Annotated in this window: 40 protein-coding genes and 11 pseudogenes (1 of these 51 only partly in view); 24 read left to right on the top strand and 27 right to left on the bottom strand. The window is 58.6% G+C overall.

Annotated elements, in window-relative coordinates; translation table 11 throughout:
* From sctV to EOA13_RS12855, 3 genes are all read left to right on the top strand, one after another.
* A protein-coding gene (gene sctV, locus EOA13_RS12865; RefSeq protein WP_063169272.1) for a type III secretion system export apparatus subunit SctV crosses the window boundary here: on the top strand, positions 1 to 1,016 show its 3' portion. The gene continues 1,048 nt to the left of window position 1, outside the view; 1,016 of the gene's 2,064 nt are visible here — the last part of the coding sequence; its start codon lies beyond the left edge, outside the window; the stop codon is at positions 1,014 to 1,016.
* Between the two features lie 53 nt (positions 1,017 to 1,069).
* Positions 1,070 to 1,612, top strand: a complete 543-nt coding sequence (locus EOA13_RS12860) for a tetratricopeptide repeat protein (RefSeq protein ID WP_082826568.1) — start codon at positions 1,070 to 1,072, stop codon at positions 1,610 to 1,612.
* An 894-nt stretch (positions 1,613 to 2,506) separates the two neighbouring features.
* A complete protein-coding gene (locus EOA13_RS12855) occupies positions 2,507 to 2,977 on the top strand; it encodes a MucR family transcriptional regulator (protein ID WP_024505385.1) in 471 nt (156 codons plus the stop codon).
* 228 nt (positions 2,978 to 3,205) lie between these two features.
* Here the strand turns inward: EOA13_RS12855 and EOA13_RS12850 are convergent, their stop codons facing one another.
* Together EOA13_RS12850 and EOA13_RS12845 are read right to left on the bottom strand one after the other, a co-directional pair.
* Positions 3,206 to 3,418: a cold-shock protein gene (locus EOA13_RS12850; protein ID WP_008874821.1), complete on the bottom strand. Its 213-nt coding sequence runs from the start codon at positions 3,416 to 3,418 to the stop codon at positions 3,206 to 3,208.
* A gap of 1,543 nt (positions 3,419 to 4,961) precedes the next feature.
* Positions 4,962 to 6,083 carry a DUF418 domain-containing protein gene (locus EOA13_RS12845; RefSeq protein WP_063169274.1) on the bottom strand — a complete coding sequence of 374 codons (1,122 nt, stop codon included), beginning with the start codon at positions 6,081 to 6,083 and terminating at the stop codon, positions 4,962 to 4,964.
* A 751-nt stretch (positions 6,084 to 6,834) separates the two neighbouring features.
* On the opposite strand from EOA13_RS12845, the gene EOA13_RS12840 reads away from it, so the two are divergent.
* The 7 genes and pseudogenes from EOA13_RS12840 to EOA13_RS12810 all read left to right on the top strand — a co-directional run bounded on the left by EOA13_RS12840 (position 6,835) and on the right by EOA13_RS12810 (position 16,995).
* The gene (locus EOA13_RS12840; RefSeq protein ID WP_224570033.1) at positions 6,835 to 7,293 is read left to right on the top strand and encodes a response regulator transcription factor; all 459 of its coding nucleotides are present in this window, start codon (positions 6,835 to 6,837) and stop codon (positions 7,291 to 7,293) included.
* A gap of 244 nt (positions 7,294 to 7,537) precedes the next feature.
* Positions 7,538 to 7,970 (top strand): annotated as a pseudogene (locus EOA13_RS12835) (helix-turn-helix domain-containing protein); the annotation flags it as partial.
* 619 nt (positions 7,971 to 8,589) lie between these two features.
* Positions 8,590 to 9,249, top strand: coding sequence for a response regulator transcription factor (locus EOA13_RS12830; RefSeq protein WP_024505389.1), 660 nt, complete (start codon positions 8,590 to 8,592; stop codon positions 9,247 to 9,249).
* Complete coding sequence (locus EOA13_RS12825) at positions 9,246 to 10,574, top strand: HAMP domain-containing sensor histidine kinase (protein ID WP_063169275.1); 1,329 nt, start codon at positions 9,246 to 9,248, stop codon at positions 10,572 to 10,574. Before EOA13_RS12830 ends, EOA13_RS12825 begins: the two co-directional genes overlap by 4 nt.
* A gap of 1,950 nt (positions 10,575 to 12,524) precedes the next feature.
* Positions 12,525 to 13,829, top strand: a pseudogene (locus EOA13_RS12820) (pitrilysin family protein); the annotation flags it as partial.
* A gap of 9 nt (positions 13,830 to 13,838) precedes the next feature.
* On the top strand, positions 13,839 to 15,104 hold the full coding sequence (locus tag EOA13_RS12815) for a pitrilysin family protein (RefSeq protein ID WP_128311092.1): 1,266 nt from the start codon (positions 13,839 to 13,841) through the stop codon (positions 15,102 to 15,104).
* A gap of 415 nt (positions 15,105 to 15,519) precedes the next feature.
* A complete protein-coding gene (locus tag EOA13_RS12810) occupies positions 15,520 to 16,995 on the top strand; it encodes an NAD-dependent succinate-semialdehyde dehydrogenase (RefSeq protein ID WP_095769043.1) in 1,476 nt (491 codons plus the stop codon).
* A gap of 784 nt (positions 16,996 to 17,779) precedes the next feature.
* Here the strand turns inward: EOA13_RS12810 and EOA13_RS12805 are convergent.
* Positions 17,780 to 18,295, bottom strand: a complete 516-nt coding sequence (locus EOA13_RS12805; RefSeq protein WP_224570032.1) for a DUF2285 domain-containing protein — start codon at positions 18,293 to 18,295, stop codon at positions 17,780 to 17,782.
* Between the two features lie 793 nt (positions 18,296 to 19,088).
* Here EOA13_RS12805 and EOA13_RS12800 point away from each other — a divergent pair.
* Positions 19,089 to 19,544 carry a transposase gene (locus EOA13_RS12800; RefSeq protein ID WP_256748481.1) on the top strand — a complete coding sequence of 152 codons (456 nt, stop codon included), beginning with the start codon at positions 19,089 to 19,091 and terminating at the stop codon, positions 19,542 to 19,544.
* A gap of 880 nt (positions 19,545 to 20,424) precedes the next feature.
* A complete protein-coding gene (locus EOA13_RS39385; protein ID WP_135907184.1) occupies positions 20,425 to 20,553 on the top strand; it encodes a hypothetical protein in 129 nt (42 codons plus the stop codon).
* Here the strand turns inward: EOA13_RS39385 and EOA13_RS12790 are convergent.
* The 3 genes and pseudogenes from EOA13_RS12790 to EOA13_RS38700 all read right to left on the bottom strand — a co-directional run.
* Positions 20,519 to 21,148, bottom strand: coding sequence for a hypothetical protein (locus tag EOA13_RS12790; protein ID WP_063169279.1), 630 nt, complete (start codon positions 21,146 to 21,148; stop codon positions 20,519 to 20,521). The genes EOA13_RS39385 and EOA13_RS12790 overlap by 35 nt on opposite strands.
* 192 nt (positions 21,149 to 21,340) lie before the next feature.
* A pseudogene (locus EOA13_RS12785) lies at positions 21,341 to 21,654 on the bottom strand (ATP-binding protein); the annotation flags it as partial.
* Between the two features lie 10 nt (positions 21,655 to 21,664).
* Positions 21,665 to 22,198 (bottom strand): annotated as a pseudogene (locus EOA13_RS38700) (IS21 family transposase); the annotation flags it as partial.
* 516 nt (positions 22,199 to 22,714) lie between these two features.
* Here EOA13_RS38700 and EOA13_RS12775 point away from each other — a divergent pair.
* Positions 22,715 to 23,074: a hypothetical protein gene (locus EOA13_RS12775; RefSeq protein WP_126066776.1), complete on the top strand. Its 360-nt coding sequence runs from the start codon at positions 22,715 to 22,717 to the stop codon at positions 23,072 to 23,074.
* Between the two features lie 569 nt (positions 23,075 to 23,643).
* Here EOA13_RS12775 and EOA13_RS12770 read toward each other — a convergent pair.
* Both EOA13_RS12770 and EOA13_RS12765 read right to left on the bottom strand, forming a co-directional pair.
* Positions 23,644 to 24,960 (bottom strand): HipA domain-containing protein, encoded by a 1,317-nt coding sequence (locus EOA13_RS12770; RefSeq protein WP_063169281.1) that lies wholly within the window; start codon positions 24,958 to 24,960, stop codon positions 23,644 to 23,646.
* Entirely contained in the window at positions 24,950 to 25,288 is a 339-nt protein-coding gene (locus EOA13_RS12765; RefSeq protein ID WP_063169282.1) for a helix-turn-helix transcriptional regulator, read from the bottom strand. The genes EOA13_RS12770 and EOA13_RS12765 overlap by 11 nt, the downstream gene beginning before the upstream one ends.
* Before the next feature lie 611 nt (positions 25,289 to 25,899).
* Here EOA13_RS12765 and EOA13_RS37905 point away from each other — a divergent pair.
* Positions 25,900 to 26,396, top strand: a pseudogene (locus EOA13_RS37905) (aldehyde dehydrogenase family protein); the annotation flags it as partial.
* Between the two features lie 512 nt (positions 26,397 to 26,908).
* On the opposite strand, the pseudogene EOA13_RS12750 reads toward EOA13_RS37905, so the two are convergent.
* Positions 26,909 to 27,369, bottom strand: a pseudogene (locus tag EOA13_RS12750) (OB-fold nucleic acid binding domain-containing protein); the annotation flags it as partial.
* A 307-nt stretch (positions 27,370 to 27,676) separates the two neighbouring features.
* Positions 27,677 to 29,608: a potassium transporter Kup gene (locus EOA13_RS12745; protein ID WP_063169287.1), complete on the bottom strand. Its 1,932-nt coding sequence runs from the start codon at positions 29,606 to 29,608 to the stop codon at positions 27,677 to 27,679.
* A 975-nt stretch (positions 29,609 to 30,583) separates the two neighbouring features.
* Here EOA13_RS12745 and EOA13_RS12740 point away from each other — a divergent pair.
* From EOA13_RS12740 to EOA13_RS37900, 5 genes and pseudogenes are all read left to right on the top strand, one after another.
* On the top strand, positions 30,584 to 30,862 hold the full coding sequence (locus EOA13_RS12740) for an AlpA family phage regulatory protein (protein ID WP_063169289.1): 279 nt from the start codon (positions 30,584 to 30,586) through the stop codon (positions 30,860 to 30,862).
* Positions 30,859 to 31,491 carry a hypothetical protein gene (locus EOA13_RS12735; protein WP_063169290.1) on the top strand — a complete coding sequence of 211 codons (633 nt, stop codon included), beginning with the start codon at positions 30,859 to 30,861 and terminating at the stop codon, positions 31,489 to 31,491. The genes EOA13_RS12740 and EOA13_RS12735 overlap by 4 nt, the downstream gene beginning before the upstream one ends.
* A gap of 702 nt (positions 31,492 to 32,193) precedes the next feature.
* Positions 32,194 to 35,727, top strand: coding sequence for an autotransporter domain-containing protein (locus tag EOA13_RS12730; protein ID WP_082826570.1), 3,534 nt, complete (start codon positions 32,194 to 32,196; stop codon positions 35,725 to 35,727).
* Positions 35,728 to 35,970: 243 nt separating this feature from the next.
* A pseudogene (locus tag EOA13_RS38695) lies at positions 35,971 to 36,654 on the top strand (integrase); the annotation flags it as partial.
* A gap of 116 nt (positions 36,655 to 36,770) precedes the next feature.
* The gene (locus EOA13_RS37900; protein WP_063169293.1) at positions 36,771 to 37,007 is read left to right on the top strand and encodes a hypothetical protein; all 237 of its coding nucleotides are present in this window, start codon (positions 36,771 to 36,773) and stop codon (positions 37,005 to 37,007) included.
* Between the two features lie 161 nt (positions 37,008 to 37,168).
* On the opposite strand, the pseudogene EOA13_RS12715 reads toward EOA13_RS37900, so the two are convergent.
* Both EOA13_RS12715 and EOA13_RS12710 read right to left on the bottom strand, forming a co-directional pair.
* Positions 37,169 to 37,369: pseudogene (locus tag EOA13_RS12715) on the bottom strand (SMC-Scp complex subunit ScpB); the annotation flags it as partial.
* Between the two features lie 93 nt (positions 37,370 to 37,462).
* Positions 37,463 to 37,723, bottom strand: a complete 261-nt coding sequence (locus tag EOA13_RS12710; RefSeq protein ID WP_095769041.1) for a hypothetical protein — start codon at positions 37,721 to 37,723, stop codon at positions 37,463 to 37,465.
* A gap of 217 nt (positions 37,724 to 37,940) precedes the next feature.
* Between EOA13_RS12710 and EOA13_RS12705 the strand changes: the two genes are divergently transcribed.
* Complete coding sequence (locus EOA13_RS12705) at positions 37,941 to 40,103, top strand: prolyl oligopeptidase family serine peptidase (RefSeq protein ID WP_082826571.1); 2,163 nt, start codon at positions 37,941 to 37,943, stop codon at positions 40,101 to 40,103.
* A 38-nt stretch (positions 40,104 to 40,141) separates the two neighbouring features.
* On the top strand, positions 40,142 to 40,840 hold the full coding sequence (locus EOA13_RS12700) for an OmpW family protein (protein ID WP_063169295.1): 699 nt from the start codon (positions 40,142 to 40,144) through the stop codon (positions 40,838 to 40,840).
* 307 nt (positions 40,841 to 41,147) lie between these two features.
* On the opposite strand, the gene EOA13_RS12695 is transcribed toward EOA13_RS12700, so the two are convergent.
* The 9 genes and pseudogenes from EOA13_RS12695 to EOA13_RS12660 form a co-directional block, all read right to left on the bottom strand.
* Positions 41,148 to 41,348 carry a hypothetical protein gene (locus EOA13_RS12695; RefSeq protein ID WP_244514237.1) on the bottom strand — a complete coding sequence of 67 codons (201 nt, stop codon included), beginning with the start codon at positions 41,346 to 41,348 and terminating at the stop codon, positions 41,148 to 41,150.
* A gap of 144 nt (positions 41,349 to 41,492) precedes the next feature.
* Positions 41,493 to 42,152: a hypothetical protein gene (locus tag EOA13_RS38690; protein WP_063169296.1), complete on the bottom strand. Its 660-nt coding sequence runs from the start codon at positions 42,150 to 42,152 to the stop codon at positions 41,493 to 41,495.
* 101 nt (positions 42,153 to 42,253) lie between these two features.
* Positions 42,254 to 42,909 (bottom strand): annotated as a pseudogene (locus tag EOA13_RS12685) (IS630 family transposase); the annotation flags it as partial.
* Between the two features lie 68 nt (positions 42,910 to 42,977).
* Positions 42,978 to 43,212: pseudogene (locus EOA13_RS12680) on the bottom strand (aldehyde dehydrogenase family protein); the annotation flags it as partial.
* Positions 43,213 to 43,520: 308 nt separating this feature from the next.
* Positions 43,521 to 43,769, bottom strand: coding sequence for an aminotransferase class III-fold pyridoxal phosphate-dependent enzyme (locus EOA13_RS39380; RefSeq protein ID WP_063169297.1), 249 nt, complete (start codon positions 43,767 to 43,769; stop codon positions 43,521 to 43,523).
* Positions 43,730 to 43,957 (bottom strand): aminotransferase class III-fold pyridoxal phosphate-dependent enzyme, encoded by a 228-nt coding sequence (locus EOA13_RS39375; RefSeq protein WP_263485461.1) that lies wholly within the window; start codon positions 43,955 to 43,957, stop codon positions 43,730 to 43,732. Before EOA13_RS39375 ends, EOA13_RS39380 begins: the two co-directional genes overlap by 40 nt.
* 221 nt (positions 43,958 to 44,178) lie before the next feature.
* Complete coding sequence (locus tag EOA13_RS12670) at positions 44,179 to 46,161, bottom strand: argininosuccinate synthase-related protein (protein ID WP_063169298.1); 1,983 nt, start codon at positions 46,159 to 46,161, stop codon at positions 44,179 to 44,181.
* The gene (locus EOA13_RS12665) at positions 46,158 to 47,102 is read right to left on the bottom strand and encodes a DMT family transporter (protein WP_082826572.1); all 945 of its coding nucleotides are present in this window, start codon (positions 47,100 to 47,102) and stop codon (positions 46,158 to 46,160) included. The genes EOA13_RS12670 and EOA13_RS12665 overlap by 4 nt, the downstream gene beginning before the upstream one ends.
* 657 nt (positions 47,103 to 47,759) lie before the next feature.
* Positions 47,760 to 47,978, bottom strand: coding sequence for a helix-turn-helix transcriptional regulator (locus EOA13_RS12660; protein ID WP_029354714.1), 219 nt, complete (start codon positions 47,976 to 47,978; stop codon positions 47,760 to 47,762).
* 109 nt (positions 47,979 to 48,087) lie between these two features.
* Here EOA13_RS12660 and EOA13_RS12655 point away from each other — a divergent pair, with 109 nt between their 5' ends.
* Positions 48,088 to 48,354, top strand: a complete 267-nt coding sequence (locus EOA13_RS12655; protein ID WP_063169299.1) for a DUF2285 domain-containing protein — start codon at positions 48,088 to 48,090, stop codon at positions 48,352 to 48,354.
* A gap of 438 nt (positions 48,355 to 48,792) precedes the next feature.
* Here the strand turns inward: EOA13_RS12655 and EOA13_RS12650 are convergent, their stop codons facing one another.
* Positions 48,793 to 49,026 (bottom strand): helix-turn-helix transcriptional regulator, encoded by a 234-nt coding sequence (locus tag EOA13_RS12650; RefSeq protein WP_082826573.1) that lies wholly within the window; start codon positions 49,024 to 49,026, stop codon positions 48,793 to 48,795.
* 115 nt (positions 49,027 to 49,141) lie between these two features.
* Between EOA13_RS12650 and EOA13_RS12645 the strand changes: the two genes are divergently transcribed.
* Entirely contained in the window at positions 49,142 to 49,423 is a 282-nt protein-coding gene (locus EOA13_RS12645) for a DUF2285 domain-containing protein (protein WP_063169301.1), read from the top strand.
* Positions 49,424 to 49,861: 438 nt separating this feature from the next.
* Positions 49,862 to 50,818, top strand: coding sequence for an IS481 family transposase (locus EOA13_RS12640; RefSeq protein ID WP_063169302.1), 957 nt, complete (start codon positions 49,862 to 49,864; stop codon positions 50,816 to 50,818).
* Positions 50,819 to 50,993: 175 nt separating this feature from the next.
* Here EOA13_RS12640 and EOA13_RS12635 read toward each other — a convergent pair whose 3' ends face one another.
* The 5 genes and pseudogenes from EOA13_RS12635 to EOA13_RS12620 form a co-directional block, all read right to left on the bottom strand.
* Positions 50,994 to 51,731, bottom strand: a complete 738-nt coding sequence (locus EOA13_RS12635; RefSeq protein WP_082826574.1) for a LuxR family transcriptional regulator — start codon at positions 51,729 to 51,731, stop codon at positions 50,994 to 50,996.
* 870 nt (positions 51,732 to 52,601) lie between these two features.
* Complete coding sequence (locus EOA13_RS12630; protein ID WP_063169303.1) at positions 52,602 to 54,008, bottom strand: aminotransferase; 1,407 nt, start codon at positions 54,006 to 54,008, stop codon at positions 52,602 to 52,604.
* A 190-nt stretch (positions 54,009 to 54,198) separates the two neighbouring features.
* Positions 54,199 to 54,619 (bottom strand): annotated as a pseudogene (locus EOA13_RS38685) (transposase); the annotation flags it as partial.
* Between the two features lie 483 nt (positions 54,620 to 55,102).
* Entirely contained in the window at positions 55,103 to 55,609 is a 507-nt protein-coding gene (locus EOA13_RS12625; RefSeq protein WP_063169304.1) for a TIR domain-containing protein, read from the bottom strand.
* A gap of 9 nt (positions 55,610 to 55,618) precedes the next feature.
* Positions 55,619 to 56,479, bottom strand: a complete 861-nt coding sequence (locus EOA13_RS12620) for a DUF4231 domain-containing protein (RefSeq protein WP_063169305.1) — start codon at positions 56,477 to 56,479, stop codon at positions 55,619 to 55,621.
* Between the last annotated feature and the right edge of the window lie 1,192 nt (positions 56,480 to 57,671).

Below are 57,671 nucleotides of genomic sequence, written 5' to 3'. Positions count from 1 at the left end.
TCGCATTTTTTCTAGCGCCAGATCTTATGCAGGCGGTCGATCAAGCCGAATTGCAAAAACATATTGGGCGCGTTTCGCTCCTGGTCACAGCCGATCTGGGCATTATCGTTCCTCGCATCCCTGTCTTGGTTGACGAGCAGCTGCCTGAATCGCAATTCCGAATTGATGTCGAGGGCGTGCCAGTCGAACAGGACGCCTTAGATCCAAACCAGATGGCGCTCCGAGCCGATGTAGCGCACGTCGACTCGAGCGGTGTCCCCCTTAGACGTGAGCCGAAAACGGACAGACTCCCGGTTGAACATACCCCTGCAAAGGCCCTTACGGGCGCCGGCACGGAGCATAGGGCTCCCGGCGAACTCCTCGCCTTGCGCGTCCATGCAGCGTTGACCCGCTACGCACCGCGATTGGTGGGCATCCAAGAGACCCGACATTTCCTGGGCCGAATGGAGCAGGAATATTCTGAGCTTGTGAAAGAGGTGCTACGCACGACGCCGATTCCTCGGATTGCCGATGTTCTGCGCCGCCTCCTGGAGGAAGGTATCCCAATCCGCCACACCCGTCTCGTGTTGGAGGCATTGGCCGAATGGAGCGAGCGTGAGCAGAACGTTGCCCTGCTGACGGAATATGTCCGTTCTGGTTTGAAGCGACAGATCTGCCACCGCCATGCCAACACGGAGGGCATCGTGTCCGCCCTGGTCGTCGAGCGCGAGAGCGAGGATGTGATGCGTGGCGCGGTTCGAGATTCGGATGCAGGCCCCTATCTCGCACTGGAGGATCGGCAAAGCGAAGCGATGCTATCACAGATACGTCAGGTCCTTTCGAACGCAGAACCGGGTCAAACCCGCCCTATTCTGTTGACGTCGATGGATGTCCGACGTTTCGTCCGCGGCTTTCTGACGCGAAACGGGGTTGATCTCGCCGTGCTGTCTTATCAAGACCTCGCCTCCGACTTTACAATTCGCCCCGCAGGATCCGTCACACTCCCGCACGGATCGAACAGCGGATTGTTAGAGTAGTCCCACCTTTCCTAACTGAACGCCACGCGCCTCCCCGATAACTGAGAGATAACATGAATAGTAATACAGTTTCTCCATCGCCTATGTTTCTGCGCCGGAACTCACTTCTTTTTGCCGTACTCGCCATTCTGCCTTTGGGCGGTTGCGCCAGCTGGCAAAAGCCGGCTCTTTCCGTGCAGGAGACATCTTCCCCCGAGTTGCTCAGCGCCGATCAAATCGATCCGGCTATGCGCGAACGCATTTTGCGCGAAGTTGGTCAGGATGTTCAAGAGCGGGCTTTGCGGGATGAGGTGAAGCAGCACCCGGACAATGTTGATGCGGCGATACGACTTACAAATGCCTTGGTGGGCCAGAAGCGCCCGCACGAAGCGGTTGAGGTGCTCGACAGCGTCTTGGTTGCAGCCCCAGGAAACGTACGTGCATTGAATGCGAAGGGCGTGATTTTGGACATTGAGGGGCGGCATGACGCGGCACAGGCCCTGTATCGGCGAGCTCTCGAAAACGAGCCAGGCAATCAGATGGTGCAGCATAACTTCAATCTGTCGCTTGCCTTTAACGGCAAGTCCGAACAACCAAGGTTAGCACGATCGCAATAGGTGGGCACAGTGCATGCGCAGCCTGTTCCCCGGCTCGAACACGCGCTCGGCTCCCATCATAGATGGCCCCCTGAAGAGAGCCATATCTATGCAAAACAGTTGCTCCAGATCTGGCCGGCAGAGATCGGCAGGAGAGCCGGATGACATCACGCGGCCACCCGCAAGGCCACCCGCCTCGCTTCGTTGCCAGAGCGCCCTCTCCCTCGCCGGTCACCGTCTCGCAATGCGGCGACCTGGCTTAAGGCGGTCGACCGAGCGCCCGATGCAGTAGCCATGAATACGTAACGCAGCGATGGACCCGCCGGATCGTGTCGCGCTTGTGCTGGCCGTCCCTGCCATTACAGCACGGTGATTGTAGCTGGATCATATTCTAGAGGCATCGATGGTGTGGATGCCTTCGATCCAAACAATCGATTTGTTGAATTCGTCCGCCTGAGGAAATTAGCTGCGGCGATCCGACTTCCGACGCCTGCAGGCGCAAAACCAACAGCGTGAGCGCTGCGGGTCCGGAGGCAGGCTGCAAAGTGCAATCACCAGCGCTGATAAGCGGCAAGTGAAGAATGTATCGCTCGGGCAACTCCTGTGTTGTGCACGGTTGCCCCGCGAGGTGAACTGTAGCAGCTTGGCAGCTCAGCGTTCACGAAAGGAGAAAAGATTTGGGGCCAAGCAAAGACCGGCTTTTTTGATTGTCTTGCTGTATCGCTATGGTGGGGCGGGCGCGACCGCTCCCATAATTCAATACGCTGCCTTTAGCGATGGACGATGACGGGATGCGTCGCCGAGACTTCAATGGTGGAGGAGCAGCGCACCCGTCGATCCATTTGCTTTCAGCGGCAACCGCCACTATGAAGCGACACTTCGCCCAACTGTGTTTCAAGCTGCCCGGAGAAGTTTATGACAGAAGAACCCCACAAGACCGACATCCTCATCGAGCTCACTGCCGATGTTGTATCAGCCTACGTCTCCAACAACCCCGTCCCGGCGGGGGAGCTTCCTGCCCTGATCGCCCAAGTGCACGGGGCTCTAAACGGCACGGCTGGACTCATACCGGCAGAAGAGCCTGTGCCTGTAAAAAAACCTGCTGTCCCGATCAAAAAGTCGATCGAACCGGACTACATCATTAGCCTTGAAGACGGCAAGAAATTCAAATCGCTAAAGCGCCATCTGGCGACGCACTATGGTCTGACCCCAGACGAATATCGCGCCAAATGGGGTCTGCCGTCGGATTATCCCATGGTGGCGCCGAATTACGCCGCTGCGCGCTCCGCCTTGGCCAAGACCATGGGACTCGGCCGCAAACCGAAAGAGCCGGAAGCCCCAGCCACGGCGCCGGCGAAACGGACCCGCAAGAAGGTCGCAGCCTAAATCCGTATCAACAGTCGTTCGGACGCGCAGCAGCCGTTGGCCCAATCTGCGCGGAATCAAAGGGCGGGGATGAGCCCCGCCTTTCCCGTCCAAGAGCCTCATTTCCAGAGTAATTCATGATGGCTCCAGCAATCCCTGCCGCGGCATTAACTTGCATGCTCCGGCCCGGGTTTCGAGCCGTCAATGCGTTCCGGCGATGACGAACCTTGCCAAGGCTTTCCCGGACCGTTAGCCAGCCTTGCTGAGGCTGCCTGCAGAGGACTTTCCCGTGCGGCGATCCTGTTCCACCTCGTAGTTGATCTTCTGGCCCTCATTAAGGGTCGACAGGCCCGCTCGTTCAACAGCGGAAATGTGGACAAAGACATCCTGACCGCCGTTGTCAGGCTGAATAAAACCAAAACCCTTCGTGCTGTTGAACCACTTCACCGTTCCAGTCGCCATATCCATTCCTTTGTAATAAGTCGCAACTTAGGCAGGCCATTCACGCCAGCCTGATTTGTACACGAGACTTTAGGCGCATCAAAATCGGAAAATTGCAAGGCCCACTCGATCGCCTGATCTCCAGCAGCAACTGCAACATATGCGAGGCGCGTGCCAGACGAGGCGTATGCCAGACGTTTCGTCGTGCGCTGTCGCTCGAACGTTGACAGAAACAATGACACACCTTGCAAACTCGGCACATCTTGTGGACGTGCTCGGGTCGCTTCTCGACTGCGATACCCGCTCCTGACCGGGTATCGTCGGCCAAAATGAGAGTTTTTGTCATGTGCCGCCAGACCGAAAGATCAGGCGCGCAGCGACCTGCACATTCAAACCGGAACCCGCGAACCTCGATTAGCTTCTGCCTGCTCCGAAGGGCGGTAGCCTGCTCTGAGGCGGGCCACTGTCGGGTTGAAAACCAACTGTCGGGTTCGGAACCCCAGATTGTCGGCAAGGTACGCGCCGCCCACTGGTTGGCCAAAGGGGCACTGGCTCCTGATCCTGCCGCCATGCTCGCCCGATCTCAACCCGATCAAGACAGGTCTGCTCAAAACTCAAGGCGCGGCTGCGGAAGAAGGCGGCCAAAACTTTCGACGCTCTCTGCGGAACTCTCGGCGATATCTGCCAGCTGTAGGAGCCAAATCAAAAACCATTAATTGCGACAGGTGATTTTATGACATTCATTGCGAAGAGGCCAGAATGAACAGCGGAAGAGAGTAGCAGCTCTCTGGTCGCGGCGAGGTGGATCGTCGACACGATCGGCACCTGGCCCGTGCGGGGATCGCACCGCAGCCAGCACCAGAGCCAGACCTTGACCGCTTGCCTTGCTCAGGCGCCACAACAACGAGTGGCTGGAAGCAGATCCACGTGAACTCAGCGATATCGATCAGACGATGCTTACCCTCATGAAAGCCGATCCCGACGCTGTCCAGCGCCGCGAAATCCTGACCAGCATATGGCGCATCGGATGCCACCGCCTGCACACTCACCATCGACATGCCGGAACTCGGAACCAAAGGCCGCAAGCCTCGCCGGCCTCGGCAAAATGGAGCGGCCGCGCCTTCATCCGGGGCGGCCGGGCCAATGTTCGCCAGGCCCTCTACATGCCCGGCCCTTCGCCCTGCGCTTCAACCCCGACCTCAAGGCAAAATACCAGGCGCTAAAGGCGGCAGGCAAACCCGCAAAGGTCATCATCTTGTTGCGAAAGCTCCTCATCCTAGCAAACGCTCTCCTCAAGGCGCAGCGAAAATGGCCCCTAAAACCCTTGACCGAAACGGATACCTTAGCCTTTCAGGTGAGGCGGGCCGAGATAGACCAACCGCGGGTTTAACTTCGCGAGTTTAAGCTGATTATGCCGATGCAACTCTAGCGCCTGCGCGACCGTTTTAGCTTCCATCAACAAGGCGGCAGGCTGGGAGGAAGTACCCTCCCCTGCCGCGAACAAGCTTTGGACAAAGCCCCACCTTGTCCGTAATGTGATCGGGAGGCCGGGGCGCGGCGGTGCTCAGCGGATGTGACGCGCGAGATCTGCGACCCTACCCATCAGCACTTCCATCGGTCCTCGCTGGAAGATGCGCAGCCAAAGCACCGCAAAAGTGCTGATAACCACAACGAAGCCAAAGAGCGTGGACAGGCTCTCGTCTTTGAAAATGTTTATCTTCATAAGATAGGCTATTCCCGCAATGTGCAGCACATAGGCCGTCAAAGACATCGAGCCGACTGCGATTATTGGCCAGACCAGCTTTCGCAGACGCGGGAGCGCATCCACAGCGAGCATGCAAGCCGCCAAGATGATCATTGCGCAACCGGTGCTGCCCACGATCGAAAGCGTCGTTTCGCTATGAGGTGCGGCTATCCATGACGACTTGACTATAAATGACGACTTGGAAGGCTCAAAAGCGCCGTCAACGTCAGACCACCACAAGGAGGTTTCAGTCAAAGCGCGGGAACTCAGCGCGAGCAAGGATCCCCCATGGCCCAACACGGCCAGCGCGACCCCCGCCAGACCAAGGCGCCAATGCGCTGCTAGCGTATTAAGATTAAGGCGCGCGATGGCCATGCCAGCGATGAGGAAAGGAACCCAGGTCACCGCGGGATAGTAGCCGTTGACCATGAGGTTGAAGACCGGGTCGAGGAGGTTGGGGGCAACCGACAGAAGGGAGGAACGGACTTGCGGGAGAACTAATGCCGTAGCGGCAGCGATCAAGCCCAGCTGATATGCGCTGAGCCGATGGAGCGGCAATACCAACAAGAAGCAAATTCCGTAGTATTCTAGGATGACTTCGACCTGGGTACCGAGGCAGCCCAGGATTGAGCCAAGCGCGAGCAAAACAAGGGCACGAATTGCGACTCTGGCGATGGCCTGTCTACCGGCTATCCCCGACTTCGGCGCCTTGCGACCTGTAATCAGGAGGATTGAAAAACCGGCCAATACGGCAAACAGGGCCGACGGCCGCCCATGGGTTAGTTCCATCAGAAACCCGACTAGTCCTCCTTCGCCGGGGTCGGGACCGAGATGGGCGGCATACATCCCGAAGACAGCCAGGCCCCGAGCGAGGTCGATGCCGACCAGCCGATCTACTACCGACCCATTCCTAGCGTCGGCAACCGGTGCCTTCATTACCATGGTAGATTCCCTTGTTGGGTGTGTGGATCGCGGGAGCCGCGATAGGAGAGCCGGTCGGCTGCTGCCGTCGCCTCGTGAAAGGGTTCAAAACATCGCGCCATCTGGCGCATCGAGCCGGCGACAGAGCTGTTCAGCCATTAGCCTGGGGTAAGAACAACAGATCGGCTCACAAAGCCTGTGTCACGGACCTGAAAAGTGGTGTCGCGGAACCGTCGTTTTTTGCATGATGGCTAAGCCGAGAGATCCACTGCACCGACGAGAGACTCAGCGACGTTAGATATCCGATCAGTACGCCGCGGCTCCGCCGGTGACGATCACCCCGGGTGTCAAGGCCAGGGCGTAAACCTGCCATAATCTGTGGTAGTGCGCCCGCGACCAATCCGTTCGACAAAGCTCGGCGCATGGTCGAGCCAATCATATTCTTCCATGTGGCTGTTGCCTGAAAAACCGAAGACGCCGTTCGCTGGTCCAGCTCCAGACCTCGGCCTGCGTCGGTCATTAGAACCGGCGCGCCTGTTTCCCAAATCAATTTGCTGATGCAGCCGCCGGGGGTCACATTGAGCAAAAGTGCCGAGTTCAGGACGGGTTTCATAGGGGCTCTTCGTTTGGCTTTGTTAACGACCCCTTTCTTGCAAGTTGTAGCTGACAGCAGCCTGAAAGCTCCCCAAATAATTCGCTGCCGCCGGTTCAGCCTATTGTCAGCTTCGACCAATAAGATGGGAGCCTTGCCCTCATACCGGAGCTCGGCAGCATGATGCGAATACTGCTCACTGAAGACGATAAGGACCTTGGAAGTGCTATGCACGATCATTTGGTGGCTGGTGGCCACGCGGTCGACTGGGCCAAGAACCTGTCCGAAGCGCGCGATTATGCAGCTGTGGTCGGCTACGACCTTATTTTGCTCGACGTTCACCTGCCGGACGGCAATGGGATCGACTATCTGCGGGAGCTGATCAAGGAACTTGAATCGGCACCGGTCATCATTCTGACAGCCTGCGATCGGATTTCGCATCGCATCGAGGGCTTCAACGCTGGAGCCGACGACTATTTGGTCAAGCCGTTCGATCTGGGGGAACTCTCAGCGCGTATCCATGCAGTGGCACGTCGCCATGGGCATTTTCCGGAGCCGCAATTTTCGGTTGGGACGCTTTCCATACAGGCAGCCGAGCGACGCCTCTTCCGCGACGGGCAGGAGGTCTACCTGACTTGACGCGGATGGGCGGTGCTCGACTACCGTCTGCCCCAGCCCTGCACGGTCGTTTCAAAAGGGAAGATCGTGGACGCGCTTTTCGGCAGACGGCGCTGATTCATACTCTAAAAGAAAATTCGGCTTCCAGTTGCCTTGGCCATGACTTTCCTTCCCGAGAGATGGGTGACAGTTCATTCCGGATAGATGGGTTACACTTTCGGCCCTTTGCAAGGAGAGCAAGGTGCCTTGGAAGGAGTGTAACGTCATGGAAGAGCGGCTGAAGTTCGTCGCCCGGCTGCTGGACGCGAGAAGATGGCGGTGCTTTGCCGGGAGTTCGATATCTCGCGCAAGACCGGCTACAAGATCCTCACGCGCTACAACGACAGCGGCCTGGAGGGCTGACGGACCGATCGCGGCGGCCCTATCGCCACGCCAATCAGCTTCCGTTTCAAATCGAGAAGCTGATTGTGCGCCTCAAGCAAGACAAGCCGACATGGGGTGCGCCGAAGATACGCGAGCGGCTGGCCCGGCTGTATCCGGATGTGCACCGGCCCGCGATCTCGGCCGTGCATGCCGTGCTCGACCGCCACGGCATGGTCGAGCGCCGCAAGCGCAGGCGCAACAGGGCGACGGGGACACCACTTTCAAACGGCTGTCGCCCTAACGATCTTTGGTGTGCCGACTACAAGGGCGAGTTCGGCAGAGAACACGGCCGGGACAGGGGATCACAAACACTTGACCGTTCCAGACCCTGGCAGTGGCGCATCGATTGACCGTTGGCTCTGTTCGTGGGCACCGAAAATAGGGCCTTCTTGGTCCTCGGCAGAGAATATGGCCCGGACGGGGGATAACAAACACTTGACCGTTCCAGACTCTGGCAGTGGCGCATCGATTGACCGTCGACTCTGTTCGCGAGCGCCGAAAATACGGACGACCCCTATGGTCAAAGTGCACTTCTGACCTGCTAGGCACTGTTCGATAACTGGAGGCACCCGCTACGGTGCCCTCGTATTTAAGACACCTGTCAGTTTCAAGCCTGGACATTGACGCGTGGCGCGGCTGCCATTCGTTGACCGCCACGTCGAATTGCCCGCCAACCAGTGTACAGCCGCCGGTGGTCACATTGAGCAAAAGTGCCGAGATCAGGAGGGGTTTCATAAGGCCTCTTCGTTTGGCTTTGTTAACGACCCCTTTCTTGCAATTGTAGCTGACAGCAGCCTGAAAGCCCCCAGATATTCGCTGGCGCCGGTTCAGCCTACTGTCAGCTTCGATCAATAAGGCAGGAGCCTTGCCCTCATACCGGAGCTCGGCAGCCTGATGCGAATACTGCTCATTGAAGACGACGACGACCTTAGAAGTGCTGTGCACGATCATTTGGTGGCTGGTGGCCACGCGGTCGACTGGGCCGAGGGCCTGTCCGGAGCGCGCGGTCATGCAGCTGTGGCCGGCTACGACGTTATTTTGCTCGACGTTCACCTGCCGGACGGCAATGGCATCGACTATCTGCGGGAGCTGATCAAGGGGCTTGATACAACGCCGGTCATCATTCTGACAGCCCGCGATCGGATTTCGCATCGCATCGAGGGGCTCAACGCTGGCGCCGACGACTATTTGGTCAAGCCGTTCGATCTGGGGGAACTCTCGGCACGCATCCGTGCAGTGGCACGTCGCCAAGGGCATTTTCCGGAGCCGCAATTTTCGGTTGGGACGCTTTCCATACAGGCAGCCGAGCGACGCCTCTTCCGCGACGGGCAGGAGGTCCACCTGTCTGGACGCGAATGGGCGGTGCTCGACTGCCTTCTACGCCGGCCCGGTTCGGTCGTTTCAAAGGGGAGGATCGAGCACGCGCTTTATTCATTCAATTCGGAGTTCGAGAGCAACACAGTGGAGGTTTATGTCAGCCGGCTCCGCAAGAAGATCGGCGGGGATAGAATAGCAACCGTGCGTGGCTCCGGATACAGGCTCGTGGTCACATGACGAACTCGAACAGCATGACGAGAAAGCTGATATCGTGGTTAGGCGGGGCAACGCTCCTGGTTTGGATCGCCGCCCCAACCATTGCTGCGTTCATTTTTTGCAATAATGTAAACGAAAGTTCGGATGACTTGCTCCAGGGGAGCGCAGAGTACAGAGAACCAGAGCTGATCAAGGTCTTGAATGGAAAACACGTTGATCAATACAATAACCACTTGCCAACTTATGAAAAGTACTGGACCTATCGTGAGCAGGTTATTAATAAGTACGGGGTAGTGCTTATTTCTGAACCGGAAGAGGGTCAGCAGCCCTTCCCTGATGCTCCCCTGAGTAACGGCTTTTGGCGAAACGCTGATTACCGCGTCTACACAGAGGAGATCCAAGACGGCGTGTATCATCAGTTGGCCGAACCGCTTGATGGCCGCCGTACCACAATCGCGAAGGGCGCACTTTTTGTCTTCCTTCCGACACTCGTGCTCCTGCCCTTTAGCTTAGCTGTTTGGTGGATCGTGATCCGGCGCTCGCTGCGGCCAATCGAGGTACTGCGACAGCAGATCGGATCGCGCGACGGCGGCAATCTGTCACCAATGGACTTGGGCGATTTCCCGGCAGAGTTGGCTCCAATCGCGGCATCCGTCAATCGGCTTCTCGATCGTCTGCGGGCGGCTCTCGAGGCCGAACGCGAGTTCGCCGCAAACAGTGCGCATGAACTGCGCACGCCGATCGCAGGTTCAATCGCTCAGATGCAGAGATTAGTGGCCGAGCTTCCCAATGGGTCGGCCAAAATGCGTGCGCGCGGCATCGAGCAAGCGCTGTCGAGCCTTGGCCGCCTTGTCGAAAAAGTGCTTCAGCTCGCTCAAGCCGAATCGGGGGTTGGCATGGCGGATCACGCGATCGATCTTGTCCGATCGGTTCGGCTGGAAATCGATGACCTGAGGAAAAAGCCGCAATATGCCGGACGCCTGCATCTTAACGTCGACGGCTGCCCCACTTTGATGCGCAAAGTGGATGTCGATGCGTTTGGGATCCTCCTTCGTAACCTGATCGAGAATGCGCTGATACATGGACTGCCCACTGTTCCGACAACAGTTTCCGTCCAAACTGATGGAACCATCGCTATTGCAAACGCCGGACCGGTGGTGCCCCTCCCCGACCTCGAAGGGCTTACAAAGCGATTTAGTCGTGGTGCTACTCCTGCTGCGGGCTCAGGCCTTGGTCTACATATCGCTAACATGGTTATCCAGCGGATCGGTGGCAGTCTAGAGCTTGCGTCGCCCGCCCGCGGTCGCAATGATGGTTTCGAGGCGATCATACGAATTCCTCAATGACACCGGTGAATTCGACGACAGTTGGACACAGGGCGGATTGCTGGCAAGGCTGCTGACAGGGCGAACTGTACGGCAGTATGTATACGGCGTAGAAATCGTACTTCACACAACGCATTTCGGCCGCGGCAATCAATGCCGCTATCATCGTCTGAGCAGTTCGATCGAAGCGACACGACATGATCGGCAAAATCGAAGGCTCCGCCTCACCGCTCGCTCGATTTCGCCCGGGGAGAAAAAAGGCCATCCGAGAAAGTGCAAGCCGCCGCGCAAAGGCGACGTGTCCAATTGTCTGGGTGCCCCTGTGCGCCGGCCCGATCGGGTTGGCGCAGGTCCAGTAAGGACCCGGACCAACCATTCCATTTAGACGACCGGCAGGTTTTAATCGGCGTCCGGATCGCCGTCCCAAAATGCCCCAAGTATACGGCTAGAAAGGCTGCCAACGATCGAGCTTTGGTCGGAGGCGTGCTTGTCAGCGTCTTGGGTGCTTGACCGGCCTTTGCAATGGCCATCGCCATCGCAAGTATCGTGCGTGGCCAGTGAGACCGCAATTTCATCAGCCTGGAGCCGACCGTATCGGTGCTTTTTTATGATTTAGGGATTTTTCGTTTTCCTCTTGGATCATCACGGGTTTGGAGAGGATCTGGTGTTAAGTGCCATTCGGAGCGCCGGCGAACGGCCCGAAATTAATGTGGTCGAGTGATGAAGCCTCCCGAATGCGTTAAACGAGACCCTTTATGGCGGCCCTGGCTGACAACAGTCTGAAAGCTGCAAGCGGCATGCGAAAATGGGGCGATCCTGAATGACGACAGATGCTATCAACATGAAAGAGGCTCGCCCTGAAAGCTGAGCACGCTTTATGCTCAGGCTGCTGACAAGGCCAAAGCAGCGTAAGTGCGTAGTGAAATCCAAGGTCCACATGGGTCGTCGCGCGTCCCATGCGCCTGGGAAGGCGCCGGCCCGGCCAAGCTTTCCCAGCTCGTCCGCATGATGCTTCGCTGAGCGTCAATGGACGTTGGCGCGAGACCAAGGCGTCGTGCGTTGCAATCCGGACGGTCCAGGGTATCAGGAGTTTCACGGCCTCGGCCCGCTTGGCTGGCCACAGTTGAAGCTCCAACGTACCGGCTGGCACCGGGAAATTGGGCTCTGCGCTGCCTCAACGCTGATGGCACGGTCAATGCTTGCCTACCGATGGGGCCGCCCATGCCGTGATGCTGTCGGTCGACGTTCGCAAACCAGACCCTCGCGAGACCCAGCGAAGGGGCTCGCCGGTACGACGAGGGACCTTACCTCTTTATGCGCGGCATCATTATCGAGGATGACATGTTGCCTTACACGTCGTCCCTCGCGCTCGGGTCTTTGTGGGGCGGATGAAGTCCTGATCGCGGTGGCACTGCTGCATGTTTGCGTAAGACCCATCCAGTCACGATCGCGCTGTCCTTCGATGTCGCGGTGCTGATAGGCGGGCAGATCGGTGTGCGCGGCGCCCGCCAAAGGATCGTCGTCACGCCGGAGGAGGCGAGCGTCATAGCCGGCGCGCCGGCGAAAGGCGCTTTCTGTCGGATGCCCGACAATGTCGGATATCGCAAGTATCAAGGTTGGATCAAACCTTGCGAATCGGGGCTTTCTTACTTGGCACGGGGCATGCTCAGGTATCCGCAAACACCCAATGGATAACGAGCAGACTTCCCATGGCCTCACCATGCCGAAAGTTTCCCGGACGCATCCAAAGATGAGGCTCGCGTCAGGCCCAGCAACACGCTGACGGCTCATGTGGCTCGGCGTCGCGTGCCGATCCACTTTCTCCCAATAGGCGTTCGGGAGACATAGATCCTTCAAAATGAGGAACAGATCACTTTGCCAGGAACGCAGCCCATAACCCCACTCTCCCTACCAGAACTACCAAGCAAGCCCCGCACTCATGGGCTTCGCAGGACGTCCGTTGCGTCCGAGTTGGTCGGCGCGGGGCCGGCTCCGATCCCCGTCGCATGGGAGGACGGCAAGGCGAGGGATTTCGTGCTCGACAACGGCATGGAGGTGGTCGTCATTCCCAACCACCGGGCGCCGATCGTCACCCACATGGTGTGGTACAAGATCGGCAGCGCCGACGAGCCGCCGGGCAAATCCGGCATCGCCCATTTCTTCGAGCATCTGATGTTCAAGGCGACGACCAACCATGCGGGCGGCGAATTCGACCGCGCAGTGTTCGAGATCGGCGGCTCCAACAACGCCTTCACCTCCTCCGACTACACCGCCTTCTATCAGACAGTGGCGCCGTCGGCGCTCGAGCTGATGATGAGCTTCGAGGCCGACCGAATGCGAAACCTCATCCTGACCGACGATGTCGTCAAGACCGAGCGCGATGTGGTCATCGAGGAGCGCCGCTCAAGCACCGACACCAACCCGCAGGACGTTCTCCATGAGGAGATCGACGCGACGCTGTGGCAGAACCACCCCTATCGCATCCCGATCATCGGCTGGATGCAGGAGATCGAGCAGCTGAACCGCGTCGACGCCACCGTCTTCTATGAAAAGTACTACTGGCCCAACAACTCCGTGCTGATCGTGGCCGGCGATGTCGAACCGGACACGGTGCGGGCGCTGGCCGAAAAGACCTATGGCAAGGTGGCGCGCGGACCTGACCTGCCGCCGCGCATCCGGCCGGTTGAGCCCGAGCAGAACACCAGGCGCACCGTCACGCTCTCAGACGCCCGCGTCAGCGTGCCCAGTTTTTCGACGCAGTGGGTGGTGCCGTCCTACCACACCGCCAAGCCGGGCGAGGCCGAAGCGCTCGACCTGCTGGCCGAAATTCTCGGCGGCGGTAACCGCGGCCGGCTCTACCAGGCGCTCGCTGTCCAGCAAGGTATCGCTTCCAGCGCCCGCGTCTATTTCCAGGGCACTATGCTCGACGACACCAAGTTCGCCATCTATGGCGCACCGCGCGGCGATGCCAAGCTGGCTGATCTCGAAGCGGCGGCCGCTGCCGAAGTTGCCCGCATTGCCGAGGATGGTGTCAGCAACGAGGAACTAGGCAAGGCCAAGGACCACTATTTGCTCAATATGATCTTTGCGGAAGACAACCTGGACTGGCTCGCCAGCATCTACGGCTCGACGCTGGCCACCGGCGGTACCGTGAAGGATGTCGAGGAACGGCCGAATCGCATCCGCAAGGTTACCCCCGAGCAAATCAAAGCAGTTGCCGCCCGCTATCTCGCGTTCGACCGTTCGACCACGGGCTATCTCTTGCCCAAGACGGAGAATCAAGAGATGACGCTCGGCGCTCGGCCCCATGCTGCGATGAACATCCAGGAGGTGAAGTCCGAAAAGGGCATCATCGCCTGGCTGGTGGAGGACCACACAGTGGAAATCGTCAACATCGGCTTTGCCTTCAAGGGCGGCACCAAGCAGGACCCGGTCGGGAAGGAGGGGATGGCCAAACTGATGGCCGGCCTGTTCATCGAAGGCGCTGGCCATTACGACAGCGGTGCCTTCCAGGTGAAGCTCGACCATGCCGGCGCCGAAATGAGTTTGGACGCGCAAAGCGACGACATCTACGGATCGATGTGCATGCTTTCCAAAAAGCAGGACGCGGCGTTCGGCCTGCTTCGGCTCGCGCTGAACGCGCCGCGCTTCGAGCAGGGGCCGATCGATCGCGTCCGCGCCGAGATTGTCTCCCGCATCGTCGGCAGCGAGCGAGACCCTAACGCCATCGCTCAGCGCAAATGGCTGCGCGCGATCTATGGCGCGCATCCTTGTTCAAGGCTGGGAGAAGGCACAAAAGAGAGCCTGCCCGGCATCACGCCGTCCGACCTCCGCGCCTTCCACCAGGCCATTTTCGCTCGCGACGGGCTCCATATTGCCGTGGTGGGTGACATTGACGCGAACACGTTGAGGGAAAGGCTTGACCAGCTGTTTGGTGATTTGCCTGAGCAACAAACCCTCGTCCCCGTCTACGATGTCGCGCCGAAACTCGGTCAACTGGTGGAGGAGAACTACGACCTGCCGCAGACTTCGCTGACGTTGGCCTGGCCTGGCGTGAAGCCTAGCGCGCCGGATTTCTACGCGGCCGTGCTGCTGAACGACATCCTTGGCGGCTCATACTTGACTTCCCGCCTTTACGAGGAGGTACGTCAAAAACGCGGCCTTGCCTATCACGTCAGCTCTGAACTAACCCTTGACTCGCTTCTGGTTACGACAGAGACACGCTCGGACTGCGCTGCCCAAACACTGAGCATCGTGCGAGATGTGGTAAAGCAGATGGCGCAGCAAGGACCGACCGGGGCCGAGCTCAAGGCGTCGAAGAAGCACCTGATCGGCGCCTATGCCATCGACCAACTGGGCTCGACCCGCTCGATTGCAGACCGGCTCCTGGATTTGCAGATTCACAAGGCCGACGTCGACTACAACCAGCGTCGCGCCCGCAGCATCGGTCGGGTGACGCTCAAACAGGTCAAGGCGGCGGCCAAAAAGCTGCTTTCGGCCGAGCCCGCCATTTTGGTGGTCGGCCCGCCGCTGGGCGGCAAGGATGAGTAAAGAAACTCATCTCACCTTCCTTCTTCATCGGGGCTTCTCGTGGGAAGAGCGAATGTGGAGGCCCGTGGGCCAAGCAGATCATGCAGACGCGCGGAGTCGTTTTCGCCGACCTTGCGCGGCATTGGCGGTCCGGCGGCCTCTCGCCGAAATGGCGCTCCTCAGCATGTATGCCGCCTTTTTGCAGAATTCAGTCGCATGCCACCAGCAGGCATGGTGGATGAAGCAAACATCCGACTGCTTAATCCATCAATTGATGAACCGCGGGCACTCAAACTAACGAAACTGCTGTCTTTTCATCGGGCTAGCGTGGTCTACCAGCTGCTTTGCCGAGGCCCTACGACGAACCCACTGGTGCAGAATACACACTGACGGCCTGTCGACCTGGATGTTCGCTGCGTTGAGGAGGAATCCGGTATTGCCCCTGTGCCTGCCGATGATCCGCCGTCTGAAATCCCCGCACCTGTTTGGAGCCATCGACCGCCTGCCGGCACTCGGCAGACCAGTTGGCAATAAGACGTTCGAGGTCGTCAATCCGTCGACCGGCGAAGTTTTGGCAGAGCTTCCCGATATGGGCGTGGAGGAGACACGTGCTGCGGTAGACAAGGCCTATGTTGCGCAGTCGGGATGGGCCGCGTTGACGGCCCGAGAACGTAGCGACGTTCTTTGGCGATGGCATCAGCTGATCATCGACCATGCAGGCGATCTCGCCGCGATTCTGACTGCGGAAATGGGCAAGCCGCTTGCCGAAGCCATTTCAGAGGTATCGCATGCGGCGGCGTATCTGCAATGGTATGCCGAGGAGGCCAATCGCGTCTATGGCGAGACGATCTCGGCACCCTCGACAGACCGCCGAATGCTAGTGATCAAGCAGCCCATCGGCGTTGTTGGCACGATCACGCCATGGAATTTCCCGGCCTCCATGGTGGCGCGCAAAATCTCGCCGGCCTTGGCTGCGGGCTGCACAATCGTGCTCAAGCCCGCTGAACAGACGCCGCTCGTGGCTGGCGCAATGTTCGCCCTCGCCCATCAGGCCGGCTTTCCCGATGGCGTGGTCAACCTGATCTATGCGTCCGAAGGTGATCGCGTGGGCCGTGAACTCTGCACCAATTCCAAGATTCGAAAGATCAGCTTCACCGGTTCGACCGAGGTCGGACGGCTGCTGATGCGTCAGTGCTCTGACCAGATCAAGAAGGTCAGCCTTGAACTCGGCGGCAATGCACCTTTCATCATCTTCGATGATGCCGACATTGACGGTGCTGTTGACGGTGCGGTCCAGGCGAAGTTCCGCAATGCCGGCCAGACCTGCGTTTCCGCGAACCGCATTTACGTCCAATCGAGCGTTCACGATGAGTTCGTCAAGAAATTCGTGGAAAGAATCCGGCACTTGTCGGTTGGCGACGGATTCGATGCCGGAGTGGACATCGGACCGCTCATCGACAAGCATGCTCTGGCCAAGATCGAGTCTCACGTCGCAGATGCCATTGCGAAAGGCGGCACAATACGATGCGGGGGCCAGCGTATCGGCAAGAATGGCACGTTTTTCGAACCCACGGTCCTCACCGAGATTTCCAGCGTCATGGCAGTCGCGCAAGAGGAGACATTCGGGCCGCTCGCGCCGATCATTCGCTTCAACGATGCGGATCAGGTCGTGCGCGAGGCCAATGACACGATATACGGCCTCGCCGCATACTTCTATGCCTCAAACCTGAAGCGGGTCTGGCGTGTGGCAGAGGCTCTGGAATATGGCATGGTTGGCATCAACACGGGACGCATGTCCTCGGAGGCGGCACCGTTTGGCGGGATCAAACAATCCGGCATCGGGCGGGAGGGTTCCCGTCATGGCCTCGAGGACTATCTGGAAATGAAATATCTTTGCATGGGCGGGATTTGAAACCTGCTGCACTGTCTCTCCGCCCCACCGGGGGGCGGCCTGCGGTCAATGCCGCCACCTAATTGGAAGTTCCAAACGCCGTTGACCTGAAACACGGATGCCCGGCAGGAGACTGAGCTCGCTGTCGGGCCGGACATGCCTTGGGAGGGCATAAGTCAGCGCTCCTAGGGCCGATGGGCCACTCAGTTCGTGCGCCTTTTGCCGATTGCGTTGCATGTGCCGTGCCAAGCCAAAAAGCATTGATAAACCGCCGATGGATCAGCTTTTGCCCTGTTGCGCATTCTACATTGTGGGATATGCGACAATGCCCAAGCGGTTGAATCGTCGTGTTGCAGAACCCCAGACGGGTCATGACTGCTATTCTTAGGACAGTGCGCAGCAAGCCGCTACTCGCTGCACTCCAGGCACACCATTTCCATAATCAAGCGGTGGGTGCTATGTTGACCGAGCTGTCGACCAGGGAACGGTGTGAGGCCTCAGATCCCTCCATATTGTTGCACCCGCCGGTCCAACAGGACTGCAGGTCCGGCCTCAAAGGATCTTGGCTGCTATGGCGACATTGCGGTGCACGCCGCTTTCCGACCAATGATGTGCGTCCAGGTCGAGGCCGGCCCTAATGAACCACCGCCTTGGCACCCTCGCCCATCTCATTTCGGCATCGACAAGCTAGACCAGAGCGCACTTGCAAGGCGCCATGCAGTCCTGTCGGCGGGCGAACTGTTGGTGACGGGTACAGCTGCGAGCGAACGTTCATCCACCGACGCACAGCGCGGACTGTCGCTTTTCAAATTAGGAAATCTCTGTAGCCACCATTCATGAGCGCGCGGCCACGCGAGACGGCCCGACGGATGCGGTCGCGCAGATGATCGCGAGGATCCGCCCAGTCGGCATGGACGCGCCGTTGACCGATGAGAACTTCGGCGAGCTCGCGATGAGGTGCTCCGGCGAGCGAACCGTCGAGCGCACGAAGAACGAAGGACAAACGAACGCCGCGCTTTTCCGGCGCAAACAAGCGGGGGGGCAACTGTTGCCCTAGACTGAGAGCATTGAGGCACTCCAGTCCCCTCAGTCGATGCTTTAAAAGCACCGCGGGCCAGATGGCTTGCGTATGCAGGCAAACAGGGTGGAGGATATTCGCGCCCGAGACGGCGAGCTGCAGCGCGTGGTCCGCATTGCGAAGAAGAACATGCTGGCTCTTGTCGGGCGCCAGCAGGACGATTGCACGACAGGGCAATGCCGAGAGTTCGAACGGCGGTGTCGGCGACGAGGCAGGCAACCGTTCCGCAATGACCGGCAGCACATGGACGCACCAGAGCGGACACCAGAATACGACCGAAGCGCGGCCACAAGACTCCGCGAAACAGAACACCCCAGCGTGACAGGTCGCCGGCCGACGCGACCATATCGAGAAAGGATTGGAGAGACCAAGTCTTGCAATGCTGGCGCGCAGCGGTCAGATCGCGCTGGAACGCTGGATTGCGGCGTAAGAACTCCCAAGCCCACTCCCGCAGCGTCAGGCCAGCGGTGTAGTCGTATGATCTTTCATCCCGCCAATCGGCCTGATCCGCGCCAGTCAGGAGATTCATGACTGACATCCCCTGCCCGCGCCTGCGTGCGTCGAAACATTATGCCACTTCGCAAAGCATCGGCGAAGGCAGCAGACGTCGAAGACCCCGTTTCGTTGAAGCGTCAGCCATCGCCACTGTCGGCGACAGAAGATGTGCCCAAATTGCCACCAGACCGTCGAACTGGCACAGCGACGGCCAGCGCGACCTGGAATTGATCCCGTAACGGTCATCGGCTCCTGCGTCGCGATCCAGACGTCCCTTGAAGGCGCAGTAGCGCGGCAGTGGATCGCACGCTGCTTGTCGGCAAGTTGTCGTAGCGGCGGCGCCATAGGCACGGTCATCGGAGGGTCTCCTGCGGCAAGCTTTCGCCATTGGAGGCCAATCTCCCCGCTAGGGCAGCCTGTGCAGTTGCACAGGTGAAGCGGATCAATCAGGGGGAGCCATGGCGGAAACTGGATGATGGCGGCTTGAGGAGAGCGGCGTATCGAGGCGGGTGATGAAGCCTGCCAGTACCTCTCAAGGAGAGTGATACGCCATGAACGAGACTATCAACACATTGTTCGCCTTCGTCAGCCCGACGAAATCGATGATACCCTGACGGATGTACTTCGCAGCGGCGCGCGCAAATTGCTTGCGCATGCGATCGAGATGGAGGCCGAGGCGTATGCCAAGGCGGTCGACTGCCTGACGAAAGATCATATTGCGTCGCTGGCGCTCTACGATTTCCCCGCCCAACACTGGGATCATCTGCGAACGTCCAATCCCATCGAAAGCGTCTTTGCAACCGTTCGCTATCGCACGGTGCGTACCAAGGGCTCGCTATCCTCGAAAACCGCCCAGCTGATGGTCTTCAAGCTGTTGGCCGCGGCCAGGAAGTGGCGACGATTGAAAGGACAAAATCAGTTGCCGAAACTCATCGCAGGTGCCAGGTTCCTGGACGGAATCCAGGTCATCGAAACGAAGCCGCAGAGCGCCGCTTGATCAGCCTCGTCACCCAAATTCCAGCATAGCTCCATCGGAACTGCCAGCCTTCCTTGCCGATCAGGCGCATATCAGCGCTGACGATACCGAGGACGGCGATGGCGGTCACCTCCAGGCCGCCGAGTAACGACCCTCAAAACACCGCACTGGTCGAGGCCAGCCTGAACCGGTATCTTGTGCCTGCCCTCGGGAGTCGCTCTATCCACCATGTGATCGACACCGACATTGCTAACATCACCAAGAAGATCGTCGCCGGGGGTCACCCGCAAGCGGCTAACACGGCCTTCTGGTGTATGCGGGCATTTTTCAACTGGTGTCGCAAACCGCCGCAACGGCTCATCCGCGGTTTCCCCGCGAGGGATTGGAAAATCCGGATCCGGCCCCGATCGTCAAGCGCAAGCGAGTGGTGAACGATGCCGAACTGGCGGCTATATGAACGGGCTGTGAGCCCGAACCGGGCGATATCGGCTATTCGTTCGGCTCCATCGTCAAGCTGCTCATTCTGACCGGACAGAGGCGTACGGAAGTTGCCGCGATGCGTTGGTCCTCAACCTTGAAGCCGGAACATGGAACTATCGGGTGACCGCACGAAGAACGAAGAGCCTACGCTTATTCCGCTGTCCACACTGGCGGTGTCGGTCCCCCAGACGGTACCGAAGACCAATGACACGTTTTTTTCCCTGCGAGGGGCAACGAAAGAAGCCACTTCTCAGGCTACGCGAAGGGCAAGAAGGCTCTAGACGGCAAGGTCAATACTGACGGGGTGGCTTTGGAGAACTGGACCCTTCACGATCTGCGCAGGACGCTCGCGACAAATCTCGGCAGGCGGCAGGTATTGCCACACGTCATCGAGCACATACTGAATCACAAGGCGGCGTCCTTGACAGACATTGGCGAAATCTACAATCTCTATAGCAACGTCAAGGAGAAGCGCGAGGTGTTGCAGATGTGGTCAAATCACATCGAATGGCTGATCAAGCAGGCTGCGGATGACGCTCTGGCGGCGTAGCTGCTGGCATGGGCGGAAGATGCGGCGCAACAATCGTCAGAGCCTCATCGAATTGGAGAGCATGCTTGACCAGCAAATGCGCGGCCAATGCTTCGATGGCCGACCAGTGATCGAGTACTAGCCGGGCCGTGCAATCTTCGATCCGCCCCCAATCGGGGCGGCGCGGCATCAGGAACCGCAACTCACCATAGATTCGCTTGGCATCCGCGTAGTCGCTGCTCCCCTCATTCCCATCGGACGCATTCATCGCCATATCGCGCGGGTCCAGATAGCCTTCGAATGCGGATTCTGCAAAAGGACCTGCCAGACACGCAACTATCTCCCGGATCGCATCATCGCGTTCCAAACATCGATCCATATCGTCCTCGAAAATCGGCTTTCGCTTCGAGGTGAATCCTTGCGCTGAATAAAAACCCGCGCCTTCGACAACACCACCGCACTCTCCGTCACCGACGTCGGGGTAAATACTAACACTTGAGAAAGCAGGGAGTTCACGGTCGTCGTCGAACGTCTGACGGTGCAAAACGATGGCGGCCACCGCGTGCCCGGCTTCGTGATGCGCCACAAGCGGCAGATATTGGGAGGCTACATTCATGCGGTGCGGCTCTCAGGTCTAGTTTGCTTTTGCGCATAGGACCGCAATTGTCGTGCCAACTGGGAAAATCGTTTCGGGCAATGCGATCGCTCCGATAGCGTTGCGTCTCCTGTCTGACATTGTTGGGAAGTCGACACGCGCCCGTCGCAATGCGGTCGACCTTCCGCGCGAGTTGGGTGACCCGTGAAGGCGGCCGACCAGGACGATGTTGCGCTGATCGGCGACGAAGGCGCGGCCGGGCGAGATCGCGCATCAGGGGGTGACCGGCGTGTCGGCGAAGTCGAAGTCGTCGATGTCCTTGGCCAGCGGCAACTTGGCGACAGCGAACTGGTATTTGATGGAGCGGGCCTGCTTCTCCGATATCTCGGCCTGCAAGAGATCACCGACAATCCTGGGCGGCTCGTGCCGTCGCTTGATGGCGACGCGCCCATGATCTCGTCATAGGCTCTGCGCATTCCGTAGAGCTTCAGCGCTCCCATCAGTTCCAGTACCTCGGTGCGTTCCATGGCTGTTTGTCCTCCTGAGACTGTCATAGCGGGTGCAGTCGGCGACCGCTCGTGAGCTAGCTTCAGCGCTTGGGGAATGGAAAGGATCGTGCCCGGCGCCGGATCGCGGCTGCGGGCCAGGATGTTGAGGATCACCGGCGCCGACGATGCACCGTGCTCGATGGCTTCCTGACAGGCGGCCTCGACCGCGCTCAATCCGTCGGTCAGCACCCAGGTGAGGATCAACACCATCTGCCGGTCGACGTCATCAACCGCCTTGAGCTGCGCCGCACCTTCTCCATTGCCGACCGCACGACCCAGCCAAGGAACGGCGCGCGCCGTGTGCCAGGGATCGTAGGCGACCTCGTTGCGGCCAAAGGAGCGAACGTGTTCTCCCACGACCACGCCATCCTCTGGCGGATGCGATCCGATCGACATAAGCATGGATCTCGATGGGCCGACCGACGGCACTCGACAGCACCGAGTATTTGTTGTTGTCGAAGCGCACCGTGCAGGTCTTCGACACCGACGGGGGAATGCAATGGAAGCCGTCGAAGCGACCGGCAGCCGCTCCCGCTGCGGCTTGGCCGCATTCGCCGACAGCAGCCGGTCCCGCGTCTCACGCCGAGCTCCCATGCGGGGATAGGGCTGGTGCTTGCGCTCGTAGCGGAACTGCGTCTCCTCAGAACGCAGGACCTTGCGCACCACCTTGCGCGAGATCTTCAGCTCACGGCAGATCGCTTTGATCGACTTCCCCTGGACCAGCGACAGCCGACGTATCTTTGCAATCGTCTCTAAAACCAACATCCAAAACACAAATGCCTCCGATCAAGCCGGAGGCATCTTGATGACCCCATCGTTAAGGGGTCCCGTTTGGACGAAAATCACCCTTTAAACAGGGTCCCCATTCCACGAAAAATCAATGCACTACCTTCCAAAGCTGCGAGAGATCGCCACCGACCGCTTTGAAGGGGCTTTCGGCGGTCTCGTCAGCGAGGTTGTGGCATGAAGAAACATCAATCCACAGCATTGGGCCGAAGCATGCCACGGGCTCATGCCGCGGGAGAGCGGGAAGATATTCTTGAAAGAAGAAGCGGTCTCCGACATCAATACCGACAGGATGGGCAGCTTTCTCACATCACTTGAGGTCGAGCGTGGCAGTTGCGACCCGCAATGCAAGGCTGGCGGCGATGCATGCCTTTGCGCGGTTCCTGATTTCGGAGCACCCCGAATATTAGGATACGCTGCAACTGGTGGTGACACTTCCCTTCAAGAGGGCGCGTGGGTGGCACCTGTCGAATATCTCGATGAGCCCGGAAATCAAGAGCGTCCTGGCGCGTATCGTCCGCCGCACGCCTTCTGGACAGCGGGATTACGCTCTGTTTTCGCTGATGTTCAATACGGATGCACGAGTTCAGGGATCCTGAATCTTCGATTGTGACCTTCGTCTGGTATCGCCCTGTCCCGCCGAGCAAAGCAACGACCGCCCCACACTGCTCACCCGGTTCGGTGTTCCATACTTGCTGCGCACACATGGCTGCGGGCGAAGGAACCACCATGGCGGAAAAAAGCATCCATCATCGCCCTTTGCGGGACACGACGGCCATCCACCTCGTCAAGGCGGGTGTTGACATCGCCACCATCAGTCGATGGCCAGGCCACTCGGGCTGAACTAACGATGCGCTACGCCCAGGCCGGTATCGATATGAAGCGGCAAGCGCTCGAACAAGGCTTCCCCGACGTGATGTCATCGGCAAAAGATCAGACGATCATCGCTTTGATGGCTGGATGTTTGGCTGGCTGCACCGCTTGTAGACGCTCAGTTATGTGGAGTTGTATCGCGGGAAGTCGCGCGTCTTGGGCTTTTGCGGTGTCAGCTCCACATCTCTCCGCAGTGCACGTTGTCACTGTTGAAGAGCCGTTTGTTCAATCTTCGTCCTGGCACGGCAAGGGTTGTCGATATTGTGGGCGTCTTGCGCTTGCCGAGCTTGTCCGAAATCCAGCGCCGGATCAGGCGTGAACACTGTTGCGTAGTTCGTCAGCCAGAGCGCGGAGAACGTCGGCGCTTCCTTCCAGCGCCGTAAAAGCGTAGGGATTGAGGAACTGTCGGCCCCAGAACAGATTGCGATCTGTGCCGGATAGCGTAGCTTCCTCGCTGACACGCGGCCAATTCTCCGCAATGCATCGGAGCTGGCCTTCAACAATCGCAAGAGCTTCCGGCGCGCTGAGCAGGAAGTGATGCGCCGCTTCAAGGCAGGACGCTATCCGGCTCATGCGGTTATTGCCGCTGATGAGCATGGCCTGGCTGGCCTCCTGGCCACTGCGGGCCTGCGGACAAATATCGTACGCAGGCGTGAGGGTGAGCTTAGCGCCGTCCCAGAATGCCGCATGGTTGCGGGCATGATCGTCGGTGTTGCCGCAAAGTATGTTGAAGACAATGCGGCTGAACAACTCGCGCAGAGTTTCCGACGGCGCGGTGAATCGGTGGCGAATGATCTCCGCCAAATCCTGGTAGCTGGCGTAACGCGCCATCATCTCATCGAGCGCGAGCATCGTCAGCGCTGAGACCATGGATTTGCGTTGCCAGCCGCCCGTGACCTTGATCCGGTCGAATCGCTCGACGAGCAACACGTCGTTGCCTGCGGCGCGAACGAGCGAGACGGATGCCGCTCTGATGCCGCACAAGGCGGCAAGCCGCATGGCTATGAATTCTCCTTTGACGACGCTGTAAAGGTCGGCAGACGAGGAAAATTTCGCGACATGCTTGACGGCGTCACCCTCGATCAGCGCCTTTGGCCTTGCGCCGCCGATCGAGCTGCCGTGATGCAGCGCCTGATCTAATTCGGGGGTGAGCGGAATACCTTTCTCTACCCGCTCCGCCGATTGGACAAGCTCTTCGAGAGTGGCATTGGCCAGTGCGCGCGGCTCGTAATGCATTGGCGAAAACTGAAAATCGAGCGCGCCGATGCGGTCCGAGCCTGATTCCAGCAAGAACGTCAGTTCTGAAATATCGAGCCGCGCGATTTCATCGCCCTTCACACCGAATTTGCGGTTTAGGATAACCCGTCGTCCCCAGGCATCAGGGGCAGCATCGCGGATGCATCCCGGCATGGTTAGGCCAGGAAGCAAAGGCAATTCGCCTGCCTTCAGGGGCAGTTCCGGGAGATAAAGCGGGATCGCGCTTCCCAGTTCACGAAAGCTCCTGCCATAGTTGAAGCTGACGAGTCCGTCATGGGCATATAGCCGCCCGGCGACAACCGGCGCGGTCTCGCCCGGCAGCCAGACCCAGACATAGGCTTCGTCGTACTTGGGGACCTTAGAACTCATCGACGATCTGCTTGCCGGCCTTGTAGACGTGCTTCGGCAGCAGCGCGATGCGATCGTCCATGCGGCCTGTGAGGGCTGTGATGCCATTGCCGTCGGCATCGAACAGCTTCACACCGACAATGGCAGCAGCTTCGAACATCAGTCCGATTTCGACTTTGGGATCGCCCTTCTCGATGCGCTGCAGGGTGCTGCGTGAAACACCGATTCTCTCGGCTAACTCCTGTGCGGTTAACCGGTGCTGCATCCGGCCAAGCCGGATGGTCTTACCGAAAAGGCCAAGCGCTTCCATCGCGTAGCGCGAATAGGTGCGTTTATACGTTGCCTTCATTCGGGTCTCTGTGACCTATGCATGATCCATATCGCCTTCTTTCGAACTTTATATAGGTAATGTCACAGAGCGACTGCCAAAGTCAAGACTCCGTATCGCAAGCGTTACCCATCCGAACGAGGAAGGCGGATATTGCCGACGGCTCCTGCACAACCGGCCAGCTCTGCGCGTCTCGGGCGAGGCGGAGATCTGGCGCTGGATCGCGGACAGCCTTGAGACGCCTCGCATGAGTCATTCATGGGCGGTCCCTGGTGCGGGGCCGCGGCGCTCGACTGCTGGCCGACATTCTCGGCGGCGGGACCCGCATCCGGCTACACCAGCACTTTTCGACCGCATACGCGCCCAGCTTCTCTCCGAAATCATTGCCAATGAGCGCGAACCTCATGCGATCGCCGAGCTGGCCTGGCGGCGCGGAATCTACGCACGCATCCGTATTCGAGACCGCCCAAGGGAGGCTGACTAGCGTAACGCCCTCCGATCTAAGCGCCTTCCACAAAGCCGCTTTCGCACGCGACGGGCTGCATGTGGCGGTCGTAGGCGACATAGATGCCAAGCCCTGAGAGTAAGGCTCTACCAGCTGTTCGGCGATTTGCCTCAGAAACTGGCGCTTGCCGGCGCGAACCAGTGGTATCGCGAGGGCGAGCACGCCGAGCGCTTTTCCTCCGCCCTCCACTGACCACAGACCCGCACGCAACGAAGCCGCGCTCGATCTTATCGTGGCGTGGCTAGGTGCAATGTTTGCTCTCGCCATCAGGCCGGCTTTCCCGATGGCGTGGTCAACCTGATCTATGCGTCCGAAGGTGATCGCGTGGGCCGTGAACTCTGCACCAATTCCAAAGATCAGCTTTACCGGTTCGAACGAGGTCGGACGGCTGCTGATGCGTCAGTGCTCTGACCAGATCAAGAAGGTCAGCCTTGAAACCGGCGGCAATGCACCTTTCATCATCTTCGATGATGCCGACATTGACGGTGCTGTTGACGGTGCGGTCCAGGCGAAGTTCCGCAATGCCGGCCAGACCTGCGTTTCCGCGAACCGCATTTACGTCCAATCGAGCGTTCACGATGAGTCCGCCGAGAAATTGTGGAGAAGGTCCGGCACTTATCAGTGGTCCGACGTCTACTCCCGGAGCGAAGCCGTCGCCAACCCAAGATCGAGTCCCACATCGCAGATGATAATTCGATGCGGGGCCGAACGATAAATATGCATGCTTTGGCCACCCCGAGGCAGGGCTCATTGAGATGATCCGACCGCCTTGGAACAAAGATGGGGTAGAGCAGATGAAGCGTTGGCAGCGTGTCTCCATTCGACGCGAGCGCTTAGGATGGGATCACGATCATTCGCATCACGCGCAGCCGCAAGGGCGATGCCATGGCTACTTTGGAATCGTTGAAGTGGTTTGAGCCGGACAGTCACAAATACACCCGTTACGCCGCGGCTCAGGAAACGGGGCGGCGTCCGGCGGTGGAGGTGCTCGCTGACTTAAAAAGGGTGCGGGCAGTCGTTGCGCTTGAGAGCGACGACATTTGGGATCCGGCACGGGGTGACCTGCTGCCAATCGGCAGTTAACAGGGTCCGACAAAAGTGTGCACAACATGCTGCTGAAGTGGCCTCCGGAAGCGCTACCGGAAGTTACGCGTCTTGAACTTGATAGGGTCGATATGGTCATACTGCATCGACGATGTCGCGCCCCTTCGGCATGCCGCGCGGATCGATGCCCGATCCGCCGTGATGAGCCTCGTCCCTCGGCCGTGCGGCAACGGAAACGGCGTCTTGCGGTTTCCCACGCTGGCCAGCCCGGCCGACAGATCGGTCAGCTCGTGGGCGACGAGGTGCACCACCTCCTCTTCCGTCGGATGCGTCCGCGGACGCCGAGCATGGCCGAAGCAAGAAGCACGCGCCGGAATTTCTCGAGAGATCTTGACCCAGACGACGACGTTTGCCGCACCCGTCTCATCCTCCAGAGGAACATGAAGCCTTTGGCCGAGCCCGGCCGCTGCCGGACCAGCACCAGGCCGGCGGCCTCGAGCCAGCTTCTGCCTCGCGCCTGCATAGCATCCTGACAGGTCACGGTGCGGCGCCGGTTAGGCGGCACGCCGATTTTGGCAACGCTAGCCTGTGAACTGAAGAATGAAGGTCGGACTTGCGGCACATCGATTAGGTTCAAATGATAAGTTGCTGCCCGGCGAGGTCGTTTCAGCGCATCTCGACTGGTGGGTCGGCAAGACAATGCGGAACGGAAATGATCGCAGGCGTAAAGGACGGCTTTCGGGGCCGGAAGCTTCAGGCCTGGAACCGGACCCCAGTTTGGCGCAAGCATCGTGGCCTCCGCCCGGTCAGGCATTCACCGGCTCGCGAAATGCCAATTGATTCTGCTTAACCGGGCATACCTAAACGGCCACTTGCGTTCCGATCTCGACCACACGTCCGGTCGGGATCTGGAAATACTCCGTCGCGTCGGCGGCCGTGCGCGCCAAGCCGATGAACAGCTTGTCCTGCCACACCGGCATGCCGGAGTTGGGTGACGCCTTGAGCGAGCGACGCGACAGGAAGAAGGACGTCGTCATGATGTCGAACTTCCAACCCTGCTTGCGGCAGATCGCCAGCGCACGCGGGATGTTAGGCTGTTCCATGTAGCCGAAGGTCAGTGTCACCCGCATGAACAGCTCATTGATCGTTTCCATCTTGATCCGCTCGCTGTCGGGCACCACGGGCTGCTGCGCCGTCACCACAGAGAGGATGACGTTCTGTTCGTGCAGCGCCTTGTAGTGCTTCAGGCTGTGCATCAACGCGGTCGGCGCACTGGCGGGATCGCTGGTCAGGAACACGGCCGTACCGGACACCAGCTGCGGTTTCTTCTTCAACAGATTGCCCGCAAGGAAATCGAGCGGAATCTGGTTCCTGCGCGTCTTGTCAAATAGATACCTGCTGCCTCTTATCCAAGTCCACATGGTCATCACGATCACTGCGGCAATGGCAAGCGAGGCCCAGCCGCCTTCGAATACCTTGACGATGTTAGCTGCAAAGAAGCCGGTATCGATGAAGACGAACACCGCCATTAAGGCTATCGCGACGCCGAGCGGCCATTTCCAGATGCGCGTCATCACAACAAAAAGCAGTATGTTCGTCACCAGCATATTGCCGGTCACCGAAATACCGTAGGCCGAGGCCAGCCGGCTGGATTCGCCGAAGCCGACCACCAGCAGCATCACCACCAGCGCCAGCATCAGGTTGATGCGCGGCAGATAGATCTGGCCCGACTGTTTTTCCGACGTGTGCTGGATGACGAAACGCGGCAGCATGTTGAGCTGTACCGCTTGCCTGGTCAGCGAAAAGGCGCCGGAGATCACCGCCTGGCAGGCGATCACGGTCGCCGCCGTGGCAAGCACGACCATCGGAATAAGCGTCCAGCCCTGGTTCATCTCGAAGAACGGATGACCGACAACGCCGCCATTTGCCAGCACGAAGGCGCCTTGCCCGACATAATTGAGCAACAGACAAGGGAACACGATCGCCAGCCAGGCGAGCACGATCGGCTTGCGGCCGAAATGGCCGAGGTCGGCGTAGAGCGCCTCGGCTCCGGTGACGGCGAGGAAGACTGCACCAACCGTAACGAAGGCGACGTCAGGCGAGTTGACCAGGAACGACACGATGTAATGCGGGCTGATTGCCAGCAGGATTTCCGGGTCGTCCATGATGTGGTTGAGCCCGGAAAGGCCGATGGCCAGGAACCACAGCGCGGTAACGGGTCCGAACACCAATCCTACGCCGCCGGTGCCAAACCGCTGTACCGCAAACACGATCGCCAGGATGGCCAGTGTCAGCGGCACCACATAGGGCTGGAACGTCGGCGTGACGACATTCATACCTTCGACCGCCGACAGTACCGAGATTGCCGGCGTAATGACGGCGTCGCCAAAAAAAAGCGCCGCGCCGACGATGCCGATGCCGATGCCGATGCCGAGGATCACCGCAGAGCAGGTCGGGAAACTGTTGCGCGCCAGCGCCATAAGCGACAGCACTCCGCCCTCGCCTCGATTGTCGGCGCGGAGCACGAACATGATGTATTTGATCGTCACGGTGATCGTCAGGGACCAGATGATCAGCGAGAGTACGCCGAGGATGTCGCCACGGCTGGCGACGTTGCCACCCGCTGATGCATGCAACGCCTCGCGAAATGCATAGATCGGGCTGGTGCCTATATCGCCATAAACGACACCTAGTGCGCCCAACATCAGCGCCTTGGTGCTGTGCTGCTCGACCTCAGAATGGCTCGATTGTTCGACAGGTTCTGCCTCGTTACCAGCATTGGTAAGGGCCATGGACGACACTCCGATAAGCGCGCGGTGCTCTACGCTTGCTGCACTGCAATATCAAGTTCCGTCACGTAATGTCTGCCGTCTCGCCTGTCGTTGCTCGCCTTGGTAGACTCGCCAGCCCGCAGCCCTACCGAGCAGCAATAGCGCCCCGGCAGAACCCTCAATCGCCCAGATCAATGAATGGTTATCGCCCACAGTGCCCCCCCGCGATGCGGCCGATGGCGACCAGGGTGTCGTGGGCGCACAAGGATGGCGCTTTCCTGATGACGCCGTGCTCCAGGTGTGATCGCACCGTTGCTGCGCAAGCCATTTACTTGCTCGTCCCAGCGAGGACCGTGGCCAACTGGAACGCAGGGCCACGCCGCTCACCGGCCGCACTTTGCGGCGCAGATAACGATTCGATCTCCGCGGCGAGATTCTGGTTGAAGAAGCCACCAAGCTTGTCGAAGGACACACGGTCGTAATATCGACATGCCAGTATCCGCAACCCAGAAAAGCTCCTTGGGCTCCGCTGCGCGCGCCACGAACAACCCGATCTTCTCTGCGAAGAGGACGCCGTAATCCTTCAGGTTGAAGCCAAACCGGGGGGCGGCCGTGACGTATGGGCGAAGGGCTAGGAGGCGGGTTCGGTGAGGAACGGCATTGATGTCCACGCCGTCTCCTGGAAAGACAGAGGAATGCGGTGTCACCGACTGGCGCCGGAGGTTGATCCGGTGATTAGGAGGAGCACTCGTTGTCGGATTCTCGACGATGTCGGACATCTGACACAACGCTGCCAGAGCGATCACGTTGTTCCGAAACGATTTTCCCAGTTGGCACGACAATTGCGGTCCTATGCGCAAAAGCACTGCGATGCCGCACCGACTGGAAGAACTCATCAATGATCACGCTTTTCGAACATGTGGGCGCCGCTACCAACACTAAGCGTTCCCGATCAAACGGAAGCCTCTATCCCTTCTTTCTGAAGGCTGTCCGGACATGAACGCATTTGATGTCCGTCCAACGCTGGATGCTCCCGACGACGATCTCTATCTTTGGCTTGAAGATGTGGAAGGCGAGCGGGCACTTGCCTGGGCCGCCGGCCAGTCGGCAAAGACCCTGAAGCACTTCAGTGGAACGCAGTTCGAGCGCGACCGCGCGACTCTGAAGGCAGGCCTGTTCCCTAAGCGGCGTCGCATCTCCCCCGGCCGAGTCGCATGGCTTGAATCCGATATCAGGGCTTGGATGGAAACTAGATCTGAGAGCCGCACCGCATGAATGTAGCCTCCCAATATCTTCTCCCGTCTGTGGCGCATCACGAAGCCGGGCACGCGGTGGCCGCCATCGTTTTGCACCGTCAGATGTTCGACGACGACCGTGAACTCCCTGCTTTCTCAAGTGTTAGTATTTACCCCGACGCCGGTGACGGAGAGTGCGGTGGTTTTGTCGAAGGCACGGTTTTCTATTCAGCGCAAGGATTCACCTCGGAGCTAAAGCCGATTTTCGAGAACGATATGGATCGACATTTCCAACGCGATGAAGCGATCCAAGAGATAGTTGCGTGTCTGGCAGGTCCTTTTGCAGAATCCGCATTCGAAGGCTATCTGGACCCGCGCGATATGGCGATGAATGCGTCCGATGGGAATGAGGGGAGCAGCGACTACGCGGATGCCAAGCGAATCTATGGTGAGTTGCGGTTCCTGATGCCGCGCCGCCCCCGTTGGAGGCGGATCGAAGATCGCACGGCCCGGCTAGTACTCGATCACTGGTCAGCCATCGAAGCATTGGCCGCGCATTTGCTGGTCAAGCATGATCTCCAATTCGATGAGGCTCTGACGATTGTTGCGCCGCATCTTCCGCCCATGCCAGCAGCTACGCCGCCAGAGCGTCATCCGCAGCCTGCTTGATCAGCCATTCGATGTGATTTGACCACATCTGCAACACCTCGCGCTTCTCCTTGACGTTGCTATAGAGATCGTAGATTTCGCCAATGTCTCCGGTGCGGGCTCACAGCCCGTCCATATAGCCGCCAGTCTGCTGCCTTCGAGTGGCCCATGTTGGCCGCGGCCAGGAAGTGGCGACGATTGAAAGGACAAAATCAGTTGCCGAAACTCATCGCAGGTGACGGTCTGGTGGCAATTTGGGCACATCTTGTGTCTCGTCGCCAGTAAACACGGATGCCCGGCAGGAGCTGAGCTCGCTGCCGGCGGAAATCGTAGAGCGCCAGCGACGCATTCTGATCTTTCGTCAGGCAGTCGACCGCCTTGGCATACGCCTCGGCCTCCATCTCGATCGACCTGAACCGGTATCTTGTGCGCCATCCGGACGATCTGGGAAAGCTTGGCCGGGCCGGCGCCTTCCCAGGCGCACGGGAAGCGCGACGACCCATGTGGACCTTGGATTTCACTCCGCACTTACGCTGCTTTGGCCTTGTCAGCAGCCTGAGCATAAAGCGTGCTCAGCTTTCAGGCCGAGCACTCATCCATTGTTGACAGCACCTGTCGTCATTCAGGATCGCCCCATTCTCGCAGGCCGCTTGCAGCTTTCAGGCTGTTGTCAGCCAGGGCCGCCATAAAGGGTCTCGTTAAACAATTCAGGAGGCCGTTCCAATGAACAATCAGTTTGCGAGACTTTTTCGAGGACCAGGTATGCAGGCTTGTTTCAGGACAAAGAACTTTCTGGCGGCAACCACCGCGATGACGACGGTATTCCTGCCGGCTGTGTCTCTCGGGGTGGGTCTGGTAGCATTTCCAACTGGAGAAGCGTTGGCCGACGACCCGATTTCGATCCCGCTGGAGTATGTCGGGGAAGGCCATGACCGCCTGGGCATCTGGGCCAAGATCAACAATGGCAACGCGCAGCGATACGTATTCGACACGGGCTCGGACCAGCTCAACACGCAGATCGGGTCAGAGGTGACCGGGGTCCGCCCGATTGCCGACACGCCTTACGTATATACGTACGGGGACGGAACGTATGGTAATAAGCTTCAGAACGTGGAAATTGATAAATTTACATATGTCGATCCAGATCAAAAGATAACAATCGACGGGCCGTCTGTAAGCGATAAGAAATACCGGGCTGCTCGCATTCTCGATTTTGTCTATACCCATGCGTATTGCAAGGACAACAATCTTAAGTGCACGCCGGGATCCGTGACGGATGGACTTAAAGATATGTATGGTCAGGATCTCCAAGAACCTTATCACGCCGATAAGGAGCAGCGGGCGAAAATGACCGCTGGCAAGATGGCAGACGAAGGCGGCGATTTCGCAGGTACATTCGGGGCCGGCGATTTTCTTGGCAAGACAAGTGTCTGGGGCATGATGGGCAGTGTCACCAGGTCTGGCTACGTGGTCTCCGCCAATGTGAATCCGGATTCCGAGAGCGACCAAACGCCTGGCTGTTCCCCCTGCACGATTGTCAACCTCAATCCAAGCCTCCGGGCCCAATATACTAATGCCATGCCATGGGGAGAACCCGAGGAAAAAGATCAGGATTCTTATCAGAATTTTCCTGGCTCTGGCGCCAATGCCTCGACCGAATACGAAGGCAGCTACAATCTGCAGTACACGGTTAAGGATGGAGCCCCACCAATCACCGACCCCAACAAGACCGCGGTATTGCTCGACACCGGCACACCGGGCGGTGGCAGTCTGGAGATCAGTGATGCGATGCTGAAGCAATTTCAGGATGCGGGCGTCAAACTTAAAAATGTTCGGAGAAATGAGCAACGCGAGATCGTAAGCGCATCGGGCAACATCCCGAGCGTTACAATCGCAGGAACGGATGGCGATCCGGTAAGGCTGGACAATATCGACTTCACCTACACCAGCGGCACGACGGAACAACCCAATGACCAGACCAGTTTTGTTGCCGGTCTTGACTTCTTCAAAAACAGATCGGTCATTTTCGATCTGGAGAAGAAGTATACCGCTTATACGTCACATTTCGTCACTGCCAGCAACTTCTCTACCGATTCATCCGCACCCGAAGGGACCGGTCTGAGCAGGATCACGACGAGCATGGGGAATGAGGGCGGGTTCGGCATAGCGGGTGTCGTCTCCGGCTCCGGATCGCTGACGCTTGATACAAAGACGGTGGTCCGGATGACGAATGTCAACACCTACACCGGCGAGACGAATATTGCTCAGGATGCCTATCTCTCGCTTGCGGGGCTCGGCAACATCCAACGGTCAGCGAAAGTCGTTGCAGACGGCACGTTCGATATCTCCGAACATGGAAATGGCAGCGACTATTGGGGAATCTCCGACGCCTACAACGATGCCCGTATTCGTAGCCTGAGTGGCAGCGGAACGGTCGAACTGGGCAAGCGTACCCTGGTGCTAACGGATTCGAACGACACGTTCGCCGGCAGCATCAACGACCTCGACGTTGATAACAATAATATGGGCGGCAAACTATTCGTTGCCGGTGGCGTGCAAACGCTGAGCGGAAAGAACAATTTTTCCGGCATGACGACGGTCGGTTCCGGCGCGGGATTGCTGCTTGCCGATACAGGTGTGCTTTCCCATGATGCGACCACGTCCGGCTTTCTCGGGAATGACGGGCAGATCGGGGGCACGGCTATCGCAAACAGCGGCGGTGTCGTCGCAGGCGGCGGCACCTACGGTGCGGTCACCATTTCCGAGGGCGGCACGGTCGCTCCTGGCAGTGCGACCGATCCGAGCAGGATCGTCACCACACTGACTGTCACGGGCGATTTCGCGCAGCAGTCCGGATCGATCTATCAGGTCGACCTCGCAAGGTCGTCCGATCTCATCGATGTTGGCGGAGCAGCGGCGATCGACAGCGGCGCGCAGATCGAGCTGCTGCGGCAGGGAACGCTATCGGTCGATGCCCGATATACTCTGCTCTCCGCAGCAGGCGGCGTAAGCGGCACCTATGGCGGGCTGACGGGGGCTCTGGCGACAGACGCGACGCCCTTCGTCGATTTCCAGCTCGTCTACGATGCCAACAATGTCTATCTCGATATCAGCCGCACATCGACGGCGTTTGCCGATGTAGCCAGCACCTTCAATCAACGCTCGGTCGCCGCAGCGGCTCAGGCGCTTGGAAGCGGTAATCCGATCCAGGACAACATCCTGTTCCTGACGGCGCCGGAAGCCCGCAACGCTTTCGATATGCTATCAGGCGAGGTTCATGCTTCCATTCATAGCGGCCTCATCGAGGACAGTCATTCTGTACGCGATGCCGCGAGCGAACGGATCCGTGCGGCGTTCGACGGCGTCGGTGCCTCCAGCGTTCCGGTGATGACTTATGGGCTGGGTGGTCTGGAACTGGCCCCGGCAACGAGTGAGAATTTCGCCGTATGGGGCCGTGGCTTCGGCGCCTGGGGTCATCTCGACAGCGACGGCAATGCCGCCGGTCTCGATCACTCGACAGGCGGCTTTCTGGCTGGCGGTGACGCGGCTGTCGGCGAAAGCTGGCGGCTCGGCCTCATCAGCGGCTACAGCCATACCTCCTTGGAGGCGGACGATCGCGCGTCGTCGGGCTCGAGCGAGAATTACCATCTCGGTCTTTTTGCCGGCACGCAGAACGGCAATCTCGGTTTTCGTTCCGGCCTTGCCTATACCTGGCACAGCATCGAGACCGGCAGGTCCGTGGTCTTTCCAGGCTTCGCCGACAGCCTTTCGGCCGATTACGACGCCGGCACGTTCCAGGCCTTTGGCGAGCTCGGCTACCGTATCAATACGGCTTCGGCTTCCTTCGAGCCCTACGCTAATCTCGCTTATGTGAATTTTGACGCCGATGGCTTCACCGAGAATGGCGGCGCAGCCGCCTTGTCGAGCGGGGATCGCTCGAGCGACACGGCGTTTACCACGCTAGGTCTGCGTGCGTCGACGGTACTGACCCTCGGCACCGTGACTGCTACCGCGCGCGGCGGTCTTGGCTGGCGCCACGCCTTCGGCGACGTCAGGCCGGATACCGCTCTTGCCTTTGCTGGCGGTTCCTCCTTCGCCATCAAGGGCGTGCCGATCGCAAAGAACGCAGCTCTGCTCGAAGCTGGGCTTGACGTAAACATCACCGAGAACGCGACGTTCGGCATCGCCTATCAGGGACAGATCGCCTCGGATGCCCAGACACACGGGTTCAGCGCCAAGCTCGGCGTCCGTTTCTAAATCACCCGCAAAAGAGATTGGTTATGAAGTCAGTGAGTGCATTTTCTTTTACCGTCGTTCTCGGCTCAGCGACGGTGATGTCTGTGTCCGCCGCGCGAACGGACGATGCCTGCTACAACAAGGCACAAAGCCTATGATGACGCAATGTTCAATCGACGACCTGAAGCCAGTCGATGGCGAGCTTGACAAGCTCTACAAGGAGATGGAGACCCGGCTCAAAGAGTCCCGGCGCATGTCCAGGAACTGGTCGAGACCGCGAGGGGCTACAACGCCACCTCGGAGAACACGCGCGACGCCTACCCCAAGGATTGGCGGCATTTTTCCTCCTGGTGCCGGCGCGCTGGCTTCGATCCCCTGCCTCCGGGCTCGAAGGTGATCAGGCTCAATATCAGCGCCTGTGCCTCGGGCACCGCCGCCGGCGATCCGAAGCGTGGCGCCCCTGCCCTTTAGTTTGCGACCATCGAGCGGCGGCTTTCCGGCCTCGCCTGGAACTTTACCCAGCGCGGCCGGCCGTTGGACCGCGCGGAGCGGCATATCTATAAGGTTCTTGCCGGCATTCGCCGCAAGCACGCAAAGCCACCGCGGCAGAAAGAGGCGGTCCTGGCGACGATCTGCTGGCGATGATCGCCACGCTCGGCCACGACCTCAGGGCCTGCGCGACCGCGCTATTTTGCTCCTGGGCTGTGGCGGCGGCCTGCGGCGCTCCGAGATCGTCGGTCTCGACGTCATGCGCGACGACAACAGCGATGGCGCCAGCTGGATCGAGATTTTTGACGGCAAGGGCTGCTGGTCACCCTGCGCGGCAAGACCGGCTGGCGCGAGGTCGAGGTCGGCCGCGGCTCCAGCGACCACACCTACCCCGTAGTCGCGCTCGAGAGCTGGATCCGCTTTGGCCGCATCGCACGTGGACCCCTGTTCCGCCGCATCTTGTCGATCAGGTCGATATAATACGAAAAAGCCGCCGCCATTCGGGACGGGCGTCGGCTATCATGTCCAGCCATTATGCGGCGAGCGGATAGCTTTCGCCGGACCAGGCAGAGAACTTGGCGGCAAAAGCCTTCATCTCGTCGACCGCGAATGTGGTGCGCGGTTGCGAACTCGACTTGCTGGGCGAGAGGGACCTCGCCGAGAAAGGCGCTGACATGAGCGGGATGCTGCTTGGCCAAATCGAGATCCGCAAAGCAATCGGCCAGCGCCGCGTCGTCCAGCTGTACGCTGCAGGGCGCGTTCACGTCGTCAAGACGGATGCCAAATGCTTGCTCATAATGGCCGCAAGGTAATCGTTTCGGGTCGGAGACACAAGTTGCCGCCTCCTTCGCCGTAGAGTGGCCCGATACAATCACGATCGATATTGCCACCTCTTATCGATAGTGATCGCATAGTTCCCTGATTCGACTCTCAACCGCTCATATCAAGCGATTACTTCCATGTATCTGCTGCGCTAGCCCGTCCTGGCCTTGGAGTGTCGCTCCTCACCTCCTCCACCACTCACCAGCCCGATGGGAGTATCGCCCGCCAGCAGCTTCTCCTTGCTGAGCAGCGCGGCAACCTCAATCGCCTCGAAATCGGGCAAATCCCGCAGTGTGTCGAGGCCGAAGTGCAACAGGAAGGTCTTGGTCGTGACGTAGGTGTAAGGCGTGCCAAATTCAGCGGGCAGGCAGACGTTGACCCACAACAATCAAGGGGACGGTGCAGGCCAAGATTGCGGCAGGGCTTGGGCCCCCCACCCTTCTCCTCAGAACTCCGCTGCTTCCAGCTGGCGGCTGAAACTCACAGGCGCAGCCAGCTTGGTCTCTAACAGCATCGATCGCATCATGGTGTCTGCCATGAATCCGTGTGCGTGAAGCGCTCCAGAGCGAAGATGTTGGGCGTCAACCAGGTTCACTCCAATGAGCTTCACTTCTCGAGTTCTGCACAGTGTCCACGACTGGCGCCGGAGGTTGATCCGGTGATTAGGAGGAGCACTCGTTGTCGGATTCTCGACGATGTCGGACATGTGACACAACGCTTCCAGAGCGATCGCATTGTTCCGAAACGATTTTCCCAGTTGGCACGAAGGTTGCGGCCCTATGCGCAAAAGCACTGCGATGCCGCACCGACTGGAAGAACTCATCAATGATCACGCTTTTCGAACATGTGGGCGCCGCTACCGACACTGAGCGTTCCCGAGCCGACGGAAGCCTCTATCCCTTCTTTCTGAAGGCTGTCCGGACATGAACGCATTTGATGTCCGTCCAACGCTTGATGCTCCCGACGACGATCCCTATGTCTGGCTTGAAGATGTAGAGGGCGAGCGGGCACTTGCCTGGGCCGCCGGCCAATCGGCAAGGACTCTGAAGCACTTCGGTGGAACGCAGTTCGAGCGCGACCGCGCGGCTCTGACAGCCATTTTCGACAATCGCGACAATCTTCCCCTGATCGCGCGCCGTAGTCAGTACCTCTACAATTACTGGCGAGATGACGGTAATCCACGCGGACTGTGGCGCCGGACCACCCTTGCCGCCTACATGAAGGCGGATCCCCAATGGGAGCTACTGCTCGATCTGGATGCTCTCGCGGCTAGCGACGGAGAGGACTGGATCTGGGACGGCGCGTCCATCGAGCCGGAGAGACGGGAAAGAGCCGTTCTGCGCCTGTCGCGCGGCGGCAGCGACGCGGTCGTGCATCGCGAATTCGACCTGATTTCTCTGAGCTTTGTCGCCGACGGCTTCAACCTCCCCGAGGCCAAAGGCTACGTTAATTGGCTGGACCCTGACACGCTTCTGCTTTCCAGTGCGCTTGGTAATGGCATGGCCACCCGCTCCGGCTATGCGCGCACAGTTCGACTGTGGAAGCGTGACGCGGATCCCCTCACCACGCCGGCAATCTTCGAGGCCGGGTTCGAAAGCTTCCAAGTGTCTGGTCATTCGGACCGCACCGGCCGCAGCGAGCGCCTTTGGTTCATCGAGCAGCCGGCCTTCTTCGAGAAGATCAGCTGGATCGGCGATAGGAGCGGGCCGAGGAGGCAGATCGATCTTCCTCGCGACGCGTCGTGGCGGGTCTTCGGCGACTGGCTGGCGGTAAGGCCGCGCAAGCCCTGGACGGTGGGAGGCACCACCCATCCCGCCGACGCGCTGATCGTCATCTCGCTTTCCACTTTCCTCGCCGGCGGACGCCGTTTTGAGACCCTGTTTCAACCAGGGGAAAGGCGCTCCATGCAGTCATTCTTCTGGAATGACGGGAAGCTCATTATCTCTTACCTCGTCAATCTCGCACCGCGTTTCGAGATGTTCACTCCCGGCCACCAGGAATGGACGCGCCGAGTCCTGAACACCCTGCCCGCCGAAGGTACTGTCGACGTCTGGTCATTCGATGCGGCAGTTCACGAGACCAATGGAGAGGTCCTGATCTGTGCTCAGGATCCGATCACGCCGCCGCAGCTCTTGCTGTTCGATCTGAATGCCGCGCCGTCTCTCAGCGCTTCAGCAATCCTGAAGCGCAGCCCGGAGAATTTCGATGCATCCGGACTGGTGGTCACGCGCCACGAGGCAGTCTCTATCGATCATGAGCTGATCCCCTATACGCAGGTTGGTCCGGCGAACGGGAACGGAGATGCTCCGATTCACCTTTCCGCTTATGGCGGGTTCGGCGTATCATTCCTGCCCTACTACAACTCCCCGCTGGGCAAGCTGTGGCTCGAGCGCGGTGGCACGTGTGTCGAGGCGAACATCCGCGGCGGCGGCGAGTTCGGCACCCGCTGGCACGAAGCCGGGCGCAGGGAGGGCAAGCGTCTCGCCCACGACGATTTCGCCGCCGTTGCCTCCGACCTCGTGCGAAGGGGCATCACCCTGCCGAGGCGGATTGCCGCCGAGGGTGGCTCAAATGGCGGCCTGCTGATCGCAAACATGCTGACCCGCTATCCTGAGCATTTCGGGGCTCTGTTCTGCACAGCACCGCTTATCGACATGCGTCGCTACACCAAGCTCTTGGCGGGCGCGAGCTGGATCGACGAATATGGCGATCCGGACAAGGTTCACGATTGGGCTTTCCTGAAGGAAATCTCCGCCTATCACGCCGCAGCGCCGGGACAGCCCTATCCGCCTATCCTGATCGCCACCACGAAACGCGACGACCGCGTCCATCCGGGCCATGCGCGCAAGATGGCCGCAAAACTGCAGGCTCTTGGCTATCCCGCTTACTTCTACGAGGCCAGCGCAGGCGGGCACGGCTGCGGCGAGGACAATCGGGAGCAAGCCGCATTCATCAGTCTAGGCACCAATTTTCTCCGCAGCGCAATCGGCTTCAACGATCACCCTCCGGAGACGGCGGAACGCGTTGCAACGCAAGAGGGGCATTTGAGGTCCATCAACAATTCATTCGAGCAGGAGACGAAATAGTGCAGTGCATCCTTTCTGAACATCAAGGAGTGAATCTCATGGCGAGAACGCGAATGGGCGTAGCGCGGGCAACAGCAGCGGCGGTGGCCCTGATCATGGTGGGACAGCAGGCCGTCGCCGCGGAGCCTGCGCAAGCAGAGACCGTCCTGGCGGAGACGGGAGCCTCGGTCACCGAAGCGCCAATCCCTTGGCAGGTCCGCCTGCGGGCGTTGGGCGTCGTTACGAAAGATCTGGGCTACGTTGATACGCTTCCCGGCTCCGGTCTTTCGTATTCGGACACGGTGACGCCGGAACTCGATATCTCGTATTTCTTCACCGACAACATCGCCGCCGAACTCATACTCGGTACCACTTATGCCAACATCGCGGGCCAAGGGACGATCGGAGGGTTGGGCAACATCGGCAAAGTTTGGCTGCTGCCGCCGACACTCACGTTGCAGTACCATTTTACCGATCTCGGCGCGTTCAAGCCTTATGTCGGCGCCGGCGTGAACTACACGATCTTCTACAACCAGGACACTGGCAGCGCTGATGCTCTCAAGGTGAAGAACACGTTCGGCACGGCGCTGCAGGTCGGATTCGACTACATGGTGGACCAGCACTGGGGCCTCAACTTCGACGTGAAGAAGCTTTTCCTGAAGCCGGACTTCGACGTCACGGTGACCGGCGCGAAGCTGACGGGGAAGGCGGAGCTCGATCCCTGGCTGATAGGCGCAGGTGTCACCTACCGCTTTTGAATATCAGAGTGAAGTCTGCTTCCCGACTGCCGGTTTAAATGAAGGGCGCCTCGCGCGCCCTTTTTTACGGTCGACACTGCAGCGCAAGACCTCATGAAGCTATTGTCGGGCGGGGTTCTCTTCCGGCGGACCAAGAAGATGCACTGGCCAACCGGCCTTGCGCCTGAGGTGGAGTGCTTAGAAGCGCTTTGGATCGGGACGGGCTTTGGTATTGTGGGTGGAATGCTTCAGCCAGACCATTTGCCAGCATCGTCTCCCGGACGTCATGTGTGAGCTTCTTTGTCAGCGCAAGGCGAACACGGATCTCCTAGCAGGCCGTTGAAGAAGTGTCCCGTTTGGCCTTGAGGATTGCCTCGTCGCCGTTGTGATAGAAGGTGATGTCGATGGAGCCGTCGTCGAGCAGTTCAGCATGGCCGTCGCCTGTGACCTCGTCCATTTCGTCGAATCCGACCCATGTGAAGAAGACCGTCGACGGGCCGTAGCCGAGTTCGAGGGTTAGATGAGCCAAACGCCAGTGGGGCGTCCTGGGGACGACGCGCGCGAGATTCTGGTCGTGGTGGCCAGCCCAATACGATGTGAGAAGTTGCTGCCGGTGCGGGTACCGGAGGTCGCCGATAGTGACAGCCGATGTTCGACAGCGGCAAGGACATGCTCAGCCGTCAACGCGCCGAGGGCTTGGCCGGGAATGGTGGTGATGGAACCAATCCAGAAAGCGGCGGCTGCCCAGGAGAACGCCTTCGCGGGACTTTGACTCCAGTCCGCACACCCTGCTCAGATAGTCCGAAAAAGAGGTCAGAAGCGGAGCATCCGGATTATTATCTACACTGGGAACAGAAGCATGGAAGCGTTCTGGAGCCACTCGCCGCGCGTTTACCAGTGCCGACACTGCTCCAAGCTGACTATCTGCCATGACCACCTGCCGAACGTAGTCCGTTGATGCCACCGGTACCCTTCGCGGTCTGCTCCAGCGGGAAGATCGGGTCTGATCGACCCTGCTGACCTGTGCGGCGGCCTCTCTCGCTAGGGCGTCCCCCTTCCTGTCGTCCTCCTCCGCCGCTTTCGGCTGCTTTCGGCCCGCCGCCCTCGCCAAGGCGTCGTAGTCGGTAAGCGCGTCCTCCGTCTCCTTTAGGGGCTTCATCGCGTGACTAGAGTTTAGCGCGTGTTTGTAGGCGGCGGACCGAATGGTCGTCGAAATGCCACTCAGCGCCACCGCAAGATGCCCTAGGGCTTCCGCCTCATGATCTGACAGCGGCACGTCACGATTAGAGCCGATTGCCCTGCCTTCTTCCAGTTTCACAATGTTTGTAGTCATTTCCTGCTCCATCGCGTTGACTGAGATACGATGGAGACGGAAGTGGAGAACAAATTTTTACAAGCAACTAAGATGATATTCTCGTCAACGGGACAATAGTGGACGTTGAGGGCGGCGAACAGGGTGGTGGTGCCGTTGCGCTTGTAGTCGTGCCTCATCGTACCGAGCCGCCCCTTCTTCATCGGCAGGCCGGGTGGGTGCGGTCGAGCGCCGGATCTGGCTCTTTTCATCGACCGACAGAACGATGGCATGGGCCGGCGCATCGAGATAGAGGCCGACGACGGCGCGCAACTTGTCGACGAACTTCGGATCATTGGAGAGCTTGAACCTGGCGCCAGCGGTGGGGTGCGAGACCATGCGCCTTCCAGATGCGCCTGACGGCGCTGGCGCTGATTGCGGCGGCTTGCGCCATCATGTCGGCGGTCCAGTGGGTCCTCTCGCCCGGCGGATCGGCAAGCGTCAGTGCCACGACGCGCTCGCCGACATCGGGACCGAGCGGCGGAATGCGCCACTGTCGCGTCTTGTCGCGCAGCAGCCCGTCACAGCCTTCCGCGGCAAAGCGCTCCTGCCAGCGCCAGACGTCGGTCTTCGACTTGCCGATGCGGCGCATGACCTCGCCGGTGCCGACGCCGTCGGCGGGCAAAAGCACTATCTCGGCGCGCCAGACATGCTTTTGCGGGGCGTTGCGATCCCTGATCAGCGCCGTCAGACGGACGCGATCGGCCGACGAAACGGTGAACGATCTTCCTGTGCGCATGCGCCAGACTCGCACGCGCAGGCCAGAAAGGGAATCTCTGATTGGACTCCTATGTCAGGCGGGAACCACTAGACGCCGAGACCGCCGATGCAGACATGTTTGGTGTCGAGATAATCCACGATGCCCTGGAGGCCGCCTTCCTTGCCGAGGCCCGATTCCTTGACGCCGCGGAACGGCACCTCCGGCGTGGTGATCAGGCCTTCATTGACGCCGGTACTTCAGTCCTTCCATCACGCGGAAGGCGCGACCGAGATCGCCGGTGTAGAAGTAGGCCGCGAGGCCGAACTCGGTGTCGTTGGCGAGCGGCGTGCCCGACCTGAGACATGGGTGACGTTTTGTACCGGACACGGATGAAGTGCACCCCTCGGGTGAGCGTTTGCTCGATAATATCCACTGAAGTGAAGCAGTCGGTCTTAATGCTGGAACTCATGCCACCCGACCGACCCGGGAATTCGCAGCAGCGGCGCCGTCGAGTGCAGAACGAATGCCGTCAACCAAGGGGTCGATCTCGCTTTCGGTGATTATATAGGGCGGACAGATTCCAAGCACTTCTCCCATATTGCGGATCATGACGCCGTGCTCGCGGCACCGCCGCTCGACATCGCCGATCCTCAGCTCGGGCGCGAAGACGCGACGGGCGCACGATCCTCGACGATCTGAACCCCCGCGATGAAGCCGCGGCCGCGGGCTTCACCGACAAGCGGATGGTCGCCGAGCGCGTCCGCGAGGGCTCCATGCAAGTGATCGCCGAGACGACGCGCCTGGGTCACGAAATCGATCTCGCTGTAGATCCTGATCGCCTCGGCGGCGACGGCCGCTATCACCGGATGACCGGAGTAGGTGAAACCGTGACCGAACACGCCGACCTTGTGGGCCTCGTCAGCGGCGCATTGATAAATCTTGTCGAGATAATGACGCCGCCAATGGGCAGGTGACCGGATGAAAGCCCCCCGGCGATCGAGAGCATGTCCGGTTCCATCCCAAATGTCTGGCTACCAAACCAGTTCCCGGTGCCTCCGAAGCCGCAGACCACCTCGTCGGACAGCATGAGGATAATTTCTCACTTTCTTGCGAAGATCGGGGGTGTCCACGGTCATTCGTATTACGCGAGATCCGCGAGGCCAAAAACCATCATACCAGAGAGGCGAAACTGCTATCTAGGTGTTTAGATGCAAGAAATTAATCCTGCATTGTTCCCGCACCAGGAACACCCGAGAGGATACCAAGCAGTATTGAACCTTGTTGAAAATGCTCTCGGCGCGCTGGGCGTTATAATTTCTCGAAGGCGATCACAAGGACGTCGCGATAAGCGTACGGCATTTTCAGGTTTTCGGCCACAATCGACGATACATCGTGAAAGGTTTCGCGGTCGTTGCAGATCACAAAATCATTCGGGGAGTTCATTTCGACCTCGCCGAGGAACTCCTTTGAGGCGTCGGTGATCATGCTCATGCCGCCGGTGACGTTGACCCGCCCAATCATATAGCAAGCAATGAAGTCCACCCCGTCCTGGTGAAGGCCCTCGGGTGCCGGTTTGCCATTTACACCATCGCGCGCGACAATCCGGTAGGGATGGATCTTGATATTCCAACGATCATGTCGGGCGGCTTCACATAGAATTCTGCAGAAACCTGTCAGAATCTTTTCTAAGACGGGATGGTCTATAAAGGAGTTTTCAAGGGGCTCGAAGTGGCGCTTGAAGCCGCCATTCAGATGATTGACACTTTTTGATTGTTCGTAGGGGGCGTGGGGTAGGAGCCTAAAGATTCCGTCAGTCGCGTCATATTCAAAAGCGCTATAGCGCCGGTAACGATATGTTCCGCCGTCACGCATGTATTCATCGAGAAGAAGTCGATTCCAATGGTCAGCAAAGTTCTTCCAGGCTGCATCAATTTCGATGCCAAAGCAGGCTTCGGCGCGCTCGCCTTTTGAAAACCACCATCCATTTGTCACCAGACCGTCAGTGCATTGTTGACTGAGGTTGGCCGGCGCCTGGGGTGCGTTGTTTTCCACGGGTGTCTCCCTTTTGGTGACTTGGCGAGGACGGAACGCTTTGGACAACGCTATGTGGGTTGCGGCTTGGTATTCCCAAAGGTCGCGGTCCCTAATGTATCTCGGCGTCCTGGCTCGGATCGACCGAGGTAAAAAGCGTGTGTGATCGACTATGTAGCTGACGCTCCCGCTAACGCCCTCGAGGGCGGATGCAATGGCCCGTTCGCACATCTGGTGAATAGTACTGCCCCATGCACCTGAAACCGCCTCTTGGGACCAGGCTTGCTCAAGCCCTTGCTTCAAAACGATTGATGCCACGTCAAGAGAAGCGGTTTCGAGGTGACGCAGCGCGTCGAAGATAATGGCCGCGGCAGGGGCCTCGCGGACTTCGAGAACCTTTTGGCCGGTTGTGATGTGTTCAAGCCCGACAAAGCGGCCGTGCCCGAATTTGCCGACCGTGTTATTCAGGAACGGGATTGCGTCGACCAATGCAACATCACGGTCATCAATTGACACGAGACTTCCGTCTGCAAACCCGAGTTTGATCTCTACCGGCTGCTCTGCGGGAATGTGGCGCGTCCAAGCAAATGCCTCCTCGGGGATGGAAAAGTTCTCGGGATCTTCCAAAGGCCCCGACTCGAATTCCCGACACCAGAGGTTTTCGTCCGCGCTCCACGTGCGGTCCGCCACAAAAGTCGCTCCACACTTGGACAGGTCGGAGGTCTTCTGTTGTCGGGATATCACAGAGCATTCATACGGACTGCCGAAGTTGCCGGAAAATCCTGAGCGCTTAATGCTATTGTTAAGGCGCGGAAGACTGTTTTGAGAAAGGTTTGCTGTATGAAGAACCAGCCGTGAGTTGATTGACCTAGCATGATTAACAACCAAAGATGCGATTATGGGACGGCTCAACGAACTGCTCAACGGATAGATGCCAAGGTACTTGGCGTGGGCTCGAATGGCTGATTTCACGCCTTGTTCGACAAAGGCATCCCGCCCTTCGAGGCAGACAAAGCGCGCGCCGAACATGGCTGCCGTCCGTTCCAACAAAGGCTGATCGATGCGCGTTCCGACATCCGCTGCGACAGCTTCAATGTTCGCAAAGCCAAGGCTTTGCAGCTTGTAGAGAAGATAGGTGCTGTCGAGACCGCCGCTGAACATGGTTGCAACTGGTGCGGTTCGGTCCGGAAAAGCCTCCAGATCTTCAAAACTCGAAATGCCGCCGATGGCGGGTTTGGTGGAAGCCAAGATGGGGTTCATTTGGATGTCCTGCTCTCAAACCAGATGCCAGCAAACGTCGCAGCGAGGACGAGGCCTGCGCCTATCAAGCTCGGTACTGTCAAAGGCTCATTCAGAAGAAGGTGCGCTAGAACGAAACCAAAAAAAGGTTCTGTTCCCATCAAGAAGCCAACCCGTGTCGGTGTGGATTTTCTCACTGCGGCATTTTGAATGTAGAATGCAGCGAGGGTGCAGAAGAGTGCAAGGAAGGCAACAGCGCCCCAAAACTGAAGGGTGGCCCTCACAACAAGGCCTGAAATTCCGAACTGAGCGACGGCCAAAACGAAAGTAAGTGTTGCCACCGTCGATCCTTGGATGGCCGTCAGGGCTGCAGATGAAATCTGCCGGCCGGCCAGAAGGCGTTTGGTGGAAACGACCATAACCGCTCGCAGAATCGCGGCCCCCAAGACAAGCGCGTCACCCGGGCTGAACCTGCTGATCCCGCCAGTGAGAATGCCGACACCGATGCACGCTATGGCAGCACTTGCCAAAATGCCCGTAGGTGGAAGTCGCCGTGATAGCCCATAGTCGATGCTCGGCGTGAAAATCACACAAAGCGATATGATCAAGGCCGTGTTCATTGCGCTTGTCGATGCAACGCCGTAAGTTTCAGCAATAAAGATGCAAAAAAGTATTGTTCCCAATGCGAAGCCGCGGATGAAATCGCCCCAGGAGACCAATGCGATCTCATGTCTTGCAGCCACTGCCGTAATGATCGTAGTAATCAGGAAGCGATAAAGAACAAGTATCGAAACCGGCGCGTAGAACAGTGCGCCTTTCCCGACCGGATAGCTCGCCCCCCAAACGAATGCGACTCCCAGCAAGGCTAGATCCACCGAGAAAGATGGCGTCCGTGTTTTCCTGACAGGTATTGGAGAACTTTCGAAAACGTCCACCTTCAAAGTTTCCTTTGTGTTAGCCATCCACCCCTGCTGCGAGGGTCAAACAGATCAGGTCGTTCAGCCTCTTGGGCGATCCGTGCCGCGGCGTACTTGTTTTTGGTAACGCAAGTGCCGTGCCGATTCGGAAAACCATTGCTAGACAACAACCTGGTCGCCTTGATAGTTCGGCGGTTCATGTCCATTGTTGTCAGAATGCCGACAATGACTTCAACTGCAGGGATCCTACCGGCAGGGCCTCAAGGCGAACACGCGGCTCCAAGATGCCGACACGATGGCTGGTTCAGCCATGCTTCGACAGTTGCCTGTTTTTTCAGTTCCTTTGCTGTTCGTGCGCTAACCGCAACGCTCCATACTAGTCTCGCGTGGCTGTCCCCGTGGGGTGGGCGGCAGAAAGCGATTAGGCCCGCTGAAAGAGGCGAACCGCATCCGAAGGATCGTAACCAAGAGAAGGACCTGAAGCGAGAGCGAAGGTTGCGGGAGGCCGCGGCGGGCCTAAAAGGCAATGCCGACCGCCCCAGGAAAGGCTGACAAAAACCGCAGCGGCCGACTGTCCAATAGGGTGCGCCGGGCCAGGGCGAGCCAAATGGCAGGGGCTGCCGGGGGACCCTAAGAAAAGCCTGGGTTCACGAGCACCCGGCGCGCGCCATCAGGCGGCCAGCTACTTGGAGGGCGGGTGTATCATGCCTGTTTGTCGGGCCGAACCAGATCCATGTGGCTGACGCCGAGGGCCAATGCCAGTTCATAGATCGTGATAATTGTCGGATTTCTTCGGCCTTTCTCCAAGCCGCTGATGTACTGCTGACTGAACCCGGAAATCTCCGCAAGCTGCTCCTGCGTCAGGCGCTTCCTTTGCCTGATCCTCTGCACATTCCGTCCGACCAACTTGCGCATATCCATGCACGCAAGCCAGCGGATCAGGCGGCTTGAGTTTATCAACTATAATATGTAATCCACATTTAGCAGGCACAGGGCTTCGCGGGTCCATTGGCCGGAGATAGAATTAGCGATGTTGCAGCCCAGATCGAACACGCCGTTCGCCGACGAGGTCCCCTGGTCGGACCGCATTACAGCCTACGACAAGGACCACTTTACAACCTATATGAGGCTCCTGGACGCCTCGGCCGACAACGCCACTGAAGAGGAAATGGCCAAAGTGATCCTCGGCATTGATCCGGCACGCGAACCTGAGCGCGCACGCAACGTTCTTCGCAGTCATCTCGACCGTGCAAACTGGGTGGTGACGAGCGGCTACAAGGATTTGTTCGCCAGTTGACGAAATGGGCGGTGCGGTCGCTTCGCTTCAAGCAACGAAGTCGCGCAACCGCCATGCATCGACGTATCACCACAGCGCGGATGGCCCAGCGCTTCGCTGTCTCATCATTTTGTCCTCCGCTCGCCAATGGCTGCTTCCCAGGAATGGGTGCGGCGGCGAATCATGACAGGAACGGGTCCGCCGTCTGAGCCGCACCGCATCCGAAGGGCCGGATGGACAACCTACTGAAAGCTCACAGCTGGCTAAGGGTTGCGGGACGCCGCGGCGGGCCTAGAAGGATGCGGCGCCACCTGCTGAGAAAGGCACAAAACAGAGCGAATTGCGAGAGTCTAACGACGCGCTAGGAGGCGCAGCGGAATGGTCGAGACGCCAGAGCCAAGAAAATCGGGGCTCGACCCACCGGCACACGGCACGCGCGGTGATGGGCGCGGGCGCCCACTACGTGCGCAGGCTCAACAGAATCTCACACGGATCAGCATCGAGGGCCGCAGTTACGTCGAGAAACTCAATGACATCGAGACGCCGTTCGCCACCCTCATATTTCGCCACGAAAGATTGCGGACGACCAAGCTTCTCAGCCACCTGCGCCTGCGTCAGCCCTTTGACATTGCGCAGTGAGATCAACTGGGCCAGAAACCGCTGGTGGCGGGGAGATCGAAGAGATTTGGGCATTTAGGTGAACCGGCAGGTAGAGACCGGCTCAGCGACTAATCCCCGTTTCGGATTATCCCATTTTGGGATATTCTGCCTTGGATCCAGCGATCAACATGCGAGGTTCGCGGCAGACATGAATCAATCAACGGGAACAGATAGGACTCAAAGCTCAACACTGCTCGACGAAGTCCCTTGGTCTGACCGTCTTACCGCCTACGACAGGGCGCACTTTACCATCTATATGAGGCTCCTGGACGCCTCAGCCGATGAGGCGCCCGAAGAGGAAATGGCCCAACTGATCCTCGGCATTGATCCGGCACTTGAACCGGAGCGCGCCAGGAAGGCGCTTCGTAGTCATCTCGACCGTGCGAACTGGATGGTGACGAGCGGCTACAAGGAATTGTTCGCCAGCTGACAAATTCGCAGTGCTCGGTCATAGAAGCGTTCCTGTGCCATTGGTCAGGCTGATCGGGGCCTGCACCACAGACGCGCCGGCAAAATGGACCCGGTGGCGAGCACAATTCAGTTCCCAGGAAATCGGGGTTTGGCAACTGTCCGAGCGTCTGACGTGATAGAAGGTTCCGCTCTGTCTGGATGGGTATTAGCCCGGAGCAGCACTCCATATCGTACCGGCGCTCGACGAAGGGTCCACCTCTTCGCTTTCAAGCCGCATAACCGATAGCCATCGCCCTAAGTCAAGGGTTAGAGATTACCGGCAGGCAGGTATGCAAGCGGGCCATCCTCGGAAACTATATAACCGCACGACTAGCTGTGAGCTTTCGGGAGGTTGTCCATTCGGACCGGACCGGGGAGACTGGAGTTACCAAGCTTCAGCACTCACCGGAGGGTCCGAATGAACATCCATAAGAATGCCCGTCTCACACCGCTGCGTCGAGAGGAGATGGCGCTGTCGGTGATAGAAGGCGCTTTCTCCAAAGCCCATGCGGCGCGTGTCTACGGCGTGTCGGCCAAGATCGTGGCGCGCTGGGTCGAGCGCTACAAGTCCGAAGGGCGGGCCGGCATGATCGACCGTTCCTCGCGGCCCGCCAATATGCCGCAGGCCACCGCTGCGTTGATCGCCGAGCGCATCATGGCGCTGCGGCGGCAACGTTGGACCGGCAAGCACATCGCCCATGAGGTCGGCGTCTCGCCCGCCACCGTTAGCCGGGTTCTCAAGCGTGCCGGACTGTCGCGGTTGCGGGATATCGAACCGGCCGAGCCGATCCGACGCTACGAGCGCGAGCATCCTGGCGAGATGATCCATATCGATATCAAGAAGCTCGGTCGTTTCGAGCGCATCGGTCATCGCATTACCGGCAAGCGCACCGGCAATGCCAGCTCGCGCGGCAGCAGTTGGGAGTTCGTCCATGTCTGCATCGACGACGCCTCCCGCATCGCCTTCTCGCAGATCCTGCCCGACGAGAAAAAAGAAAGCGCCATCGCCTTCCTCAAGGCGGCGGTGGCCTACTACGCCAGCCTCGGCGTCACGATAGCCCGCGTCATGACCGACAACGGCTCCTGCTACAGATCAAAGGCCTTCGCCAAGGCCTGCCGCGATCTCGGCCTCAAGCACGTCAGGACAAGACCCTATACACCCAAGACCAATGGCAAGGCCGAGCGCTTCATCCAGACAGCACTGCGCGAATGGGCTTATGCCATCGCTTATCCGACTTCAGATCACCGCGCCGCAGAGTTGCCGGTCTGGCTGCACAGATACAATTGGCACCGTCCCCACGGGAGCCTAAAGTCCAAAACACCTATCAGTCGCCTCGCTCTAACCGAGGACAACCTGTTGAGGCTCCACAACTAGCTCGTCAGCGACGACACACCCGCTCGAGCACCCATAGACTATGATCACCGGCGCGGACTGGAAGAATACGGCTGCATCGCCCGAGCCGGCGGAACAGAAGATCTCGGCATCCAGTCAACGCTCGATACAAAGCGCGCGATCGAATGGCCCGAGCACAAGGGGATCAAAAAGCTTCTCAGACAATTGAGGACCCTTCGGACCCCAAAAGGGCTATAGCCTGATTTTGGGTTCGCACGCCTAGCTTCTTCTTGGCATTGTCCAAATGAAAAGCGATCGTGCGTGGCTTGATACCCAAGATGCGGCCGGTCACCCAGGCTGAATTACCCCGCGCTGCCCACCTCAGGCACTCATATTCGCGGGATGTCAGCGAAACCCCATCCACTGTTCGATCGCTCGGCAATTTGCGGCGAACGCAACGATGAAAGCAGGCCGCCATCAGTTGAAGAGCTTGTTCGTACCGCTCAGCGACCCGAAGAAATACTGGACGAGGCTCATCGGCGGCAAAAGTAACCGCAGCGATGCGGCCGCGGAGATCGACAATTGGGATCGTCAAACCGCAGCAGATGCTGAATTGAGCCGCCTCATCGAATAGCTGCTGTTGAGCCGGCGACATTTTATCGCCTCCCAAATTCGATCCCCAGTGAAACGGGCAGCCGCCATTTCGAGCACGCAAGACCACAGGATCGAGTTTCTCATACTGATTTTCCAGATACTGTCTGGTCCAGCGGGGTGGATAGTTTGAAATTAACCTCGGTTTGCCGGAAGGCCGTGCTGGCAAGGAGAGGTAGGCAAAGAAGATTAGGTCAAGTCGTCCGGCCGCCTCAGCCATGGCATCCCGGAAATCTGCCTCATCGATACTCTGTGACAGTCTTTCAAGGAATGTCTCGAAAACAAGTGGCATGTGCCTCGTCATCGTCGCGCTCGATTCTTCCTCTTTCTGCACGCCTTCCGGCTGCGTCGTGTATGTCCCGACAAACGTGATTGAATTCGCGGGCGTCGCTGGGCTGACCGGGCTCCAGAATGCTGCCACACTTTCGATCTTCGTCGGTCATCCCAATCATGCTGGGCTCACCCGATGGGCGTCTGGCAGACGCCTCATGATCTCAACAGCTCAATCAGAGAATCTCCATGCATTAAATCATGACCGCCCCTGCACCGACCAAATCAGGAGAAATCATCCTGCGCTGACCAAAAGCCATCATTGACCCCAGCTTTTGCAGGAATTTGGGTCGGCATTAGCATAACAATTCGGATAGCCGCTCATCCCCCACCCGGGGCGCCGTGATCCGCAAAGAAGTGTTGCGATGCTTTCTTTTCTTTGATAGGCAAATCGTCTCAACAATATTAAAATGCCTTTCCTTGTGAACGGGGTGGCGTGTGAGTATCGTCCTTCTATATACCTGACGTGATAAAATTCACCGCAATGATTATGGCCCGCTGCAATGATGTAAAGGGCACGTCTAAGCTCAATCTGCATCGGAACGTGCAGATGACCTTTACCAGACCCTCGATCCCGCACGGGCCATAATGATACTGATTACGTGGGTCAAAAAGGGCGCCCTGCCGGCGGGGAGGTACACCCGCAGGGCGCGCCGCACAGAGGTCCTGGTCGTTGGGCAACAGGACAGCGGCGGCAGAACTGATTCGGTTACAAATCGTGACTGAAATAGCCCGGAGCATGCTCAAGATCAGATATCTGGAATTCAACAGTTTTGGGTCTGCTCGGCGCAGTAGCGCGCAGGGACATGCCTGCCTCCGGACTCGCTCCTTCGCGATCGCAAAATCATACGGCACCCTCGGCCTTCAGCGCGCGATAGGTGGTATCGACCGACTTTACCGTCGCGTCGACAATGATGTCGATCTCTTTTCGGGTAATGATCAGGGGGGGGGCATAACCGAGGATGTCGCCATGCGGCATGGCCCGTCCGATGACACCATTCTCAAACAGAGCAGCTGCAGTGCGCACCCCGACCTGAAGGTCGGGTTCGAATGGTATCCTTTGTTTTGGGTCCCGCATCATCTCTACGGCCGACAGGATACCCACTCCGCGAACTTCACCAACGATGGGATGTCCCGCCAGCTCGGCCTTCATCCGGTCTTGCCAATACGGTCCAACATCGCGGACATGCTCCAGAATATTTTTTTCTTTAAGCAGTCGAATATTGGCGAGCGCGGCTGCGGCACAAAGCGTGTGCCCCGAATATGTCCAGCCGTGGCCGAGTGCGCCGTGCTTCTCAGTTCCTTGTTCCAAAACCGACCAGACACGGTCGCCAATGATTGACCCGGAGATGGGGAGGTAGGCGGAACTCAAACCCTTTGCGATGGTCACGAAATCCGGACGCATGTTATACAGGTGGGAACCGAACTTCTCGCCGGTTCGCGCGAAGCCACAGACCACTTCATCCGCGATTAGAAGGATATCGTATTTGTCGAGCACCGCTTGAATGGACGTCCAGTACCCTTTGGGGGGCGGCACAATACCTCCTGTCCCAAGTACCGGCTCTCCGATAAAAGCTGCAACCGTTTCCGGTCCTTCGGCCAGGATCAAGGCTTCAAGCTCATCGGCACAGCGCCGGGAGAACGCTTCCTCGCTCTCCTCGACACGCGCCTGGCGGTAATAGTGCGGCGTGGTTGTATGGCGCACCAAATCCAGAGGCAGGTCGAAGAAATTGTGAAAGAAGGGAAGGCCAGTTAGGCTACCCGTGACCAATCCAGACCCGTGATAGCCGCGATTTCGCGAGATGATCTTTTTCTTTTCGGGCCGGCCAAGAATGTTATTATAGTACCAGACCAGCTTGATGTTGGTTTCGTTGGCATCGGAACCGGAGAGGCCGAAATAGACCCTTCGCATGTTCTGACCGAAATACTCGACCACGGCCTCTGCCAACAGGGCGACCGGCTCCGTACCTTGGCTGGCATAGACGTGCGCGAACGGCAATTCGTGTGCTTGCCTGGCAATGGCCTCGGCGATCTCCGTGCATCCATATCCCATGTTGACGCAGTAGAGTCCTCCGAAACCGTCGAGGCTCCTTCGGCCTTCGGTGTCCCAGATATAGACGCCTTCCGCACCGGCCATAATCCTATTTGGCGTTTCGCCTCGGCTGTGCTTGGCCAGATGCGTAGAAGGATGGAAGACGAAGCTTCTATCCTTCTCCCGGAGTTGCTCGGTTCCCAGATTGCTCAAGCGCATGTCCCTCTCCTCGCGATAAATTGGCGGAGGGCACTCGGCCAGCCACCTGTTTAGCAAATAGCATACCGGAAACGTCCCTTGAGTTTCTCGGGAATGCAGGTTATTCGCCGTGAAATTCGCGGGATCGGCCCGAATTGCCGTGAAAACTAAGGCGTCACCTTCGCCTTAGCCGAGGGTCGGGGGCGCGTCCTGCAAACACGAACAGCTTACGACGCGCATGCGCCCAGCATAGTGCCCGATTAGCGGGCGATATTGACGGATGAATAGCGCTCGGGACGCTGTTCCCGCCGGCCGCGCGAGGCACGATAGAGCGCCGGCGGCCATGTTCCGCCGAACTGCCGGTCATCCCTTACATTCTGACGGTCCGGATCGGTCTTGCCCTTCCCAAGGGTGGTAATGAGGTGATCAGGGGCAAAGCACATTCGCCTCGATCAGCAGGCAGCGGGTTCCGTGCCGCGGCACAGGCTCCAACCTGGTTGGCCAGCGCTGAGAGGCTGAGGTCGTGCCCTCGCGCATATTGATAGCTTTGGCGGTGCGGCGGCTGGTGCTCGGCAGACTTCTCGAAGGAGCATAGCCAGAAGGTTCGGCCCGGCAAAGACGCGCGGCGAGAGCTCCTTGCCATTGACATCTTGATTCGCAGCCGACCAGCGCCGCCAAGTTCTATCGTCAGCGTGTTGCCTTTCTTGCGATCGCAAATTCGTGGTTGCTGCGCAGGGCGAGCCGAGCTGCGGCTCGCAGGAGGGGGCGAGCCGACAGAATTGCGCGGCCTGAAAAGCTGCCTCCATCAATGCTGGCCGCTCGTGCAGTCTCGAAACGCTGGATCAAGCCTCAAACATCGAACAGCCGCTCCTTTTCCTCGCGAAACCAGCGCCCTCGCGCGACATGATCTTGTCTGACGATCCGACGCTTCGAGCGGGGCTCCTCTAATAGGTTGCACATGACCTGCAGCTTTCAGCCAAACTCAGCAAATCGGACGTCGTGCTCTTCTTATCATCGCTCGGCAAGCTCGGAACACGCTGGCGGACGTTGCTAAGGCTAGTCGCCGCCAGCGGATGGCGAGGATGTTTGGGCGGCTAAGTGCTTTTAGGTGGCGATTATAAGCCGAGATCGCGATAGGTGCTTTCGCCATAGCTCCTGGCGCCATCGCCACGCTGAGCGTTTGAAAGCCGATGAAATTCGCTCGGCCAATTGGCTAGCGCGTGCTTGATGGCCTTCATCTTGAACGGCACGTGCACAACACATTTGTCCCTGATGATAGGCGGACAGCTCACATCTTGTTGCCGCGAGCCGTTAAGGTTTGCTGCGATTATCGGCAGACCTAGATCAAGAGCCAATTCCATTTCCCAGCGCACGAAGCGAAAAAGGTTTTTCGTCTTCTCACCGATCAGGACAAGTACCTGGCTCGATCCATTCATTCTGTTGCGAAGATTGCGTTTAACATAATCTTCGTCCTGTGCTCGGCTCGTCATATTGTCCAGATCGTGAGCGTTCGCGAATTCAAAACTCACATTCTCGCTGGCGTTCCACCCTTTCATAAAGCGGTATGCCCAAGCGTCTTCATCGCCGTCAAATATTACATAGGTCGGATCGCTGTATGCCATTGTTGTCTCTTAGTTGTTTTGACGAGCAACCCACTGGGTGTGCTCCCGTGAGAAAGCCAGTTCGGCTTCGTTCACCGCGGCGGAGAATGCCTCATCCGAGTTGGCGTCCGTAATAAGGTCGGCAGTCAAGCCGATCTCGTGAGCTGTCAACGTGTAAGCCGATGCCAATTCGTTAAATTTCTTGATCTGGGTCCACCCAATAAGGGAGGCGGCGATGACAATTAGCGGCTCGGTCGGCCAGCCTGGCATCGCGGGGTCAGCGATGCGTACTACGATGAACGAGAATCCCAGAGCGTATGCAAAAATACCAAGGCCCATCCAGACTTTCGCGGACCTCTTGTTCGAGCGCGCCTTCTTCTCGTACCACTTCCGTTGGTCGCAGATTCGTCTCTGCAGATATAGGTCTTTTCTTTCTTTTAGCGGGGAGTCCCTTATCGACATCATCTGGTCGGTTGTTTGGGGGGATGCTGAATCGGTGCCGCTCAACGCGCTACCAAGGTGACGATTGCTATCAAGGATACCTTCCATGAGCTTTCGAAAATCAGCTCTGGCGTCAGCGGCGCGCGCGTCATCGAACGGCTGTGCTCGCATCGCGAAGCGCCAAGTCAATGTCTTCACCGACTCTGCCAGAGCTCGAGCCTGATACCAGACCTGCTCGGGCTTTGTGACCGACCGGAAAATGAGGACTCCCATTGAGCAAAGAAATACCGCAGCATAGACACCGAAATAGGCTTTTGATGGCGACAAGTCCAAAGAGAGCACCGACGCTAAAAAAAGAAGAACGTACTCTGCCCGGATCAGGCGCAGAAACGTCGCCTGCTGCTCGTTGGATGCCACGTCGGCGCTATTATAGAGTCCAGGATATTTCATTTTTGAAGCACACCAGTCTATTTTGTGGCGGTAAATTCTTTAAGCCAGGATTTGGCAAACGTGAGGTTAGCAGTCGAGCTTACAGAGCCTATTCTTGAGCGAGGCGCGGTCCCTCTGTTCATAAACAGGAATGCAGGTCCTGTCCCATCAATGTAAGGGTATAGGCCCAAAAATTCTTGCCCGGAGAATGTTTCCGAAGAATTTTTTGCCACGGGCAGAACCGCTACCGCGGTCCGAAACCCATCGAAAAAGCCAAGCTCCCAAGGCATCCATCTGGATCCTGGAGAATTGTTTGAATGCACATAGATTAGCGTCTTTGACTGCCTCATACGGGTCCGCAGCAACTCGGCGGTGGCCGAGGAGACTTTTGTGCGGTCCAGTTGTGAATCTTCGACCCAATCTACGTAAGCAGTGAACCCAAGCTCCTCGAAAATTCGCTTCACACCGAGAACGATCTCTGCGTCCTTGAAAGAATGTGACAGAAAAACGTCGAATGACGATCTGGCTGTAGCTGCGGCCGTCTCTTCCTTTAGAACGATCGATGCGGCTCTATGTCCTCGACTGGCATTCGCAACTCTTTTCAGCTCTGCCTCGGTCAGTAGCACTATTCAAATCCCCCCATGATCTGTTCGCAATCTATGAACTTGACGCCCATTCGATTAAGCGACCCTTGTCTTGTGAAAACTGGCACCATGCTCTCCAGCCGGTAGCGCAACCTCCACCTTCTCAAAGACCACGTCGGGTGGCAGGAGTGACCGGCCTTGTCACCCACCTACGCGATCCCGGCACAGCCATGCTCCTCGCTTAGAAGGCTGCGGAGACCAGCAATGTCAAACAGGACAGACGATCTCCTAATCTCGAACAGCAACGAACTTAGGACGTAAAAACGCGATCTCCGAATGTCCGCAGGCGTCGAGGGCCGGGTTGGTCGCCAAGGCCGAGCGGGCCAGCTTGCACTCCCGCTACCCGTCGGCTTGCCAAACCCTCGCTGTAGATTTCGCCCCCTACACGGATGCGCTGACCGCGACTAAGCTCAATCGCCACTGATCGCCAATCCAGGGCGAAAGTTCCCCCCTTGAAGTAGCGGTAGAGGCATTTTTCGGCACTTCGCATCTTAGATATGGACGCCTCCTCAACCAGGCACGATCCGGTTTGGCTTCTCGCCGTAACCGTGCTGGGCAAGTGCGTCCGA

Origin of the sequence: Mesorhizobium sp. M7A.F.Ca.US.011.01.1.1, from assembly GCF_003998295.1 — a bacterium.
Classification (GTDB): domain Bacteria; phylum Pseudomonadota; class Alphaproteobacteria; order Rhizobiales; family Rhizobiaceae; genus Mesorhizobium.
Note: the sequence above shows the minus strand (reverse complement) of the source record. Positions and strands in the feature narration are given on the sequence as shown.

Coding starts and splice junctions, on each gene's coding strand:
- EOA13_RS12860 (WP_082826568.1), top strand. CDS start 1,070: ATGAATAGTAATACAGTTTCTCCATCGCCTATGTTTCTGCGCCGGAAC.
- EOA13_RS12855 (WP_024505385.1), top strand. CDS start 2,507: ATGACAGAAGAACCCCACAAGACCGACATCCTCATCGAGCTCACTGCC.
- EOA13_RS12850 (WP_008874821.1), bottom strand. CDS start 3,418: ATGGCGACTGGAACGGTGAAGTGGTTCAACAGCACGAAGGGTTTTGGT.
- EOA13_RS12845 (WP_063169274.1), bottom strand. CDS start 6,083: ATGGTAATGAAGGCACCGGTTGCCGACGCTAGGAATGGGTCGGTAGTA.
- EOA13_RS12840 (WP_224570033.1), top strand. CDS start 6,835: ATGATGCGAATACTGCTCACTGAAGACGATAAGGACCTTGGAAGTGCT.
- EOA13_RS12830 (WP_024505389.1), top strand. CDS start 8,590: ATGCGAATACTGCTCATTGAAGACGACGACGACCTTAGAAGTGCTGTG.
- EOA13_RS12825 (WP_063169275.1), top strand. CDS start 9,246: ATGACGAACTCGAACAGCATGACGAGAAAGCTGATATCGTGGTTAGGC.
- EOA13_RS12815 (WP_128311092.1), top strand. CDS start 13,839: ATGACGCTCGGCGCTCGGCCCCATGCTGCGATGAACATCCAGGAGGTG.
- EOA13_RS12790 (WP_063169279.1), bottom strand. CDS start 21,148: ATGAATGTAGCCTCCCAATATCTGCCGCTTGTGGCGCATCACGAAGCC.
- EOA13_RS12770 (WP_063169281.1), bottom strand. CDS start 24,960: ATGAGTTCTAAGGTCCCCAAGTACGACGAAGCCTATGTCTGGGTCTGG.
- EOA13_RS12765 (WP_063169282.1), bottom strand. CDS start 25,288: ATGAAGGCAACGTATAAACGCACCTATTCGCGCTACGCGATGGAAGCG.
- EOA13_RS12745 (WP_063169287.1), bottom strand. CDS start 29,608: ATGGCCCTTACCAATGCTGGTAACGAGGCAGAACCTGTCGAACAATCG.
- EOA13_RS12740 (WP_063169289.1), top strand. CDS start 30,584: ATGAACGCATTTGATGTCCGTCCAACGCTGGATGCTCCCGACGACGAT.
- EOA13_RS12735 (WP_063169290.1), top strand. CDS start 30,859: ATGAATGTAGCCTCCCAATATCTTCTCCCGTCTGTGGCGCATCACGAA.
- EOA13_RS12730 (WP_082826570.1), top strand. CDS start 32,194: ATGAACAATCAGTTTGCGAGACTTTTTCGAGGACCAGGTATGCAGGCT.
- EOA13_RS12710 (WP_095769041.1), bottom strand. CDS start 37,723: ATGTCCGACATCGTCGAGAATCCGACAACGAGTGCTCCTCCTAATCAC.
- EOA13_RS12705 (WP_082826571.1), top strand. CDS start 37,941: ATGAACGCATTTGATGTCCGTCCAACGCTTGATGCTCCCGACGACGAT.
- EOA13_RS12700 (WP_063169295.1), top strand. CDS start 40,142: ATGGCGAGAACGCGAATGGGCGTAGCGCGGGCAACAGCAGCGGCGGTG.
- EOA13_RS38690 (WP_063169296.1), bottom strand. CDS start 42,152: ATGACTACAAACATTGTGAAACTGGAAGAAGGCAGGGCAATCGGCTCT.
- EOA13_RS39375 (WP_263485461.1), bottom strand. CDS start 43,957: ATGCTGTCCGACGAGGTGGTCTGCGGCTTCGGAGGCACCGGGAACTGG.
- EOA13_RS12670 (WP_063169298.1), bottom strand. CDS start 46,161: ATGAACCCCATCTTGGCTTCCACCAAACCCGCCATCGGCGGCATTTCG.
- EOA13_RS12665 (WP_082826572.1), bottom strand. CDS start 47,102: ATGGCTAACACAAAGGAAACTTTGAAGGTGGACGTTTTCGAAAGTTCT.
- EOA13_RS12660 (WP_029354714.1), bottom strand. CDS start 47,978: ATGGATATGCGCAAGTTGGTCGGACGGAATGTGCAGAGGATCAGGCAA.
- EOA13_RS12655 (WP_063169299.1), top strand. CDS start 48,088: ATGTTGCAGCCCAGATCGAACACGCCGTTCGCCGACGAGGTCCCCTGG.
- EOA13_RS12650 (WP_082826573.1), bottom strand. CDS start 49,026: ATGCCCAAATCTCTTCGATCTCCCCGCCACCAGCGGTTTCTGGCCCAG.
- EOA13_RS12645 (WP_063169301.1), top strand. CDS start 49,142: ATGAATCAATCAACGGGAACAGATAGGACTCAAAGCTCAACACTGCTC.
- EOA13_RS12640 (WP_063169302.1), top strand. CDS start 49,862: ATGAACATCCATAAGAATGCCCGTCTCACACCGCTGCGTCGAGAGGAG.
- EOA13_RS12635 (WP_082826574.1), bottom strand. CDS start 51,731: ATGACGAGGCACATGCCACTTGTTTTCGAGACATTCCTTGAAAGACTG.
- EOA13_RS12630 (WP_063169303.1), bottom strand. CDS start 54,008: ATGCGCTTGAGCAATCTGGGAACCGAGCAACTCCGGGAGAAGGATAGA.
- EOA13_RS12625 (WP_063169304.1), bottom strand. CDS start 55,609: ATGGCATACAGCGATCCGACCTATGTAATATTTGACGGCGATGAAGAC.
- EOA13_RS12620 (WP_063169305.1), bottom strand. CDS start 56,479: ATGAAATATCCTGGACTCTATAATAGCGCCGACGTGGCATCCAACGAG.